The sequence below is a fragment of the Exiguobacterium oxidotolerans JCM 12280 genome, from assembly GCF_000702625.1.
GTDB lineage: Bacteria > Bacillota > Bacilli > Exiguobacteriales > Exiguobacteriaceae > Exiguobacterium_A > Exiguobacterium_A oxidotolerans.
On the sequence record NZ_JNIS01000001.1, the window covers coordinates 1,149,380 to 1,207,050 of the forward strand.

The window sequence follows — 57,671 nt, forward strand, 5'->3', positions numbered from 1 at the left end:
AATTGCGGCATAATAACCTGAGACAGTGGTGCAGTAAGTTTTCCAAGTATTTCAGCAATTTGCTTATAGAGTTTGTATACCGTTACTAGCTCAATTGAAAATGTTGAAATTATGAAAACATCTAATTGTTTAGCTGGTATATCAACGGTAGAACTTATATTAGTCCACCCCATAAATTTATAATATTCAATACCAGAAGAATTTAATTTTGCATTTAATAATTGTTTTATATTGACTATCTTTTTCAATTCTTTAAATGCAAATATAATTAAGACAATATTTCCAACAACATTTGCGGATACATAAAATATTGTAAAAGTAGCCAAAGAATTAAAATCAAATAACCAATAAAACACAACTGAGAATAGTCTCAACAAAGATGTTATTATTTTTTGATAAGCTACCATTTCAAATTTATTTGCTAATCTTAATATTCCAATCGGTGTATTAGTAAATCTAAACAATACTTCTAAACAGCTAATAAATATAATGACTTTAATTTCATTCGGCCATTCAGTAAACTTAATAATTATAGAAGTTAATGATACTGCTAATATAAAACCAAAAATAGAACTTAAAAAATCGACTATACTACTTCCCTTGATGTTCGAACAAAATACCTTTAAGTTTTTTTCATATAAAGATTTACTACCAAATTTTATTATTGCTTGCCACGATTGAAAATTAAAAATCGAATCGAAAATCAACATGTATGATTGTGCAAGAATAAAAATCCCATAGTCTTTATTTCCAATTATTTTTATGGATATAAATAAAACTAAAATATTAATTATTGAAGAAATAGAATCTCCAGATAAAGCAACAATCATATTTCTTAATAATTTATCCCAAAAAGGATTTGATCGTACTTTTTTAATTAATATTTTCATTTTCAACAATCCTCGCGATTTTATCACTCCAGTTAAACATTAACTCTTCTTTTCTATTCAATTGCTTTTGAAGCAATAAATAGTAATTTTCTTCTTTAGAAATCGTTTCAATATTGCTAACTAAGTCTTCTACTGATAGTTCAAAAAGTGCTTCTTCATAATTTAAAATTTCCGGTATTCCACCTGCTTTTGAACCGATAACCGCAACATCATTATAAATTGCTTCAAGAATAGTATTTGGACAAGAATCTGCATACGATGGAACTACTAATAAATCAAAATTAGTAAGATATTCTTTAACATTTTCTACTCTTCCAATAAAAGATACGTTTTGATTTTCATATTTTGTTTTATAAAAATCAAAAGAATCTCCATCACCTATAACAATAACATTACAATTTAATTCATTTGAATCATCTGAATTTATTCTTTCTATCGCCTTTAAAAACAATTTGTGACCTTTTCTTTGATTTGAAAAATCACCAATAAAACCAATATTTTTAAAAGAAAATGACTTTTGTTCTATATTTTTTTTATTTTTTTGTTCAATCCAAGTTGGGTTGATATTATTAATTTGTACAAAACTTTTTTTTGCAATAATTCGTTTTAAGAGCTTATGTCTTTCTAGTAATTTATTTAAGTCATATTCACATTGAACTATAACTTTCTTAGACTGAATTAAACAAATGGCTTCTGCTACTTTTAACATATTTAAATATACTTTTTTTATTAACGTGTTATTTGTTTTTTCTTTCAAAGATATTGATTTATATCCAATCAAGTCTTGCCTTATAAATAGATTTATATCTTTACAGTTCAAAAGCGATAATGATAGTGCAGTAGGTACATCAAAAACTATCAAATCATCATATTTTTTCTTTTTCAAATTATTAATATGCTTAAAATTTTGGAAGAAAATAAGCAACTCATTAGGTACATAAAATTTATTATTTGTTTTCCTTTTTAAAGACGTATAATTAAGAATTTTATTTTTTCTTAAAACTAAATCATCGTCGCCAGAATAAAATTCAACATTATAATCATTTGATTTTTCATAATATTTATATAGTTCTAAAAATCTTTTAAGCCCTCCGGTTTTTCTTACACCAAAAATTTCACTAGTAGAAAACATAATAATATTTTTCATTTATTAAATTCCTTCTTTATATTTTTCATGAAATCAACCATTAAATTTGAGTTATTTTCCCAGTCGTATTCATCCAAAACACGTTTTCTAGATAATTTCCCCATTTTTCTTCTTTTTTCAGGATTTTCAATTAGATCTATAATTTTATCAGCTAACTCTTTCACATTTTTTCTTTCAAAAACTACACCATACTGACCATTTCCAACTACTTCTTTAAAGCCACCAACGTTTGATACAATGACAGGTATTTCACAAGCCATTGCTTCAACAATTGCAACTCCAAAACTTTCACTTTCTAAAATACTAGACCCTATAAAAATATCAAAATTATTAAGCTCATTTGGTACTTGAGTATTTGGAACTCGTCCCTTTAATTTAATATATTTTTCTAAATTATTTAATTTAATGAACTTTTCAAAATCCTCTTTTTGATTTCCTTCTCCATAAATTCGATATTCAAAGTTTAGTTTTTCCAAATCAATCATTTTGTTATCAATCATATATTTAATTGCTTTAATACTATACTCTAACCCATATTTAGGAGATAGTTTTTTAATACTTCCTATAATAATTTTTTCGTTAGAAGTATTTCTATCATTTCTTTTAAATTTATTTGTATCAACACCAAATGGTGTGATTTTTATATCTTTTAGCTCATGTTTAATTCCTAAATCAATAGTTTGATTTGCCATAACATGACTAGTAGAAGCAATCCCATCAGCATAATTTAAATTTTTCTTTATAATACTCATATTTATTTTTGATTTATAAGGAAAATCATATACATCACTTCCATATACAGAAATAATACATGGATGAAAATTAGTAAGACGCGCAAGTGTTCCATAGCCACTTGCATAATGCGCATTTAATATATCTGGATTAATTTTGTTTAATATTTTTTTTAATTCAATCGTATTCAGATAATACCCAATTGTTTTCTTAAAATTTAACTTGTGAACTTTTATTTGATTGGAAACCTGATCTTGCTTTAAATCATGATTTTTTTGAAAAATTAAATGTACCTCATGTCCTAATTCATTTAACTTATTTGCCCACCTAACTGCATGAACATCAGAACCAGCTGCTAATAAAGCAATTCTCATTTTTTTCTCCTTACTCATCTTTTTATAAGCTCCAGTATTTAAAACCAACATCTTTTAAATCTTTTTCATTTACAGTACTTTTTACATCTATAAAAACTTTATCTGTAACATTTCCACATAAATTATTCCACTCGTCAACATTCATTTCTTTATATTTCTCATGACCAACTGCTAAAACAATACAATCTAAGTTGTTAATTTCATCAATTACAGAGATTTTTTTACCATATTCATTGAAAAAGTCTTTTTCGTTTACGTTATAATCAATAATTTGAGGTTCAATTCCATAACTATTCAATCCCATAACTATATCTAGTACTTTTGAGTTACGAATATCCGGGCAGTCTTCTTTGAATGTCGCACCGAAAATGCCGATTTTTGCCTCTTTGACTTTTTTATTTGCTACGACTAATTGTTTAATAATATTTTCTGAAATAAAGTTACCAATACTATCATTTATTTTTCTTCCTGATAAAATAATCTGACTATGATAACCCAATTTTTCAGCTTCATAGATAAAGTAGTAAGGATCAACACCTATACAATGACCTCCAACTAAGCCAGGATAAAAACCTAGTGAATTCCATTTAGTGTTCATTGCTTCAATTACTTCATTCGTATTGATATTCATCTTATTAAAAACAATTGCTAATTCGTTCATAAAAGCAATATTGATGTCCCTTTGGCTATTTTCAACAACTTTCGCAGCTTCTGCAACTTTTATTGATGAAGCTTTGTGAACTCCAGCTTTAATTACTATTTCGTAAATACCACTTATTATTTCTAAGGATTCTTCATCTATCCCCGAAACTATTTTAACAATATTTTCCAAAGTGTGTACTTTGTCACCCGGATTAATTCTTTCTGGTGAATATCCAACTTTGAAGTCAATTCCGCATTTAAGACCAGAATTTTTTTCAAGAATAGGGATGCATATATCTTCAGTTACACCTGGATAAACAGTCGATTCGTAAACTACAATTGATCCTTTACTTAGGTTTTTTCCGATAAGTTCGCTTGCACCTATCACTGGATCTAAATTGGGTGTTTTATCTAGATTTATTGGTGTTGGAACCGCAACAATATGAAATTTTGCATTTTTTAAAACTTTAGGATTGCTTGTAAACGCTACCTTTGATTTTTTAATCTCTTCATCTCCAATTTCTTTCGTAGGATCAATCCCTGATTTATAAAGATTTACTTTTTCTTCACTAATATCAAAACCTATAACTTTAACTTTTTTAGCAAATTCTACTGCGATTGGCATTCCTACATATCCAAGACCTACTACTGCTATTTTCTCTTTTTTCAAAAGGATTTCATTTACTAAGTTTTTCATTATCGTTTACCTCTTTTAAGTATAGTTTTTTTTATCCAAAATAAAGTTAAATACAAAGAATAGAAAATATTTATTTTTTCATATTCGCGATATACTTTCCAATGATATTTAACTAGATCCAGCTTATTACTCGAAATTGATCCTTGCCGTAATCTATGACTAGATAGTACTTCGTCTAGACAATAGAGCTTGCTACTTTTTTTTATTACTTTTAACCACATTAAATAATCATTTCTTTTTTTTATATTCTCTATATAAAATTTACCTAATTTTTTTGCATTATATATAACTGTTGAATTACCACAATTATTTTTTAATAAATCATTATAATTTGTTTCAAAAGGAAACGTTATTATAGTATCCAAATCATTATCATTTGTGTCTATTTTATTGTAAAAAGTGCAGGTGAACAGATAGTTATTTTCCATCATAAATGCAATTTGCTTTTCAAGCTTATTTTCAAACCAAACATCATCACTATCAATAAAAGCTATGAGCTCTCCTTGTGCAACTTCTACACCTAAATTTCTCGAAACAGCTGCTCCAGAATTTTTAGCATTACTTAGATATTTTATTCTTCCATCTTGATTTTTTCTTTTCTCTATATAAGATTTAGTTTCATCTGTTGAACAATCATCGACAACTAATAATTCAAAATTTCTAAAGGTTTGATTTAATACAGAATCGATAGATTTCCCGATAAATTCCATATCGTTAAATGTAGGCATTATTATTGAAACAAATATTCTATTATTTAAATCCATTCTCATTTTTTATATTCTCGCTCTCTATAATTACGATTGATTTTTCAAAATTAATTGGTGATTCATAAAAATCGTATTTAAAGTCTTCTTGATCATAATATAAATCCCCAAAAATTTTTTCGAAATAACTGTTTTTTTTAATTAAAAATCTTACCAATGGATTAAAAAAACTTAAAAGAATTGTTTTTTTGTTCATTTCTTTCCTTAAATTTAGTACTAATTCAGTAGTACATATGTAATCACTATTTTGAGGATGAAATACTCCTGATTTTTTAGCTTTATATAACTCGTATATGAAATGAGTTAAATTATCTATAAATATCATACTTCTCTTATTTTTTATCGAAGGGAAAATATATAAAATTTTAGAAAGTTTAACTAAATTTTTATAATTTCCTGGGGCTTCAGCTCCGTATACCATTGGTGGTCGTACGATTGCAATTTTAAAGTTGTCATCTTCTAAACTAAGTATTTTCTTCTCAGCATTTAGTTTAGACTCTCCATATAAAGTTATTGGTTTTTCTTCTGTACTACTATTAATAACTCCATTAGTTTGTCCAAATACATTCATAGTACTTATAAAAATGAACAGTTTACAACCTTTGGATTTACAATCTTTCGCTATTTTAAATGTTAAATCGCTATTAATTTCTGCAAATTTATTTTTTGAATCATTTTTATGAACGATAGCAGCCGTATGAATAACAGTTGAATATTCATCAAAATTAATCTCGTTATAATATTGGTTTCGTACTGACTTTGCTTCGCACATAATAAGCTCTTTATTAAATTTTTCTACAATTTTTTTTGAAATATATCCATTTTTACTTGTCACTAATACTTTTTTCATTTTTTTACTCCTTTGTACTTGCTACTTCTTTATTAGTGATCTTTCCAGTCCCACCTTCGACTACACCATCACTTTTAAGCACGCTAAAAATAGTAGCAACAAAACATCTAGCATCAATTAAGAGACCCATACGACGTACATAGTCTCCATCAAGTTTTGCCTTTACTTCGATTGGTAGTTCATCACGGCCATTAATTTGTGCCCATCCCGTTAATCCTGGTAAGGTGTCGTTCGCTTTATACTTATCTCGTTCATCAATCAAATCGTATTGATTCCAAAGTGCTGGACGTGGTCCTACAAATGCCATTTCTCCTTTTAGGATATTAAATAATTGAGGCAACTCATCTAAGCTGGTTTTACGTAAGATTTTTCCGACGCGTGTGATGTAGACATCCGGATCTGCTAACAAATGTGTTGGTGTATCATTCGGTGTTTCGATATACATCGTTCTAAATTTCAAAATGTTAAAATGATTTTTATTTAATCCCACTCGTTTTTGTTTAAAAAATACAGGTCCACGAGATTCGAACTTGATTGCAGCCATGATCAACATGAAGACAGGAATCAGTATAAGACAGGCCACTAAAGCTATTACGAAGCCAAGTGGACGTTTAATTGCTAAATAGTTCACCTGTTATCCCCCCCTTGAGTTATTTCTATTAAATAAGATTCTTTTCAAGCGTACTGACGTCGTTGGCAATATCCAGTAAGACATTGCGTAATTGTAATGGTGACTCCCTGTGCTGGTTTACGAGTGCAAAGATATGCTCGAGTGACTCTTTTTGGCGTGTTCTGCCAACGAAGATTTTTGGATAAATGGCTTCCGAATCGACTTCACCGTCTTTCAGCAATTCTTCATACATCTTCTCTCCCGGTCGAATCCCTGAGAATACAATCGGCATTTCATCTTCCGTAAATCCACTCAGTTCAATCATATTTTTTGCAAGATCAACAATCTTAACCGGCTCACCCATATCGAGCACAAACACTTCGCCACCATCCGCTAAAATACCAGCTTGAATGACTAAGCGACTTGCTTCTGGGATTGTCATGAAGAAACGTGTCATTTCTGGATGGGTTACCGTTACCGGTCCACCGGCCAAAATCTGCGACTTAAAGAGTGGAATAACAGAACCACGGCTTCCCAGAACGTTTCCAAAACGGACAACTGCAAATTTTGTTTGGCTGCGACTTCCTAAATCCTGCACGACCATCTCTGCAATTCGTTTTGTTGATCCCATGACATTTGTTGGATTCACTGCCTTATCTGTTGAAATCATGACAAATCGTTCAACGTTAAATAAATCAGCTACTTCTGCAACATTCTTTGTTCCATAGACATTATTTTTGACCGATTCATATGGGTTTGCTTCCATTAACGGAACATGCTTGTGTGCAGCTGCATGGAAAACAACTTGTGGTTTATGTGTCGCAAATACTTCTTCTAATCGAGTACGATCCTGAACGTCAGCAATAATTGGTACTAGGTTGATTGGTAACTGTAATGCACGTAACTCCCGTTCAATCAAATAGATACTGTTTTCTCCATGACCAAGTAACAACATCGTCGTTGGATTAAACTGAACGATTTGCCGGCAGATTTCCGAACCAATCGATCCTCCTGCTCCTGTCACAAGAACAGTCCGCCCTTCAATCTCTGACCGAATGCCGGAAATATCGAGTTCGACAGCTTCCCGTCCAAGTAAATCTTCAATTGAAACATCACGAATTGCATTGACCGAGACTTTCCCAGTGACAAGCTCCTCGATCATTGGTAAAATCTGAACATTTTTACATAACGTTTTTGCTTCCGTGATCAGTTCAACCCGCCGTTGTTGCGACAGCGATGGAATCGCAAGGACGATTGCTTCGATTCGATGTTTTTCGATTACTGTTTCTAAATCGTCTGTTGTCCCGACGACCTCGATTCCCTGAATCATGAAGTGCATGTTTTTTGGATCATCGTCAACAAAAGCAACCGGTTTTAATTTATGGAACGGTGAAGCATATAACTGGCGAACGAGTGAACGTCCGGCACGACCAGCACCAATTACAAGTGTCCGCTTCCGTGATTTGACCATCCGTCGTGGTAATGCATATTTCCGCCAATGTTGGCCGATCCCAAGTAGGCGGAGCGCAATGCGAATTGCTCCCAGTAACAAAAGGGCAATACAAAAACTCAAAATCGTGATTCGTTCTAAAATCTGTCCGAAAACAAATTTTTGATAAATCATTAGACCGATTGAGCTAACGCCTAATGATAAAGAGAGCGTTAATGCTTCTTGAATACTGGCATACTTCCAGTTGACACGGTACAACTTCATCAAGAATGCAACGCTGACGAATAACAAGGAAAATAACACGGCTGATTGTAACAAAAGTTCTGTATCAACTAACGAAAATAATTCCTTCGGATATAAGAAAAAGTACGTAAAGCTCATCGCAATAATTAGGGCGACTGCATCAATACAAGCTAACGTCAGTGTCCGGTAATAATAATAAAATTTCATCTATGAAGTTCCTTCCTCTCCATAATCAGCAGATCACAGTTAGACAAGTGATTTGTTCGTTGCCCGTTCTGCAAGTAAGTCTTCCATCATTTTCGCGACATCATCTCCAAGATCGTCACGCTTCAAGGCGAACTCGAGTGTCGTCTGGATAAAACCGAGTTTTTCCCCGACGTCGTAACGTTTGCCATCAAATTCATAGGCAAAGACCCGTTGCATTTCGTTGAGCCGCGTAATCGCGTCTGTCAGCTGGATTTCGCCACCTGAACCAACTTCTTGTGTTTCGAGGTATTTAAAGATTTCCGGTGTTAATAAGTAACGTCCTAAGATCGCTAAGTTCGATGGCGCCGTTCCAGGTTCCGGTTTTTCGACAAATGATTTTACTTTATGTAAGTTCTCTGAGATGCTTGTACTTGGATCAACGATTCCGTAACGATGCGTGTCTTTATCCGCGACCGGTTGCACACCGATGATCGAGCTGTTCGTGATTTCGTATTGTTCAATCAACTGGCGCGTACATGGAACATCGGCTTGAACGATATCATCCCCGAGCATGACGACGAAAGGCTCATTGCCGATAAAGGCTTTTGCTTGAAGAATTGCATCACCTAGTCCTTTTGGTTTAGATTGACGAATGAAATGGATGTTGATGTTTGTTGTCGCTTCGACAAGATACAACAACTCCGATTTATTTTTTGAAATCAAGTTCGCTTCAAGTTCCGGAACTGAATCAAAGTGATCTTCAATCGCTCGTTTCCCTTTACCGGTGATGATTAAAATGTCTTCAATCCCCGATTCGATTGCTTCTTCAATGATATATTGAATCGTTGGCTTATCGACGATTGGCAACATTTCTTTTGGCATCGCTTTTGTGGCAGGTAGAAAACGTGTCCCGAGACCCGCTGCCGGAATAACTGCTTTTTTTACTCTTTTCATGAAACTCACTCCTATCTGTAATTTTTGATTACCATAATATAATCAAAATTCCATTCTTTATGTAAATTACGATAACACATCACTGACCTTTTTTCCATAAAGTTTCCATATTTTAATAATGTAAGCGTTAACATAGAAAAAAGAGAGTGCTATTTCACTCTCTTTACTAGCTCTTACGACTATCAGCTTAGACCCACTGTCCCTTCCAGTTCTTCTCGACTGGACTCGGCGGATTAATCGTCACAAGCTGATTCAATAAAACGGCTTCATTGTTTTCGTACACTTCATCATACAACCAGCCTTCGAGTTCTTGTGCCAAGTACTTCCGGCACTGCTCCCAGTAGAACGGACGTTTTTCGATATGGTGGGCGTCTGACGCAACCAGATGAGCAAGGCCGTTTTCAAGTAAGGCAATAGCGAACCGTTGAACATCCTTCCCGTACTTACCAATCAGACTAGCACATGTCACCTGACTGATTGCTCCGTTCGAAATCAATTCGAACAGGAGATTTGGATTTTGGATGATTGCTTTATTCTTTTCCGGATGGGCAATGATAGGAATATAGCCATCGGAAATCAACTCAGCAAAGACTTGCCGCGCATAGGACGGAATCCCGCTCGACGGAAACTCAATCAATAAGTAACGCGAATCTGCGAGTGGTAACGCCTTTCCCGCTTTGATTTCTTCGATCAATTCCCCTGTCAAGCGAATCTCGTGTCCCGGATATACCGTCAAGCGAATATCCCGTTGTTTCAGTAAGACGTTCAGTTCAGCGACCGTCAACCGGACATCGACGTCTTCCGTTTCGAACTGTGGGTGGTAGAGGTGTGGTGTCGCGATGATTTGCGACACCCCTTCTGCAACAGCCTGTTCTGCGAGTTGTAATGTATGTTCGACGCTCGCCGGACCATCATCGACGAGTGGTAAGAGATGACAGTGCAAATCAACCATGATTGAACCCCTCACTCATAAGAATAGTAGTATTGGTATGCGGAATCATCCGTCAGTTCACGACGGTTCAAGACGACGCCGAGAATCTTCGCTTCCGCCAGTTCGAGCTGTTCTTTCGCCTTCAAGACACGCTGACGGTCAGAAGTCGTACAGCCGACGACTAAGACAACGCCGTCAGTTAATTTTGATGTAATCCGGCTATCTGCGACTTGCAGTAACGGCGGTGCGTCAAGGATGATGACGTCATAATTTTCACGAAGTTCTAAAATCAGATTTTCCATCGCCCGTGATGATAGTAGTTCCGCCGGGTTAGGTGGAATCGGACCTGCTGTTAAAATTGATAAGTTGTCAATTTTTGTCGGGAGCACAGCTTTTTCAAGCTCTGCTTGGCGTGTCAAGAGACTCGATAAACCAAGACCATTTGCGACTTTAAACGTATAGTGAACCGTCGGACGACGCATGTCGGTATCGATGATTAGAACTTTTTTCCCTTGTTGAGCATAGGCAACAGCAAGGTTCGACGACGTCGTCGATTTTCCTTCACTTTGCGTTGCTGATGTAATCAGCATGACTTGAATTTCTTTATCAACGGCCATGAACTCGATATTCGTCCGAATCGTCCGGTATTGCTCGGCGATTGGCGATTTCGGTTGTGTGACCGTAATTAAGTTCCGTGCGTCTTTATGCATTTTACTTTTCTTAGCCATATTGTTTTGCCGCCTCTCGTTTGGTTGCCTTCGCTGACGATTTAAAGACTTTGCTATCGATGTCCGGGATACTACCTAAGACCGGTAGATCAAGGATTTGTTGGACTTGTTCTTCCGTCCGGATCCGGCGGTCGAGAACTTCACGTAAGAAGGCCAGACCGACGCCGAGTAAGAACCCAACAACTGCTGCAATCGCCGTATTCAAGATGATATTCGGGCTGACCGGTGACGTCGGAATGCCTGAGACCGATAAAACTTTGACGTTATCGACATTCATCAATTCAGTGATATCATCACTGAAGACGTTTGCAACCGAATTAGCAACGTTTGAAGCAAGTGCTGCATCTGTACTTTGGACAGAGACGTTGATGACCTGGGAGTTTTGTTCACTTTCGACAGTGATCATGCTGTTCAATGCATCAATACTCGTAGGTGCATTATCGACTTCTGCTTGGACTTTTTCTAAAATTGCTGGGCTTTTGATGATGACACGGTATGTATTGACGAGTGTGACCGACGACTGGACTTGTGACGCATCGATGACATTGTTCTCTTGTTTTTTCGGTGTGACAAGAATTTGTGTTCCAGCTTGGTACGTCGGATTAATCAAAAACGTACTGACGGCAAAAGCGATGACGGCTGCGACGATCGTCAGGGCGAGAATCCGCCAAAGCGACTTCCGTAAAACTGAAAATAATTCTTGCAAGCTAATCGTTTCATTCATGATGTGACTATTCTCCTTTATTTGTCTAATGCAGTGATTATTTTATCAACTAGGATTCAGTATAACAAAAAATTGGGAAATGGTTACTATTATTTTAGGAAATACCATACGTTTATTGAAAAAGTTTGCGTATAATAGAGACTAACATGCTTTCCTTTGCATGAATTACCGGATATCTACATAGGAGGAATATTTTTTATGCATCGCTCTCTGCAAGCACTCCAATACTATACATCGCACTCGGAGGAAGAGATCATACGTCTTCATGAACGCATCCGTTCAAGTCTCGCTTCGACCGAATCCTTAACCGATACGATGATCCGTCTGACGGGAGACGCACCACTCCTCCCATTCAAGCAGGACACGGTTACGGTAGACGAATGGCAAAATTTTTTAGACGGAAAGCACCATGAGAGTTTGGCAGATTTTTATGGCACCATTGTCGCCCGACCGATCCTTAAAGAAGACCAGATCAAACAGGATATCTCGGCGGAAGCACCGTCTTCCTTGTCACGTACGCAGCGACCAGATGCGCCACGCCGCCAGCATACGAAGCCGACAGCTGCACCACATACGAAACCGAAATTCCCATGGGGCTGGATCGCGTTATTGATTCTTTGTTTCCTGCTTGGAGCTGGTGGAACATACGTCTATTCGAACTATCTCGCAAGCCAAAAATCGTCTGCACCTGATGCGACCATTGAACAACCGATCGCTGTCAAAGAGTCGATGGAAGACCAAGATGATGAAAAAGCAGACGATCAGCCGAAAGCTGAACCGGAAACAAACATCCTTTACGTCAACACACGCAACAGTAACATCTACCGTGACGAAGCGTTGACGGAAGAATTGTACGAAGCCGACTTCGGTGACGGCTACCGGATCCTTGAGACATCCGACTCAATCAGTAAAGTCGAACTGACTGACGGAGTGACAGGATATATCAAAAATACAGATACGACAAAAAAAGTCGAGGGTGATGCCATTGCCGATGAAACGTTACTGACATGGGTCAACGATAATCTCGATACAAGTTTTGTCACGGGCACCCTCATTGACCTTATCGGCAAATCGGACGAAGAGTTGAACACTTTATATGGCGAACCCGACCGCACATATCCCGATGAACTGAACACATACCTGTTTTATGGAAATCATTTCTTTACGTTATACGATGACCGGGTCATCGCCATCGATTGGTCGGAAACGGATATCACGAATGAAACTCTCGCGACACTCGCACCGCTCCAGCTCGAATCGGATACGGCTTCGCTCGTCATGAGCAACTCGTACCGACTGCAACGGTTCGCAAAAGACGGGACCGACTTCAGTCGCGTCCGTCTCGCCGAACAAAATCTCTAAACAAAAGGAGTGAGCCACGTCGGCTCACTCCTTTTTCTGTATCATTCGATTCCTAACGAATATTGTAATGCAGTTTTTGTTTGTTCGAGCGAATCGTCCGTCGGATGCCAGTAATAAATGCCATCCGCTTCTTTTCCACCCGCTCCTTCAAGCTTTAAGTTTTCCTGATTCTTAAAGGCATCCATATAGTCAAAAGCGAGCGTCCGCATCGGTTTGAACGAGACGTTCGTTTGGGCATTTTCCCCGACGACATCCATGATCGCATTAAATTTACTGATTGATACGTCTGACGACAGTTTTGACACGACTTGTCCGATGACATCACGTTGACGCATCTGGCGACCGAAGTCTCCCCGTGGATCTTCATACCGCATCCGTGTGTACTTTAATGCTTCGTCACCATTGAGGTTGATTTTTCCGACGCCAAAGTGTTTGTCGCCGACTTTGAAGTCTAAATCATTATTGACCGTCACCCCACCAACGGCATCGACGAGTGACGTAAACCCTTGCATGTTGATTTCCGCATAGTAGTTGATTGGAATATCGAGGAAGTTCTCGACCGTTTTGATCGCCATATCCGGTCCACCAAATGAATACGCGTGGTTGATTTTATCGTTCGTCCCTTTGCCAACGATATCGACTTTCGTATCACGGGGGATACTGACGAGGCGACTTTCGTTCCGGGTCGGGTTCAGTGTCATGACCATGATCGAGTCACTGCGTCCGCGCTCACCTGGGCGTTGATCAACCCCAAGCAACAGAACCGAAACCGGTTTTTGTTTCTCGACGACGGCATCACCCGTATTTTTGACCGGTGACTGAATTTTCTTGACGGTTTGGTCGACTTGATAGTATGTATAACCGATGAATCCGCCGATGCCGACGACGAGGACCAAAGCAATCAACAGCATGATCTTCAGCGGCGTCCACCGCTTTTTGGCTTTTCGTTTCTTTTTGACGCGTTCCACTCTATCATTTCTCCTTTTTGTCTTGCGTATTATTTCTTACCTATGAGTTCTCATTTATATCGGTTCAGCATGAGCACTCTTATAGTCGAGTATACAAAAAATAACTCTTTTTTTGTAAAAAAAATGAAAAAAACTTCTCTACAGACTCTTATGAACTGAACCCTAAATGCTGGACGCTTGATAAAAAACTCCTCAATCCATTTCTGGACCAAAGAATCATGTCGTGACTGGTTTAATCCGCAATTTTTTTACACAAGTTAATACAAAGCCATCGTATAGCTAAATCTCTGTATTAACTTGAACTATCTTTCCATTGAAGACGTATCCTGCTCTACTCTTCGAATCATCTATACATGCGTAAATAGTCACCTTCAGAGAACTTGATGCGCGTGCAATACTTCTACTCCCGCCTCTATTCAAATCGCACCTTTACGAACGTAATTTTGAACTGAAATTTGATCATGTTCACAAAAATAAAAGACAGCTTCATTTCGATTATTAAAAAAGAGATGTATCCTTTCTTCAGAAAGATGGATGCACGCTAAGTAAGTATCTGATGGCGCGCGTCCATCGCCTCCAAAAAATCCGTCCGGTCGAACTGATGCCGCGAATCCGCCATGATTTCAATCCGTTCACCGACTCGTCGGAGCTGAATCGGTAAGCCACGCCCGATCCAGTCCAGTTGCCGCTGCAACAAATGACGCGCCCGCTTCGTCTTTCGTTCCGCTTCGACGAACTGACGGATGTATTGCAAGACATATCCGAACCCGAACTCGATCGGAATCCGAAGCTCGACGCCGTCGTCCGTCACCCGAATCAACCCCGCGCCGTAATGAATCGCCCGCGACCATTCCTCGTCGACATGCTGCTCCCACCTGTTTACCAAAGGGACTGTTTCAAGTTTCCCTTTAGGTCCGCTCGGTTGCACCGTAAAATACTCAATTTTCATCATCCGTCTCCTCCACAAAAAAATAGGATGAACCCACTGATGGATTCACCCTATATAACAGGTCAGTTAGATGGATTGTTCGAAAATGTGTGGTGCGGTCGCCCGATGCCCTCGTACTGGACGCCACCCGGTGCCTCGAGATGTTTCCAGCAGTTTCGTCCGTCAATCAGACGCGGCGTCTGCATGTGTTCCTGCAAGAGTTGCGGTGAGACGTACTTGATGTCATCCCATTCCGTCATGATGACGGCGACGTCCGCTCCCGCCACTGCTTCAGCCATCGTCGTTTTTTGGTCGAGCACCGTCTTCGCTGCCGGATCATAGCCTGTCACCTTCACCCCAAGCTGTTGCAGGCGTTCGGCCAATCGTAACGCCGGTGCATCCCGTAAATCATCCGTGCCCGGTTTAAAGGCAAGTCCGAGCAGGGCGACATGCATGCCACGCTCGGGACGAATCTTTTCGAGCACGTATGCGAGCTGAGCTTCATTCGTCCGGTCCGCTGCTTCGATGACGTGAAGGTGCGTATCATGCGTGCGTGCAAGTGTCGTCAAGGCTTTGATGTCTTTTGGGAAACAGGATCCGCCGTAGCCAGCCCCTGCCCGGAGAAAGGCGGGACCAATCCGTGGATCAAGACCGATCCCGTGGGCGATGTCGTCGACGTTCGCCCCGACTTGGTCGGCAAGACGGGCGATTTCATTGATGAAGCTGATTTTGACGGCAAGGAAACTATTCGCCGCGTACTTCGTAAGTTCCGCCGTCGTCGGATCGACATGGACGACGGGTGCGTCCGTCGTCTTGAGTAATTCCTCGAGTCGGGGCGCAAGTAGCGCGTCACGCGTCCCGATGACAATCCGGCTCGGTTGACGCATATCGGCAAGCGCCGTTCCTTCCCGCAAAAATTCCGGGACCATCGCGAAGCGGAGGGACGGATGCTCCGTACTCAACCGTTCCGTCGTCCCGGGAGGAACGGTCGATTTCAAGACGACCGATGCGCCAGGACTGATCAATTCAATCAACCGGACGACGGCTTCGACGGCTGAAAGATCACAACTGCCATCTGCCCGTTCCGGTGTACCGACAGCGACGAGGTAGAGATCCGAGACCGGGTACTCTGTCGTGAAGGTCAATCGACTTTGATTTTTTTCGAGTGCCTCATCTATCCCTTGCTCCGTAATCGGCGCGATACCTCGTCTAAGCTGTTCCATCCGTTCTCTATTCAAATCGACACATGTCACTTCATGTCCCGTGTCCGCTAGTCCGATCGCTGTCACGAGACCAACATACCCGGTCCCAATCACCGTTAGATGCATGCAATCACTTCCTTCGTTAGTTTCTCTGTCTTCACTATACGGGAGGACGAAAGATTTGTGCATCGAAAAAGCTTTTCGAATACGCTATACTAGTCATGGGAATGGGAGGAATGTCCGTGGCGATTATTATCTTTTGCCTCGTCTGTCTCTTCGCATATCGTATCCGGAAGCTTCCTGAAGCAATCCGGACGATCTTACTCATCCTCGGGTTATTCAGTGGATGGTTCGCGCTGTTTGAGATCATCAGTTATCTAGAAGCCAATCCGTATCTAGCCGCGATTCCGATCACACTCGGACTCGGGTATTGGTACTGGCACCGTAAGAAAAAACAAAACACAACGACACCGCCATCGTCTTCATGATGGACTAGCCTGCCGACAAAGCTCACGAGCTCGTGAACTTTGTCTTTTTTTCGTCAAAAAAAAAGACTACCTCCTGTGTAGAAGGTAGTCTCAGACTGTAGGCAACTTGCTAGCGTCCGAGAAAAGCGTCTTTTTCCCGTAGGAGTCAACGACACGTGACGCTTTTTAGGTAGTATCGTCAGGAAATCCATGCATGCAGACAGTTTAGAACACAATCCGTCATAAACCGTTCGCTTTATGCTCGAGTGCTGCGATTTTTTCGTCAACATCCAACAACTTCAGTTCATGTTCAAGCTCAAGGCGACGTTTTTTACGTTTGAGCTGACTGATTTGTTCCGCAATTGATTCAGCCGTCGCTTCCTGTTTCGGCGGCACCGTCTCGCTTTGCGTCTGATCCATCGATTGACGGAGTGGATCAAACAAGTTCGATTTCGCAAACTTCGCCGCTTCCGGACCAAACATGTCATTGATGATCGGGAGGATCTTGTTCATCGCTGTACCCGGGATTTGTGACTTTTCATCGACCAGTCGTTTCAGCGCCAGTTCATCGACCAAGTAACCTTTTCCATCCTGTTCCGCATGCAATTCGCCTGTCCGGATCCAGCGACGGACCGTTTCTTCCGATACACGTAATAATTCACTGATTTGTTTCGTCGTTAACATCGTCATCCCTCTTTCTGTTCATTTGATACTACAACTATACACACGTGTGTGCGTGTGTGTCAACCGATACACACATGAAAAAGCCTCCTGAACATAATCGTTCAGAAGGCTTTCATTTTTAACCGTTTCGGCGTAAGAGGAACCACAGTCCGACAACTGCAAGCCCGGCACCTGTCGCAGCAAACGGGAACGGTGTTTCTTCCCCTGCTTGCGGCAACGTTCCAGACATTTTAGTCGAACGGGTCACGTCCGTCGCCTGCTCCGTTTTCGCTTTGACCGGCGTCGGTTTAGTTTGTTCGACCGGTTCAGCACGGACGACTTCAGCCGCCAAGAAAAAGCCGAGCGTGTCTTCCGTCATCGTAAAGGTGGCTTCGACCGGCTTTCGTTTGAACAACTTCATGAATTCCTCGAGCTCCGGGAATTCTTCGTCAAGTTCTTCGCCCTGATCTTCAGCCATCGCTTTCATGTCCGCTTTCGTGATGGCACCTGAAAAATCTTCGAAGTCAAACAACGCATCCAAATCCAAATGATGCATCGCTTTCACAAGATACCCTGATTTCACTTCTGTTTTAACCGAGTACGTCCCTGGTTCGAGTTCAATCATCATCGCTTCATTCGCACCCACTGTTTCTTTGTAGACGTCTTTTCCGGTAATTGTATCCGTCACCGTATACGTCGCAGGTACGCCCGTTTCTGTATAGCCCGGTCGTTGATTCGCATCAGCGTCAAAGAAGTTTGTTACGAGCAAGAGGTTTGAGAAGTCTTCCTCTTCCTCAGCGCCATACAGTCCTGCATCAATCTCTACCGTTTGACCGGCTTTCAATTTTAAATAAAGGTATCCGTCTTCTTCATCTAAATCCGAATCGATCAATCGGTCGTCACCGACGTTTTGAGGCGAGTTGTAGTAATACCCCATGTCGAATCCATCCGTTTTGACGTCGTACTCACCCGGTTTCAAGTTCGAGAACGTGTAGCGCCCTTCCTTCGTATACACTTCGTCGACGACATCTTCATCATGATTCAACAGCAATACAGGAACATCATCGAGTAACAACTCGCCATTTTGACGAACCCCGTCCATGTTCTCGTCATACCAGACGGTTCCACTGATCGTTCCCGTTGTTGCTTTGACAGGCTTTTCTTTTATTGGTTCTTCTTTTGTTGGCTCTTCTTTTGTTGGCTCTTCTTTTGTTGGCTCTTCTGTTACTGGTTCCTCAGTCGCCGGCTCTTCCGTCGCAGGATCGACTTGTGGTTCTTCTGTTGTTGGTTCTTCCGTTACCGGCTCCTCCACCGTCGGTTCTTCTGTTGCCGGTTCTTCTGTCACGACACGTCCGAACTCGACGAGGATGTTCTTCGATTGATCGACCGCAACGATATTGATTGTCGGTGCCGTTTCAGCCGTGAACGTCACGACGGGTGTTTTCGCGATATCGATATTTTTCCCCGTCACTTCGCCTTCGAAGACGAGCGCCGTTTCTGATTCGAGATCGACGAGTCCTTCCCCTGTAAAGGTCAGGGTGTACGGATTCGTCCCCGTTCCGGTGACGTCCCAACTCACCGGTGCTGCTTGTACCGGGAGGATGACACTAAAGCTCAGTACCAGTGCAATAAGATACATGCCAAGTTTTCGCATTATGTAAATGTACACTCCATTCTAAAAATATGTCCTACCTAAATTTTAAACAATACAGGAAAAATAAAACACTTAAAAATTTACATTGCGTTATCTTTTTTTCAAAAAAAGAAACTGCCTCCTTTACTTAAAGAAGAAAGCAGTCCCTTTCACTCTACTTTTAAACGAGTCGTTCGCAAGATGTCACACACGCTTCACACGCTTCAGCACATTTTTGACAATGGTCATGATCATGTCCGGCACATTCTTTGGCACAGGCACGACAAATTTCGATACAGGCTTTCGCGAGTACAGATACATTCGAGCTGTTTCGAGCAATCGCTTGACTGAGCAGACCACATATATCGGCACAATCCCGATCGAGTCGGATACAGCCCGCCATGTGTGCGACGTGCTCCTCATTCAAACAGGCATCGAAGCACGCGTTGCAGGCAATGATGCAGGCATTCAGTTCTGTTAAGACAGCTTGATGGTTTTCAGACATAATCAAGATCCTCCCTATATATATTGTAGGTACTACTATTTTTAGTTTCCCTATCATCTTCATCACAAACATCAAAAAAGAAGCATACGAGAACCGGGAAATCCAAACGGCTCTCGTATACTTCTCATTTAGTTTAACGGACGATTTCGAGCGGAATCTCAATGCCACGCCCGGCTCCTGCATCGATAATCAACACAGGGAGTCGTTCTTCATCAAAGATGTCCTCTTCGATCGTCGTATCTGCCGTATAAATTCGAACTTCACCCATCTTCTTTGCTTTAAATGAAACGAACGGGAACGGAATCGATTGATTGGCGACATCGAGTCGGATATCGACTTGTTGATCGTCAAGACGAATGTCATTCGCCGTTCGAATCGTCAAGCGCATCCGGTCCTTCTCCGTCAAGGAGACTTGAGCGGAAATGTTTTCCGTTTGTCCAGCACGTTTGACAGGATCAATGAAGACCGTCGGGGAAGCCGTCTTCACCACGTCAGCACGCTGACAACCTGGAATGATGAGTAAGGATATCGCAAGGGGGATCAACCAGCGTTTCATCAGCAGGTCACTTAATCGCGAAAGTTAGTTCAGCAGTACAGGCGACTTCCCCATCGACCGTAGCTGTAGCACTCCCTTTACCGATCGGTCCACGCAGTTTCGTCAATTCGACTTCCAGTCGGAGCTGATCACCGGGTACGACTTGACGTTTGAAACGGCAATTTTCAATACCTGCGAAAAATGCGAGTTTCCCTTGGTTTTGTTCCACCTTCAGTACAGCGAACGCACCGACTTGTGCTAACGCCTCGACAATCAGTACGCCAGGCATGACATTGTAATCCGGAAAATGGCCATTGAAGAATTCTTCATTCGCCGTGACGTTCTTGATGCCGACCGCTCGTTTACCTTCCTCGACTTCAAGAATCCGGTCAACGAGTAAAAACGGGTAACGGTGCGGAATCACTTCTTTTATCTGTTCAATCGTATACATATCTACAGCTCCAATCACTGATTAATCTAAGCTTTCATCCAAAAATCGGTGATGCGAGTCCACGTATCGAGCTTCAATACATCCATCGCTTCGCCACCACCAAACGTCGCGTACCCAACCATCGCGCCTACGACGAGTGCAATCACGACGAGAACCAATACGATCAATAGTCGTACAAGAATCGGTACTCGACGAGAAGAATACTCACGAAGACGTTTACGCTGCTTCTGCTCCGGGTTTTCTTGATGTTCCTGATTCGGCTCTTTTTGATGCCGTTTCAGACGTTCACGTGTCGGTTGACCCGTTCCTGCTTGGTTTTGTACCATCTTGATCACCTTTCATTGAGTCAGTCTAAAGAACAGTATAGCACATTAGTACCTGGTATTAAATAGTTCCGATTTAGCTACAAGTTTGCTCTTTTTCCAAGTGTAACATGAGGAATCACCGAATATATAAAAAAAGTTCGCATTGTGTATATAAGGAAAGAAAAAACACTTTCCCATATTTTTCGATATTCTTTCACAAATTTTAAATCCAATTCATGCCCTTGCGCGTAAGCTACACAGAACGGCAAACAGAATGACTACTGAAACGCATCAAAATTACGTTTTAAGATTTCTTCAACTTTTTAAAACTTTTTTAAATCCAAATGCCTCACTCCTTCGTAGGCTCTTCAGAAGGATGAAACAGAAACTACCAAAACTATTAAAAACTGAGAGGAATGATTACAGATGAAACACACTAAAAAATTCGCAGCATCAGCAATGGCAGCAGCACTCGTATTACCAGGAACGGCGGCGTTCGCATCAGGCGGTTCAGACGACATGATGCATGAGGACAAAGCAAAAAACGTCACGGTCAAAACGAAAGCGGCAGATCTTCGTGCGACACTCGACCAATTGCTTTCTGAGCACTTCGTGCTTGCTGTCATGGACATGAAAAAACAATATGACGGTTCAAAAGATGCTGAGTATTATGAAGCAGCACTCAAACAGAACGCACTCGACATGACACCGGCAATCGCTTCAGTCTATGGCGACGAAGGCGCAAAACAGTTCGAAAAAATCTTCGTCGATCACAACAAATACACAACGGACCTCGTCAAAGCTGTCAAAGCGGATGACCAAGAAGGCATCAACGCTTCAAAAGCCGAGACAGAAGAGTTCGTCCAGGACCTCTCGACATTCCTCGACACAGCGACAGAAGGCGAACTTCCGAAGGAAGCAGCTGAAGAAGTCCTTCGTGCTCACGAAGCGGACGTCTATAAAACATTCCAAGAGTATGCAGCAGGCGACTACGAAGGATCGTACAACACGTTCCGTGAAGGATACAGCCGCATGTATGACATCTCAAAAGCACTCTCAGTCGCCATCACGACACAGATGCCTGAGAAATTCGATAACTCGAAAGCTGATACGAAAGCCGCTGACCTCCGGTCAACACTCAACAGCCTTGCTGCTGAACACGTCGCTCTTGCGAACCTCAGCATGACGGCAGGCGTCGATCAAGCGAAAGACTACGATGCTGCAAACTGGGCGGAAGATATGCACACAGCTGACTTCAAAGCCGCGATCAAATCGATCTACGGTCAAGCCGGTGCGGATCAGTTCGAGCAAGTCTGGACGAAAAACCACATCGAAGCACAAGCGAACCTCGTCACAGCAGCCATCAATGATGACAAAAAAATGATGGGTGACGCACAAGACATGCTCAAAATGTTCACGAACGACTTCGGTGCATTCCTCGGAGCAGCAACGGAAGAAAACCTTCCGACGAAAGCAGCACAAGAAGCCGTCGCTGGCCATGAAACATATGTTCAAGACACGTTCATGCAGTATACAGAAGGCGACTACAAAGCGTCAGTCGACACGTTCCGCGAGTCATATGCTTACATGTACGGTGTCGGTGAAAACCTCGGTAACGCGATCGTCATGCAATCTCCTGAGAAATTCATGGACGGTACACCAGGTTCAATGCCGAACACAGGTAACGGCGGCATGAGCGACACAAGCAACAACGCAACAACAGGTGCACTTGCACTCTTCGGTCTTGCACTCGGTGCAGCTGGAATCGTCGTTGCACGCAAACGCCAAAACGCATAAGAAATCGGGTATACTAAAAAGGATAGCGCCCTCGGCACTATCCTTTTTCTTACATAGAGAGGTCTTCCTCTCGGAAAGGAGTGACGTGTTTTGAAAAAATGGTTATTACCGATCAGTATCGTCCTGATGCTCGTTTCAGTCGGTACACTGATTTTCTTATTATTCGGAAACACGAACGACACAGAAAGAAACATCACGCAAGGTACAGCTGATTCACAATCCGCGGCTTCTTCCGAGACGAAGGAGGATCCACTCAAACCATCCGAAATCTTTAAAAAAGAATTTAAGACCCTCTCGACCAATGAAGTCGAACTCCCGAAGACGTTGACGATCGACGCACTCGACGTCAAAACGAACATCGAACAAGTCGGTCTCGATAAAAAAGGGGCGATGGGTACACCCAAAAATGAACAACAGGTCGGATGGTATAAATTCGGACCACGACCAGGGGACGTCGGCAATGCCGTCATCGACGGACATACGGATACGAAAACCGGTCCTGCCGTCTTTTACAAGCTGCATGAACTAAAAAAAGGTGACGCCATCAAAATCAAAGATGAGTCTGGACGCCTGCTCGTCTTCCGCGTCAAGAAACTCGTCGAGTATGACCATCTCGATGCCCCACTCGAAAAAATCTTCGGTGCTGCCGACACCCGTAACTTAAACTTAATTACGTGTATCGGTACGTATGACCAAAATGCAGGGACGTACGACAACCGGCTCGTCGTGTTCACCGAGCTTGATGAGAAAGCATCCGATCCCGTCAACACACCACCAAAACCAGCAACGAATGTCCGTATCAGTGGTGGCTTCGTGAACTGGTATGCCTCAAAAGACGATGAAGTCGTGACGTATAACATCTATCAAGAACAAGAGGGAAAACGAAAAAAACTCGGTTCAACGGAATCGATTGAACGGAAAGCGTTCCCACTTCCGGAAGATGCGACAGGTCGCTTCATCATTACGGCCGTCAATAAAGCAGGCATCGAGTCACCAGAAGCATTTAGTGTCACGCAAAAATAAGCACAACAAAAAGATCTTACGTTCAAATTGAGCGTAAGATCTTTTTAGTCTGCCCTTTCGTTCAGAGCAATCCGTAATTGTTTATCCCCAGACGCCGTCTCATAAAATACATGGAGCCGCCCCGGTCTGATTTTCGATTCCGTCGTCGGGATGAAGACGATTCCGATTCGTTCTTCCCCACTCTGATACGTTCCGCTTAATGCATTAAACTGATCGGCAATCGTCACGATCCGTCCATCCGTTTCGTATTCACCGAGCTTCGGGGCGATCTCAATCGAATCGGCGGATTGATTTTTGATTTTGACGGTAATCGCGAGCAGGCGAGTCGCCTCACCACTGACCTGTAAGACTTTTTCTTTTTGAACGTTTACAAGCAAGAGCGGTGTTTGACGGGTCGCGTCCATCCGCGTCGTCGAGAGCGCACCGTGACTCAAGTGACTGACGGACTCTTGCTTGTTGTTACTGACGAAAGGAAAGAACTTGACGAGCTTCCACGTTCCATTCGCCCCTTTTGCGACATGGATCCGCATACAATAGGAATGCCCATGGATGGTTTCCGAGGCGATGAACGGTTGAACGATCATCGGGTTCCGTTGAATCTCTTCTTCGATACGGTCAATCAATTGTCCTGTCGAACAGGTGTCACTTCGTAAAAGGTGATCAAACGTATACTGATCCGGTCCGACCTGTTCAATCGTATAAATCCGTTGCCCCCGCTTGCCGTTAGCCGGTTTGAAAATGATTTTCCCGTACCGTTCCAGGAGAGCAACCAAATCCTTCCCCGCACGAATCCGGTGCATCGGAATCAAATACTGTTTGAACTTCCCGTCAGCCGCAAGTTTTTTCAAGACGACGTTTTTGTTGCCGATTCGGTGTGTCGTAAACGGAATCTCGTCGGCCAAGCGTAAAAAGATGTTTTTTTGCTCGTCCGTCAACGGCAAGTGATTATAGACGACATCCGGAAATTCGCACAAGCCGTTATGCCAGCGGTCATCCAAAAAGTGCATCCCCCGAATCATCCGCTTGTCAAAGTCGATATCCTGCGGCCGGAAGAAAAACGCTTCAATCCCCATCGATGCTGCGACGACGCAGGCGATCTTATCACGAAATTGTGGTTTATCGTTCAAGCGTAATATGCCGATCCTTGTCATGTCCGTCTCCCCCTACTCAATCGGTTCTAAGAAAATCAAATAGCGTTCCGTACTGTTCGCAATGTTATAAAACGGGTAACAGGTCGAGATGACGAGCGACTCCGTTCCTGTCGTTGCCAAGATGCGTGTATCTTCATCGTCGACGATTTCACTCGACCGCATGACATAGCGGTATGATCCATCCGCCAAATAGAGTTCGACCTCGTCACCCGGTTCGAGCTCACTGATTTTTGAAAACGTCGTGTCGTTATGCCCGGCGATGAAGATCCGGTCACCCTGTCCAGGAAAAGCCGTTTCCGGGTGATGCCCGACGCCTTTCGCAAGCGTTTTGTCCGTCACCCCTTCGAGGAGTGGCAATTCCATGTCGAGTGATTTAATGGTTAAGAAACCAAGCGTCTCGCCTTCTTCAAACGTGACCGGCACTGCCCCCGCTTCCGTGTCCGCTGCCTGTGCTTGTTCAGCCGTCTTCTTTTGTTCCTCCGCCTCCACGACAACGGCTTTCGCCTTTTCCAGTTCGGTGGATAACGTTCGATCAATCGTGAATTTTTGATAGCCAACGTACCCTAACAAGAGAACACCGATGATGAGCAAGAGTGTCGAGACGTGTCGTCTCATCGTTTCACGACCTCCTCTTGATGGATTTGTTCGAGCGCACGACAGTACCCGGAGATATTATGCTCGACATCATCAATCCGGACGCGGAAGGAGTGGTGACGGATGTAGAAACTACCGAGTATGCGCTCCGGTACTTTCATATACATCGCGACTTCCGGGTAATAAAAACCAGTCAATTGGTACTGCATCCGGCGTTCAATCGTCGCTTCGAGCCAGTCGAGCGGAAACGTCGTCAATAAGTCTGTCTGCCCGTCTGCTTGCATCCGGCCAATCATCTCGCGGGCCGCTAACATCAACTCAAGAAACGTCGGATACGTCGTCTCGCGGTGATGAATGAAATCAAGCTTTTGCTCGACATTTTGAAGTCCGAACCGATAGTACCGTTCATCCGGAACATACTTCGTCAATTCATTGACGCTGTAGCTGAGCCAGTGGTCATGCTGCTTCCAGTAATCGTGCGCGATAAAGTAGTCAAACGCTTGCGTCACACTCGTTAACCACCGTTCTTGTCGATCGAGCTCGTATAGACGAAGTAGCGCAAACGTCGCTTCTCCTTCGTAATAAATAATCCGAAACGCCTCTTTCAATGCAAGCGACGGATACGATAACACATGGTTGAAGTTACCTGCCGGCTGCTGCAACCCTAACATTCCGTTCGCAAGGGCGCGGCACAACGCAAGTTCGCGACGCGACTTGAACGTCGTCATGTATTTCGTCAACGCTAAGATGGCCGCGGCATTGGCTCCAAGCTTAATTTCCGCATCCTGTTCCCAATCAACGACATAGGCCGATTCGTTCGGTTGAACGATCAAGTGCTCGATGAGATAGTCTTTCGCACGATCGATTGCGTGTTGAAGTGTCACGTCCGGTCGGACTGCGTACGCTTCAATCATCGAGTAAAGTGTACTCGCATGCCGTAAGCTGTTGTAAAATTGAATCGTTTTGTCAAAACATGAAAAGTAACCATATATGAAGCGGCCATCCGCCTGAACTTGGCGAGCTAAGTAATCACTCGCTTGCGTGACGACCGTTTTGATTTCAAAGGGAGTGGTGCGTGGAGAGACTCTGATTTTTTCCACTGTCCCTGTCATTTCGATGACGATCGGTTCTTCTTCACTGAAGACGCTCGTCGTCTCAAACAAGATACAGTTTGTTTGGTCTGTGAAGACCACGCGTGGTATTTTTCGACGTTGCAGTTCAACATATCGTGTCATGTTCTTCAAGTTCACCCGAAGTTCCGGCGTGTCCTTATCTGGCGTCAACATCGCATTTCCATTTAGTTCTTCTTCTAAAAAGGCACACGTGAAGCGAGCATCGAAAGCGATGCCTTTTCGGAAATAATTCTTCCGTGTTGCACGAAGTTGATCGTTTAATTCTGCGAACGAACAAAAATGAAAGTTCTTCGCAACATCTACTTTAATCCAGTCGTAGTCGACGGGATGTTCAAGTAAGAAGTTTTTGATTTTTTGAAAGATACTCGCCATTCGTTTCCCACGAAATGTTTGGACCCGTGCACGGCGTTTCTTCGTCCCGACTGATAGAAAAACGGTGAGGCGTTGATTTAAAAAATAAGTTGCTTGATCTTCTTTCATTAGCGCAAAAACTTGTTCTTCGATTCGTTCTATCCGTTCCATCAATTCCATCCGAAGTCACCCCTTCAAAAAATAATGAAAATTGTAGCAGAGAGTTTCCCCTCCGCTACAATGACTGTTACTTAATCGGTCTGCTTATTGCTGGGGACGGCGACGGAATAGTTTTGCAAACAATCCGGTTACTACCGCCAACATACCCATCATTGAAACAAGGAAAAGATTTTCTGACGTGTTCGGAAGCTTACTTGCTGCGGTTCGAGTGACCGGTTTACTGATCGGTGTCGATAGAATCGGTCGGTTTTTCGGAACAACTGTCGTATGTGTCGGAACGGTCGGCTTCGTCACAACACCTGGATGCTTAGGCGGCATCGGTTTATTGATGACTGGAACCGGAACGACTGTGTCATGATCGTTATCCTTGTCGGCATCAGCGTCCGCATCGGCATCCGCGTCGGCATCCGCATCAGCGTCGGCATCCGCATCCGCATCAGCGTCGGCATCAGCATCGGCGTCAGCGTCAGCATCAGCATCGGCGTCAGCATCAGCATCAGCGTCAGCGTCAGCATCCGCGTCAGCGTCGGCATCAGCATCAGCGTCGGCATCAGCGTCAGCATCCGCGTCAGCATCCGCGTCAGCGTCAGCATCCGCGTCAGCGTCAGCATCCGCGTCGGCATCGGCATCCGCATCCGCATCGGCGTCAGCATCGGCATCCGCATCGGCGTCCGCATCGGCATCCGCATCAGCGTCGGCATCCGCATCCGCGTCAGCGTCAGCGTCAGCGTCAGCGTCAGCATCGGCATCCGCATCCGCATCGGCATCCGCGTCAGCATCCGCATCGGCATCAGCGTCAGCATCCGCATCGGCGTCGGCATCAGCATCCGCATCCGCATCCGCATCCGCATCCGCGTCGGCGTCGGCATCCGCATCCGCATCGGCGTCAGCGTCAGCATCGGCGTCGGCATCCGCGTCAGCATCGGCATCGGCGTCCGCATCGGCGTCGGCATCGGCATCGGCGTCAGCATCCGCATCCGCGTCAGCGTCAGCGTCGGCGTCAGCATCGGCGTCAGCGTCCGCATCGGCATCCGCGTCGGCATCAGCATCCGCATCAGCATCCGCGTCAGCATCCGCGTCAGCATCAGCATCCGCATCGGCGTCAGCGTCCGCATCGGCGTCAGCATCCGCATCCGCATCCGCATCCGCATCCGCATCGGCGTCAGCATCCGCGTCAGCATCCGCGTCAGCATCCGCGTCAGCATCCGCATCGGCGTCGCCTTCTTCATCAAACACAATCGTCGTTTGACCATCTAAATCACTTAATAACTCAGCATCAATGGCTGTAGTACTGACGACTGATCCCGTAACGACGACTTCACCATCAACACTGGCCGGCTTATCGACGAGCACATTTAAGTCGACCGTCGTCGGTCCAAGAACCTGAACGCCAGCTAATTCATTTGATAAGTTGACCGTATCGTTCGTGACTGCATCTAACAAGTCATTGACGGATGGTAAAAGTGCTTTTACTGGATCCAACACAAAATCAAGTGTCGGCGCTAAATCTCCTGTTAACTCAAGGTTCGTAATCGCATCCACTAAGTCTTGTAGTGCTTGTTGTACTACTTGCTGAACTGCCGTTTCAAGATGTTGTCCTAGTCCATCACTGAAATCAACAACGATCGTGCCATCAGCATTGACTGTCACCGGGACCTGCCCATCGTAATCAAGCAAATCAGACAACGCTACGTCCAAATTATTGAGTGCAGCCAACGCGTCTTCTAGTTCATCTAGTCCATCAACATTTAAAAGCGGGCTTGTCAGCGGGTTATCTAAAATTATGTCAATTTGAGTAACCAAGGTTCCGACAAGGCCATTGACACTCGTTGTTAATGGATCAAGTTGACCTTTGAGCGTCGGCAAGTCTTCCAGTGTGATTGGCAATAGTTCTACGCTCACGTCAGCATTGCCGTTCGCCGTCATTTTGCCCGCGAGATCCGGAATATTAAAGACGGCGACACGTTCTGGCGACAAAATTTCTGCATCGGCCAGTCCTCGGCCCGTTAAACCAAGAGCAAAATTATAATTATCTAATTGTTCTGTTAAATTCGCTCGGACTTGTACATCTGTCAATAATTGTACATCCGCTAGACTCACTCGATTTACTGGAGCAAGTGCTAATGAATTTTTAATCGATGAGGCAAATTGCTGCTGTTGCGGCTGAAACTTTTTTTCAGCTGCTTCTGTCTTGGTGTAAGTAAATGAAATTGGGGATAATGCCAGTGAGGAAGCTGTGAGTAGTTTGATCAAGCGCTTGGTGTGGTTTCTGTGGTGTCGGTTCATCTTCTTTCGGAAATCAGGCGTTTTCTTGTTCATTTGAACACTCCTTTTCTTTGAGAAAAATAACCTTACACCCATTATTATGCAGGGTTTTACTAATAAAAAATACATTTTTTTTACAATTATAATAGAAGTATAGTACCTAATATCTAGTATTTTTAATGCTTAATTACCTTTAAAAATATAAATTAAAGCCGTTTTTATTTTCAATATCTTAATTTATATTGTAATTTTATTTCATTACTTAATATCCCATAAAAATCCATATTCATTTAAGAGCCTTTTATACCCATATAATTTCCATAAAATAAAAAAAGGTCATCCTCGAGCTGATAGCTCGAAGATGACCTTTTTTATTAGAAGGTAATGTGTTGTTTACTCCACTTGATCGACTCTTTAAACTGTCGAACGAGATCTTCGGCTGGTGCGGTCAAAAAGTACGCTAGTCCATCGACTTTTTCTGACATTTGCTGAATGACAAGTCCATCTTCAATCAACTCTTGAAGTTGCTCTAAAATCTGACCGTGTGACTGATCGATTCGCTGTTCAATCTCACCAATCGTCAGCGCCCCATCCCGTAAAATGTAGATGACGCTCGACTTTAAGCTGTTCTCGAAATTATGCTGAAACTTTTGCAGGGCTAATAAATCGGCTTGTTCTTCTGTTTGACGTTGATCCATCTGTCACTACCCCTTTCCTAACACATCAGACTGCTTCTTTAGTATGAAGGAACGACGTTAATAATTCAAAAAGTCATTCTTTTTTTGTGATGATGGTATCGAACGTCTTTTCCTCATCCGTGATGACCATCTTCTTTTGTGTCCGGAGATGGTAGAGACGTTGCAAGTTAAGAATGATGACTTTCATGACGGCATAAAACGGAACGCCGAGTAAGACGCCGAAGAAGCCGGCGATGTTCCCTGCGACAAGCAGGACGATGATGATCGTCAACGGGTGAACATCAAGCGTTCTTCCTTGAACGAGCGGTGACATGATGTGCGAATCGATTTGTTGCGCGACCGTCATGACAATGATGGCGTAGACTGCAAGAATCGGATCCTGGATAAAACCGACAATCAAAGCGGGAATGACTCCGATGACTGGTCCGAGAAACGGAATGATGTTCGTCAATGTCGCGAACATCGCTAACAAAATCGCATAGTCGATGCCGATGAAGAGATATCCGATGTAGGCGATGACACCAACACCGATACTGACGATGACCTGCCCCCGGATATAGCTCATGATCGTTTCATGGACATCTTCCAAGATTTTTTTCGTTTCTTTATGAAATTCAAACGGCATCATGTTAACCAAATTGCCTTTTAGCTTATGACCGTCTAACAACATATAAATCAACATGATCGGAATGATGATGATCGTGATGACGGTCGTCGTGATTAAGCTGACGAACCCACCGACCCCTGCTCCGACATTTTTTAAGAACGATGACGCATACTCGGAGAGATTCGTCGAGAATTTATCGAACAAGTCGTCCGGTCCCCCGACGAAGCGAGAAAAGATGCTGCTGTTTTCAAGCTGACTCCGAACTTCGACGAGTTGGCGCTGAAATTCCGTCGCGAGGTTCGGGATCGAATTGACGAACTCACTGATTTGTTTCGATAAGGATGGACCGAAGATAAATCCAAGTGTCGTCATGATTCCAATCAATCCGAACAAGACGACCATCACGGCCGGACGCCGACTCATCTTTTTCTCAAGCATCTCGACGAGCGGCAAAAGGACGTAATAGAGAATCCCCGCGATTGCAAGCGGCGGGACGACCATTTGCCCGAGTATGGCGAGTGGACGAAATAAAAAGGTCACGTGATTGCCGACCCAGACGATGACGAGTAGCGTCATGACCCACCAGGCGCCACGATACCACTTGTTTTCAAACATTTTTTGCATTCTGTCACTTCCTCATACGTAATAATGATAGCTTTCACTCAGTTAGTTTTCCTTTATCTGACCGCTTCTAATCCTCCTGCAAAAAAATAAGCTGGACCGTCATCTAAATATAATATTTATTTTACATCTTTGCGTGTTAAAATTTGATGACTGCTAACAAGCAGAGTAAAATTTAATGTATATCTTCAACCACTTACGTACATATACAAAAGAATATGGAGGATTCGAACGTGAAATGGATTAATCAAAAGATTGGTCGCCAATTGATGTTTGCTTTTTACGCGGTCTTTATCGCACTCAGCATCACATCCGCTATCGTCTATACGTATACTGAACAAAAAATCAGTCAAACCGATGCGACATTCGATGACTTACGTGAACGAAGAACGAATGCGAACGCGTTGGCATACGAATGGTCCGCTGCACAGAGCAATGTAAAATCATACCTCTTGTTCGGAACCCCTGAAATGCTCAATGCTGTCAAAACAAACCAAGATGAAATTAACCGCTTGACGACCTGGTTCGAGCAAAACGCCATCTATACACAAGGCGATCAATATGCAACTGCGACGAGAAACTTATATGACGATTATTTCGGTACTGCCGTCCCACTGTTACGTCAATATGTGGAACAAAAACAGAAAGGCTCGGTCGACGAACAGTTCGTTGATCCGAAAACGCTCGCTTCGCTTTCGAACGGGAGCGAATTATTCAATTCTGACGGGACGTTGAAAGGCTCAAACAGTCAAATTGACGGTGAAGCCGATACGGCTGGTATCGAAGCCTTGCTGACAAACTATTTAAACCTCATTCAGACTGAAGAAGATGAAGCAAAGGCCAGCCTGCTCAATGAAATGCGCATCGCCCAGTTCATTTGGCTGTCAAACCTGCTTGTCCTCGTCATCATTCTTGTCTTACTCGTCCGCCCGTTCATCAACCGGGTGACGAAACAAATTAATTCGTTGTCTCGGGACAGTGCACATCTCGCAAGTGGTGAAGACGTCAAAGAACTTCCCTTACCGAAACGACGCGATGAATTACACACATTAACCGCGTCCTTCAATCAAATGGCAGCATCGATTGCGGATAATAAAGTCCATATGCTGGCGAAGAATGAAGAGTTGCAAGCCCAACAAGAGGAACTCGTTGCGCAGCAAGAAGAGCTACAGGCGCAACAGGAAGAACTCGAAGAAGCACTCGAAATCACGCTGCAAAGCGAACAACATCTAAAATACCGTAATGAATTGACGGAGACGCTTGCGTCCCGCGAAACATTGACGGCGTATCCGGAAATCATCGAGAAGCTCGTCTCAATCACCCACTCGGAAATCGGAGCCTTGCTGTTCCTCGATCAACACGATGTCCGCTCGACGATTGAATACGGGATGACCCCTGATATGGTCGAACAATTGATCCACGAAGATCAATCGTTGTTCCATCGGGCGCGTGTCTTGAAACGTCCGGTGCATTCGTCTAAACAGGTCGCACACGAAAGCCCGCTTCCGTATCCGTACTACATGTATGAAGTCGCCGTGCCGATTCTTGACCCGAACGAAGAAAAAATTATCGCCTGCATCTATCTCGTCCGGTACCGTGACGCCTTCACGCCGGAGCAGATGGGCGACATCCTTTCCTTCTCGCACCAGCTCTCACTTTCGTTGATGCGGATGGGGATTTACGAAAAAATGATTCATGAAAAGAACAAAACCGGACAACTGTTGAACTCGATTCGGGAAGCCGTCGTCTACATCGAACATGAATCAGATGAATTGCTCGTCAACGAACCGTTGATGAAGTTGTTCCCGGAAATTCAGACGGAACATCAGGATGAAAGTAATCTCTCCTCGTTCCGTCAAGCAATGTCCGCCTTGTCTTCCATCATCGATGAAGCAGAACCGTTCGAACAATACATCGAACAGATCGTCGAGCAGAACTTGCCGAAGGATAGTCTCGTCGTCTCGATTCGCGCGCGCAGTGCCTATATCCAAATTTATGCCGAGAAGATTCAAATCAATAACGTTTGGGTCGGAACGATGCTCGTCTTACGGGATGTCACGAAAGAAACGGAGTCGGACCGGATGAAAGAAGAGTTCGTCTCGACCGTCTCGCACGAACTTCGGACACCCCTCTCGTCCATCTACGGTTTCACGGAGTTGATGCTCAACAAATCGTTCGAAGAAGAGCGTCAGCTAAAGTACTTGCAGACGATTCACTCGGAAACAGGTCGCCTGACGACCCTCGTCAACGATTTCCTCGACGTCCAGCGGATGGAATCGAGTGAGCAACGTTATCAGATGTCGACGTTCGACATCGTCGAACTCGCAAATGACGTGACCGACTTCTATGGTGCCTCGCATACGACACACACGTTAGCGTTCGCAGGCAACGGACCAATCATGATTGACGCCGATAGCGAAAAGATTAAACAGCTCTTAAACAACCTACTCAGTAACGCCATCAAGTATTCTCCTGACGGCGGAACGGTTTCAATCGAAGTCCAGCACCAGGATGGTTTCGCTGAAATCAAGATTCACGACGAAGGAATGGGCATCCCGCAAGAAGCGATGTCGAAGTTGTTCGATAAGTTTTACCGGGTCGACAACTCAGAGACACGCAAAATCGGTGGAACGGGTCTCGGTCTATCGATTTGTAAAGAAATCGTCAAACACCATAACGGAACGATTGATGTTGAATCGACCGTCGGTGTCGGCTCGACCTTTACGATTCGTTTTCCGGTCGCTGTCATTTCCACCATCTTGACGTACGAAACTGAATGAGTCTTTACCCCCGTGTCCACTAAAGGCGCGGGGTTTTTTTGCCCTGTTCATGTTCAGATTCCGTCAAGGACGGGTGAAACGCGGGCTTCCAGTAAGAAGAACGCCGCTTACGTCGCGTTTAACATAAGGTTCTAAAAGGGAATAGCTAAAGCGACTCTACACATACAGGAGGAATCAGACAGATGCAACTTGGTTGGATAGGATTAGGTCATATGGGTGTCCCGATGGCGTTACGTCTTCGCCGCGCCGGACACCCGTTATACATCTATAACCGCACAGAAAGTAAGACAGCACCGCTCGTCGCGGAAGGGGCAACGTCGCTTCGCTCACCACGCGAACTGGTCGAACAGTCGGACATCATCTTCATCATGCTCGCAGATGGAAAAGCGATCGATCATGTTCTTCACGAAACAAACGGGCTGCTCGCAAGCGACTTGACGGACAAAATCGTCGTCAACTTGAGTACGATTTCGTCCGAGGAATCAACACAGGCAGCGCAACTGATCGAACGCGCCGGTGCCGCCTATCTCGAGTCTCCCGTCTCTGGTTCAGTCGGTGTCGCAGAAGCCGGCCAGCTCGTCATGCTCGTCGGTGGTGACAAACAGACACTTGCGACATGTCGGCCGTATCTCGATGTTCTCGGTAAAGAAAGTATCCATTTCGGTGACCACGGAACAGGCAGCTCAGCAAAACTTGCCATCAACCTCCTGCTCGGTATCGTCGGTGAAGGACTTGCTGAAACGTTCCTGCTCGGAGAAGCGGCCGGGCTCGACAAAGAAAAACTCATCCAGATGATTTCCTTGTCCGGCATGAATACACCGCTCTTCCAAGGCAAACAGGACATGTACCGAACAGAAGAGTTCCCCCCTGCTTTCCCGCTTCGGTTGATGGCGAAGGATTTAGGGTTGATCACGGACGCCGCGAAACGGTACACGTTACGTTTACCGCTGGCAGAAGCAGCACATGAACAGTACGAACAGGCGAACACGGGAGACCAAGCCGATTTAGATATGGCAGCGGTCTACCTGAGCTTAAAAAAATGACTCCATCAGAAAGCCGCGCCTTCCAGATTCCGGAATGCGCGGCTTTTGGCAGACTCGTTATTTGAGTGATGTGACGATTCCCATCATCTGATCGGTCGTCATCAAAGCTTTCGAATTAAACTGATAGGCGCGTTGAATTTGCGTCAAGTTCGTCATTTCCGTCCCCATGTCGACGTTCGAGGATTCGAGCGTCCCGACCGTCAACGGGTTCCCTTGAGCATTTTGATATTGTCCGGTCGCCGTATAGAGTCCACCGCCGACATCCGTCAACTCGCCATGGTTCGGAATATCCGCGACACCGATGCGGGCAAGGACACGACGTTCTCCGTTGAGGACACCTGTGATATTGCCATCTTTGTTCAGCTCAATCGCCGTCGCATTTTTCGGTAAGGTGATGGCATCGTTCGCTTGATTGATGACGGAGCGTCCCGCATCATCTGTCAACAACATCTGTCCGTTGCCTTGCGGTGATAACTCAAAGTTGCCGTCCCGCGTGAATTTCGTCACGCCGTCTGCATCGATGACACCAAAGAAGTGATGCGGATTACCGAGTGCCGCATCTAAATTTCGTCCGGTCGTTTGAAAAGCACCGACGGTAAAACGTGTCGCTTCGTTCGCGACATACCCACCGACACCAAGACGAAGATCGACCGGCGTCGTCAAAGGACCTGTTTCTAAGCCGCCCGGTGTGTTGCTGATGTTGCGGACGAGTAACTCATTGAACTGCGCATCACGACGCTTGTAGCCGTTCGTGTTCGCATTCGCGAGATTATGCCCGGTCGTATCGAGTTGTTTTTGTAATTGAGCCATCGTACTGGCTGATGTATAAAGTGATTGCATGACTTCCTCCTCCGATTAACGCACGCGACCGATTTCAGAAACAGCTTTTTCAGCCGTCCGGTCGTAAGCTTGAATGACTTTTTGATTGGCTTCGAACTGACGAAGTCCACTGTTCATCTCAGCCATCGTCTGCTCGATTTCGACGTTCCCGAGTTCGAGCACGCCTTGGTCGACTTTGACGTCTCCCGCCGCAAGTGCTGCCGGAGAGCGGAATAAACCGTTGCCTGTCCGCTCCAGTGTCTCCGGTTGATCGGTTACGACAAGTCCAAGGTTTCCGATCGCTTGCCCGTTTCCGTCCGTCACCGCTCCGTCTGCGCTGACAACGAAGTCTTCATTGACGACGTTGAGCGCCTGACCGTTTGCATCAAGGACGAGATCATTTTCTGTCGTCCGGAGCAAACCATCCTGCCCGACGGCAAATTGACCGTTCGTCGTGTAAAGCGTCTCTTCCCCACCTGTCAGCGGATCCGTATGTAAGACGGTAAAGAGGGCGGATCCGTCCCGTGAACTGATTTGGAGATCCGTCGCGTTGCCCGTTTCCGTAATCGAACCGAGGGCAAAGTTCGGCGTCGCTGCCTGCATGAAGACACCTGTCGCGAGCGTGCCGACCGTCCCTCTTGATTGAATTCCCGTCCGTTCATTGACGCCTGATTGTTGAATCATCATCTCCGGAAACGTCCGGAGCGATGCTTGATCGGCGCGGAAGCCAGGCGTCCGCGCATTGGCCAGGTTGTTACTTAACATTTCTTGTTGCCGCTGTAACGCCTGCATCGCACCAGACGCCGTGTACATTCCTCGTAACATATGTTTTTGTCTCCTCATTGACTTAATGTTCAATTCTCTTATGTTTAGTATATCGGTCAGGTTCTGTTGAATTATGAGTTTTTTTCAAAAAAAGGGAATGAGAAAAATAGTTGAACCGAAAGTCCTAGCTCTTGATTGAAATATTTCGGAGTAAAAAATTCCAAAAATTGTTATAATGAATGATAGACATTTTAATCGAGGTGACGAGATGCCGTTCTTCAAAAAGAAACTTTCAGAAGCGCCCCTGCAAGGATCACTGGATTTTAAAGAACTGACAGACCCGACCTACTTTTTAGAAAATCATCCGGATGCCGTTTACACCTTGAACTTAGCTGGAGAAATCGTCTCCTTTAATCAAAAACTCGCTTTCCTGCTCGGCTATGAAGGAACGACACTCGCGAATCAACCAATCCAGTCCTTCCTTCGTCCGAGTGAAGCCGAGCGAATCGCCCCCTTTAAACAGCGTGCCCTGCACGGGGAGACCGTTCATTTCACGGCAGAAGTCCGTCACAAGGATGGGCGCCGCTTGACAATGACCGTGACGAACATCCCGATCTACCAAAACCACATCATCATCGGTCTGTACGGAATCGCCCGTGACATTTCGCAACATGTCGCGTTACGAAAACAACTGCTTCGATTAGCCCAGCAAGAACAGTTGACAGAAATGACGACACCAATCGCCTTTCTCGATTATCTTCCGACATCAGACGAGTGGTCGTTCTCGAAAAACTTCACTTCACTCTTGTCGATTTCGAGCCACCGCTTGGCGTCGATGGACGAAGAAGACTTCCTACACGAGATTCACCCGGACGACCGTAGCCTCTTTCAAGAACACGTGGCACAGTTAACGACGCCGTCTAACGTCAGCCTCACTTTACGGATGAATCAACAGGAACAGTATCAACGGGTCGTCCGCTGTGATGCCTTATCGTCGCAGACTGACGGTCATCTCTGCATCAGCATGATGTTTCATGACACTGCGACGACGCGTGAGACTCCGCCCGCCGATTCGCAAGACTCGCTGACGAATTTTTTAGCGACCGTCGAAACAATTGTTTACCAACACAGTGAAGCCGATCAAGCGTTGACGTTCCTCGCCGTCGGTTTTTTACAGCAACACCCGGAACACTTGCGCCAGCTCGAACTCGATCCCGCGTACTGGAAAGAATTGCTTCATCCGGACGACCGGGACCGAATAAAAGCTGCGCGGGAAGGGTTGCAACAAGGAGAAACCGTCCGGCTGACTTACCGGCTGAAACTAGAGGACGAATGGCGCTGGCTCGAAGAGATTCGTCTTCCTTTAAAGGATTCGAACACTCAGGTCTTCACCGGCTATCAAGGTGTCGTCACGGACATCACGCTCGTCAAGCAGCAACAAGAGGATCTCTTTCGCTTATCGCGGCATCACGCGACAACGGGGTTGCCGAACCGGATTGCCCTGCTTGAAAAAATGGAGGATTTGCTTAAAAATGGTCTTCCTTTTACCATCTTCGCGATCGACTTCAATCAATTCCATAACATCAATACACAACTCCGGTATGAGATTGGCCAACGCTGGCTACTTGATACACGTGATGCGTTAACGGAGCGCTTGCCGAACGTCTATTGCAGTCAGCTCGAAGGCGATTACTACATCGCCTTAATCGAGCAACCGTTCGATGAGCTCCAGTTGAAGAAACGTGCGCTCCATGTGCTCGAACTCGCGACGCAACGCTTCTCAATCGAGGCGTATGCCCTAATTCCGGAACTCGCCATCGGAATCAGTCACAGTCAGGACAAAAAGACTTCAGCGGCTGAACTCCTGCAGGCTGCGAACACGACCTTGACCCGTGCCCGCGCTAAGACAGGTCCCGCCTATGAATTGTATACGTCGCAGCTTGACCTTGAAATTTACCGCCGCCACCAACTCGAACAAGGTTTACGGTATGCGATTGGACAGGACGAACTGTTTCTCGAATATCAACCGAAAGTCGATATCTGGAGCGGGCAGCTCTTAGCCTTCGAGGCCTTGATTCGTTGGGATCATCCAGAGTGGGGACGGATTCCCCCGCAAGATTTCATTCCGCTTGCAGAAGAAGGACGATTTTATCTCGCGATTGGCGACTGGGTCCTCGAGACCGTTTGCCGGACGCTACAGGACTTGAGTACGTCGGGTTTCCCCGTCGTCCCGATTTCAATCAATCTGTCGGCGAAGCGACTGTTGCACGGCAACTTCGTCGAAACCGTCAAAACGTGTTTGAAACGCCATAGTGTCCAAGCCCGCTTCCTGCAGTTCGAGCTACCTGAAAATGTCCTGCTCGAGAACAATGAGTTCGTCAAAGAAACACTGGCGCACCTGCATCGTCTCGGAATTCGCCTCACACTCGATCGCTACGGTAGCAGTGCTACTTCCTTAGCTTGTCTGCGCGACTATCCGATTACGACGTTAAAGCTGGATCGTTCGTTCGTCGCTCAACTCGAGGAGGCGGATCAGTCGACGGCACTTCTTAAAACCATCATCTACTTTGCGAAGGAACTCGAACTGACCGTCGTCGCTGAGGGCGTCGAAACACTCCATCAACTCGATTTGTTCCGCGATTTCGAGTGCCATGCCGTCCAAGGTTACCTGTTCAGCCGACCCGTCAGTGCGTCCGAACTTGTGAACGTATTGCGTCTCGGTGTTCTTTCACCGATTGAGTCTTTAAAAGCCTCACCGAAACAACAATTGCCGTCCGTCCATGCCCAGATCACAATCACCCGCCTGAACGGCAAGGCCGTCAATGTCGGTGCTTCGCCAATCCTCATCACGCGGAGTACGAACCGGTCCATCCATTTTTATGCCTCGATTCGCTTGCCTGTCGACCACCAAATCGAGCTGTCGTTACAATTGAAGGATGTCGATCATCCACGGACGATCATCGAACCGCTTGCAATCACGGAACTCGACAATGGACTGTTCCATTATTCTGCCGACTACAAAGTACGTGCTCAGTCCATCCTTTTGATGAAGGCGCTCGAACATTCGGAGCAACAAAAACTCGATGACTTCTTTTCATTGACATGAAAAACGCCTCCCGGTTACTGACCGGAGAGGCGTTCCGTGTTAGGAATGTTTTTTACTGAGTACCGCTGTTTGCGTCCGTTCGAGGACAGCATTCGTGATGACAATCAAACCGGTAAACAGGAACAACGCTTCAAAACCGAAGTGGCCGGCGATCTGACCACCGGCGAGCGGTCCGAGGAAGTTTCCCATGAATTGGGCCGATTGATTGTAACCGAAGATCCGTCCGGACGCATTGGCTGGTGTATGTTTACGAAGCAGTGCTTGGACCGATGGCATCAAGGCCGCTGTCGCAAATCCGATGCCCATCCGCAAGACGATCAATTGACTCGTATCCGTGACGAACGCTTGCGGAATCAAGAAAGCGGCAAAGACTAGTAAGGCAAAGAATAAGACACGTTCCGCCCCAATCTTGTCGGACAGTCGTCCGAGCCGCTGGGCAGCAATCAATGCCGCAATCCCGGGTGCTGAGGCGACGATTCCCGATAGTAACGCCAGCCGTTCCGTTCCGGGACTCAGCTCTCGCACGTAGAGCGAGAGAATCGGACTGATGGATTGCGCTGCGAACTGAATCAAGAACGTCGTCAAGAATAGACTCAAGATGAGCTCCGGATGACGGAGCGATTGAATGATTTCTTTTGCGGAAGCCATTTTTTTGACTTCAAGTGGGACGAATTCTTCTTTAACGAAGAAATATGTCACGAGGAACGTCAAAAACAACGGTACGCTCGTAAAGAGAAAAACGGGTCGAAGCCCAATCATGTCGGCAAGGAATCCTCCAATCAGAGGTCCGAGCAATCCACCGGCAATCCCACCGGTCGACAATGTACCGAGCGCCCAGCCACTTTTCTCTTTCGGGGTTTGAGAAGCAATCAAGGTGATTCCGGCTGAAATGAATCCGGAGACCGCTCCCATGACGAGCCGTAAGAAAACAAGCTGATACACATCTTGCACAAAACTGATTAAGAACATGACAATCGACATTCCGAGGCTTGCCCGGAGCAACATCAACTTCCGTCCCTTTTTATCGGCGAGTCGTCCCCAGATCGGTGAGACGATTGCTGCGACGAGGAACGTTGCTCCGAACGCAATCCCGGACCAGGTCGTAATCTCCTGACGTCCATTGACGCCAAGCTCTTCAATGAATAATGGCAAAAACGGTAAAACGAGACTGAGTGCAGCGGCAGTCAAAAAACTCCCGATCCACACGACGATTAAATTTCTTTTCCACAACGGCATTGTGGCATCACTTCCTTTTTAATGGTAATTCCGAGGTCAAGCAACAACTTCTAATATACACTTCACAATGTGAAATGTCTAGGTTTTGAACTGATGCAATAGTCTCAAAGACTATTGATGGATAACTATTTTGAGCAAACGAACCGATAGTAGGAGTACCATGCAGAAGGAGTGAACACTACCATGAAACGTTTTCTCGTCAGTCTCGTCTGCGTCTCGTTTTTCAGTCTGTTACTGCCGTCAAGCGGTCAAGCCGCTACGCCCGTCACGCGTCATACGGTGATGTGGTCGATTCCGGAAGCGAAGTCCATCCCCGTGAAAATCAATCAGCTCGCCAACCGGCAGATGAAGCGTGTCTACCTCCATGTCGCGATTGAGGATGATCGTACCCTCTATTGAACATTTGTCGAGGCCGCACATGCAGCAGGAATTGAAGTCTACTTCCTGTTCGGGCAACCGCGCTGGATTACGAATGAAGGCACGACCTTCCGACCGAATGTCGAAGACCCGCTCGCCTGGATTACGCTGTATCAAAGTGAGACGATGCAGCATCCGGATGGAATCAGCGTCGATCTCGAACCGTATGCCCTACCGGAGTGGACAACGAATCAATCTGCCGTCATCGCTTCTTATCAGCGAATCCTGACTGCCTTTCAGGAGCGGGCAACAGCAGAAGGACTACCGTTGCAACTCTTTCTCCCGTTCTGGTTCCACACGGTCACGGATGTCGCCGGACGTCCCGTCAGTGCCTGGGCGATGGATCTCGCAAGCGAAGTGACCTTAATGAGTTACCGGACTGTCTACGGTGGTGGAAACGGCTTATCTGCCATCACGCTCGTCGATACGTTGTATGCGGCAAACCACCAGCACAACCTGTCATACGCTCTCGAGTTCACGGAACTACCGGAGACACCGAACATCACCTTTTATGGTCAGTCACGGCAATCCTTGAACCAACTCGTCAATCAGACGATGAACAGCTCTTTCCCCCCGCGTGCCATCGTCTATCATGACTTTGAGGCCTATCAGGCGTTCATGCAACATACGAAGTAACTGATTGGCAAGATTCTTTAAGCGATCGATGAAAAAAAAATCAATCCTTAACGGACTGACCTTTCAGACTGTAGACAACGTGCTATTGGGAGATCAAGCGTCTTTTTTCGTTGCTTTCCTCGGGCGAGGCGCAAGCCGTTGCTCCTTGATCCTCGCGGACAACGAGCAGGGTCTTGCCTGCCTCTGGCAAGTCGCGTTGAAAACGCACTTTTCCCGTAGGAGTCAACGAAACGTGACGCTTTTTAGGTAATACCGTGACAGAAATCCAATCATGCAGACGCTTTAGAGCGCAATCCGTCTCGATATAGCATATTCATTCTTCCTGAGAGTTTGTCTACACGCTAAAAGCTCAGTCCTTAACGGATTGAGCTTTTTTGCTGTTACAATGCTGTTTTGATTTCTTCAATCATCTTCTCGATCGATTGGATACCGCCACCGGACAGATACCACACGTCTCCACTCAAGTAGACGACCTTATTATTTTTGACGGCATCGACGTTTTTCAATAATTCATTGTCCATCGCTTGTTTCGCGCTCGCCCCTTCGCCGATCGCTTCTCCACGGTCGATGACGAAGATGATGCCCGGATTTTTCTTGACGATGTATTCGTACGAGACATCTTGTCCGTGGACGGCTTGATCAAGAGTTGTATCGATTGCTTTCAGTCCGAATGCATCGTAAATCAAGCCAAAACGAGAGCCCGGTCCAAACGCACTCATGCTCTTATCCCCCGCAATCAAGACAAGTGATTCAGGTGCTTCTTTAGCATCCTCTTTGACTGCCGCGATTTTTTCATCTACTTCTTTTAATGCAGCTGTCGCTTCTGCTTCTTTTCCGAACAACTTACCGAGCATGTTGACGTTATCTTTGAACGACGTCATGTAGTCTTGTGTATCGATTCCTACATAAATCGTCGGTGCAATCTTGCTGAACTCTTTATACATTTCCGATTGACGGGCTGAGATTAGGATGACGTCTGGTGCAAGTTCACTGATTGCTTCAAAGTTTGGTTCTTTTAAACTTCCGACGCTCGTATACTGGTCTGCTTCATATTGTTTGAGATAGGCTGGAACGAGTTCTTTCGGTAGACCTGCCACTTCGACACCGAGTTCATCGAGTGTATCGAGTGCACCAAAATCAAAGACGACAACTTTTTTCGGGTCTTTGACGACCTCCGTTGAACCTAATTCATGTTTGATTGTCATTTTTTCGTCGCTTGAAGCGGCTGATTCATCTGTTCCTTTTCCACACGCACCAAGTGCGACGACACAAATTGCAATAACGAGTAAGAACCACTTTTTCATGTGAGTTGATCTCCCTTATGTTAAGTATAGTAGAGGCAAATTTTATGATCATCCATCTGTTCCAACGTTAAATCCATTTCATACAGGTTTTCGAGTAACGACTGGTCCATCAATTGGTCTGTCGGACCCGTCGCAACGATTTGTCCTTCTTTCATCGCGACCATCTGATCCGAGTAGACGGACGCGAAGTTCAAGTCGTGTAAGACGACAACGATCGTTTTATTTTCCTCGTCGACGAGCTTCCGGAGTAACTTCATCACCTGGACGGCATGACGCATGTCGAGGTTATTCAATGGTTCGTCGAGCAAGATATAATCCGTATCTTGGGCAATCACCATCGCGATGAAGGCACGTTGCTTCTGACCTCCGCTGAGGGCATTGATTTGTTTATCTTCCATCTCTTCGAGGCCGACGTATGCAATCGCTCGATCGATTTTTTCGTGATCAAGGGCGGTCAGTCGTCCTTTTGAATATGGAAAACGACCAAACCCGACGAGCTCTCGGACCGTCACACGCAGTCCGAGGTGGTTGCTTTGTTTTAAAATCGACAGTCGCTTCGCCAAGTCATCTGACGGAAATTGACTGATGGCCGTCCCTTCCAGTGTGACGACGCCCGCATCCGCTTTCGCGAGGCGGCTAATCATCGACAGGACGGTACTTTTACCCGCACCGTTCGGTCCGATGAAGGATGTCAATTGACCTTTCGGGATCGTGAACGTCGCCGCTTCGACGACGGTCTTCGTTCCGAACCGTTTCGTGATGTTCTCAATCGTAATCATCGGTTGACTCCTTTCAGCAAGAGATAAATAAAGTAGCTACCACCAATCAAGTTCAAGATGACACTGAGCGTCGTCGAGAAGTTCAAGACGTGCTCGACAATCAACTGCCCTCCGACTAACGCGATCACACCAAGTAAAACTGTCGCGACCGCTAAAGCGTGATGGCGGTACGTCGGGATGAGCTGATAGGCGACGTTGACAATCAAGAGCCCTAAAAATGTAATCGGTCCAATCAAGGCTGTCGCAATCGAAATATAGATGGCGACGATAATTAACAGACGTTTGACGATTTTTTCATACGGAATGCCCAAGTTAATCGCATGGTCGCGCCCGAGTGCTAATACGTCGATGAGGCGGACATACCGCCAAAGCCAAACTGTATTCAAGACGAGGAGGACCGTTGCTAACATCAATAAGTCCGAATCGACGTTGTTGATGCTCGCGAACGAGCGATCTTGCAACAATTGAAATTCGTTCGGGTCCATCAGCAGTTGAAGAAACGAGGTGATACTGCCGAAAAACGTTCCGAAGACGAGACCGACGAGGAGAAGGAAGTAGACGTTCCGCCCCTCCCCTCGGAACAGCAATTGATACAGCACGATCGCAAAACCGACCATCAAAAGAATCGTTGCGACGAAGCGGACTTCGATTCCGACTTCAAGCAGGATTGAGCTGCCGAACAAAAACAAGAGTCCGGTTTGAAGCAACATATACAGGGAATCGAGACCGATGACGTTCGGTGTCAAAATCCGGTTCATCGCCACGGTTTGGAAGATCAAGGTCGAGACCCCGATCGCGACACTCGTAACAAGCATCGCCGCTAACTTTGTAAAACGTCTTGGAACGACGTATCCGAGTGCCCCTTGTAAGTTCAACGTCATATAGCCGACCATGCATAATAACGCGAGGGCGCCAAGCCAAATCAATCGTTTACGATAAGCCATAACGATCCCTCCTAAACAAGAGGTAGAGGAACAAGCCACTGCCGATCGTCCCGACCATCAAGCTAATCGGAATCTCATACGGTGCAATCAACAGGCGGCCCGCAATGTCACAGACGAGGACGAACAAGGCACCGAACAGAGCCGTTAACGGTAACGTCTTTCGTAAATGATCGCCGTACCAAATCGAAATCAAGTTCGGCACAATCAGACCAAGAAATGGAATCACACCGACCGATAAGATCACGGCTGAAGCAATCAATGAAACAATCGCCAGCCCGAGCTGCATGACACGCTTATGCGAGATACCAAGATTTTGTGAAAATTCTTCGCCCATTCCGACAATCGTAAACCGGTGGGCATAACGATAAGCGATGAACAGCAACGGAACAGTTATGTAAAGCAATTCGTAGCGTCCCTTTGTGATCATCGAAAAGTTTCCTTGCATCCAACCGCTTAAGCTTTGCAGCAAGTTGAACCGCAATGCGAGAAACGTCGTCAAGGCACCGACGATACTGCCGAGCATCAACCCGACGAGGGGAATGAAAATGACATCCTTCATTTTGATCCGTTCGAGAACCCGCATGAATAAAAGCGAACCACCAAACGCAAACCCAAATGAAATGAGCATCTTAATCAGTGGATGCGCATCACTAAAGCCAATCATTGAAACGACGATTCCGAGTTTCGCGAAGTCCATCGTTCCCGCCGTCGTCGGTGAAACGAAGCGGTTTTGTGTAATTTGTTGCATGATCAATCCCGCAATGCTCATACCCGCTCCAGCCAATAGGATACTTAAAAGTCGTGGTATCCGACTCATCAAGAACAATTCCCATTCCGTCTCGCTCCAAGATAAAATGTCTGTTAAATCGAGGTCAGCGACACCGACAAACATGGAGCCGATCGAGACACATACGAGGAGGATTCCCCAAATCATAATCGGCATCGTAGCCTCCTTGTAAAGATAATGATATTCATTCTCATTGAGAACATTCTCATTCTCTCTTTTTTCCAGGCTTCCGTCAACCGTTATTCTGATATTTTTTTAGAAAGTCTTTTTCTCTGTCACGTAAGAGTGCGTTTTTTTTAACAACATTTAATACAGTGATTTCTTGGTTTTTGAACAACATTCCGTACAGTGATCTCTTGGTTTTTGAACAACATTCCGTACAGTGTTCTCTTGGTTTTTGAACAACATTCCGTACAGTGTTCTCTTGGTTTTTGAACAACATTCCGTACAGTGTTCTCTTGGTTTTTGAACAACATTCCGTACAGTGTTCTCTTGGTTTTTGAACAACATTCGCTTCTACCACGGTTCGCTTGCTTAGGGGCAAGCGGGAAGCCGCTTCGCTTTTTACAAAAGCTGCAGGGTCTCCCCTTGCTTGCTCGTGAACCTTTTCAAGGTTCACTCATTCCCTCAAGCGTCTCACCGTTTTCGAAGCGAGTTGTTCAAATCATCAGTATTTCCATTTAAGACGCTACATCTTATCGATTGGTGTTCTCAGCTCAGACACGAGTGAACCAATCTGTTCCAAAACGTCATTCGACAGAAAAGAGCCTTCCTAAAAGACTCGCTTCCCGTGACTCGTACGGGAAAAAGCGCAAGAAATTCTTGCGCTGTCAGAGGCAAGCGAGACCCTGCTACTTGTCCGGATAGGATCAAGTAGCAACGGCTTGCGCCTCGCCCGAGGAAAGCACGGGAAGAAAGAATCTTTGTCCTGCACCATTCTTGAATCGTTCATGATACTGTACTTTGTCCGTTTTCAATCTAATCCGATCTATTCGAGAACGGCATTCGACAGAAACGCACCTGCTCAAAAGATCCGCTTCTCGTGACTCCTACGGGAAAAAGCGCAAGAAATTCTTGCGCTGTCAGAGGCAAGCGAGACCCTGCTACTTGTCCGGATAGGATCAAGTAGCAACGGCTTGCGCCTCGCCCGAGGAAAGCACGGGAAGAAAGAATCTTTATCCCGCAACATTCTTGAATCGTTCATGATACTGTACTTTGTCCGTTTTCAATCTAATCCGATCTATTCGAGAACGGCATTCGACAGAAACGCACCTGCTCAAAAGATTCGCTTCCTGTGACTCCTACATGAAAAAGCGTAAGAAAAGCTTGCTCTGTCAAAGGCAAGCACGGGAAGAAAAAACCTTCATACGCAACATTCTTAAATCGTTCTCTACGCAAAATAAAAAAAGGTAACCCCCACAATTAAGTGAATGGTTACCTCATCGCTTGACGATTTGTGCCAAACAAGCATTTCTTATTTTCCTAAGTTATCGAGCATGATGCCTGTCCCGCGTGCGACACATAACATCGGATCTTCTGCAATCAAGACCGGTAACCCTAGCTCTTTTGCTAACAACTGATCGATTCCGTCGAGCAATGCCCCACCACCCGTTAAGATGATGCCGCGGTCGATAATATCTGCTGCGAGTTCCGGTGGTGTCTTCTCGAGAACCCGTTTTGTCGCTTCGACGATTTCCATCGCTGATTCTGCGAGTGCTTCATGAATTTCTTGTGAGCTGACCGTAATGTTATGCGGCAGCCCTGTGACGAGGTTGCGTCCTCGAATGTCCATCTCTTCCTGACGTCCGTCTTCTGAGACCGTTGCGACCGTCATCTTGACGTTTTGCGCCGTCCGTTCACCGATGATTAACTTATGCCGACCTTTGATCGCCCGAATGATATCGTGATCAAATCGATCTCCTGCAACTTTGATCGTTTCGCCACAGACGATATCTCCCATCGAGAGTACCGCAACATCCGTCGTCCCACCACCGATGTCGATGACCATATGTCCCGCAGGCATCCAAATGTCCATCCCGGCTCCGACCGCGGCCACTTTCGGTTCGACTTCGAGGAAGACGGTTTTCGCACCCGATTTTTCTCCTGCCTGACGAATCGCTTTTGCTTCGACTGTCGTGATGCTCGCTGGTGTACAAATCAACATCCGAACGCCACCGAACATGCTGCGGACCTCAATTTTATCGATAAAGTGACGTAACATCGCTTCCGTCATCTCGAAATCTGCGATCACACCATCTTGGAGCGGACGAATCGCGACGATGTTTCCTGGTGTCCGGCCTACCATTAAATGTGCTTCCGTACCTACTGCATGAATTTTGCCGGTCGCTTTATCAATGGCGACGACTGAAGGTTCATCGAGGACAATTCCTCTTCCCTTTACATGAATGACGACATTGGCAGTTCCTAAATCAATTCCGATATCTTTTGAAAACATCTCGCGTGATCTCCTTTACCAGCTGGCTATTATTCCATAATTTAGAACATCGTTTGGACGTCTAACCCATTTATGTATACATACCTTTCAATTTTAGCACAGGCAAGCAAAAAGAGACGACTTTCTTTTTCAGAAAGTCGTCTCTCGTTAATGAAATGGAATAATAGCTTAAGATTAAAGCTTTGTCGCTGCCGTTTCTTCGACAACCGCTGTTTCTTCCGTGATGCGCTCGACATCTGCGCCAAGGGCTTGCAGTTTCAAGTGGAAGTCAACGTATCCACGATCAATGTGATGGAGTGCACCGACACGTGTTTCGCCTTCAGCAATCAAACCAGCTGTGACGAGCGCTGCACCAGAACGAAGGTCTGTTGATAAGACTTCTGCTCCTTGAAGCTGAACTCCACCTGTGATGATTGATGAGCGTCCTTCGATTTTGATATCAGCATTCATACGGCGGAATTCTTCCACGTGCATGAAGCGGTTTTCGAAGACCGTTTCCGTGATGACCGATGTTCCTTCCGCTTTTAAGACAAGCGCCATCATCTGTGCTTGAACGTCTGTCGGGAAACCAGGGTGTGGCATCGTCTTCACGTCGACAGCAACCAATTTCTTAGGTCCGACAACACGAAGCCCTTCTTCTGTATCCGATACTTGAACACCCATCTCTTCCATTTTTGAGATCAATGGACGAAGATGCTCACGCTCAGCACCGATGACTTCGACGTCACCTTCTGTGATTGCAGCTGCAATCATGAATGTTCCGGCTTCGATCCGGTCTGGAATCACGTAGTGGTTGCCACCATGTAATTTTTCGACACCTTCGATGCGGATCGTTTCCGTACCTGCGCCACGGACTTTCGCACCCATCGCGTTCAAGAAGTTCGCGAGGTCGACGATTTCAGGTTCTTTCGCAACGTTCTCGATGACTGTCGTGCCTTCAGCGAGTGTTGCCGCCATCATGATGTTTTCTGTCGCACCGACAGAAGGGAAATCAAGATAGATTTTTGCACCTTGGAGACGACCATCGACTTGTGCTTCGACAAAACCGTTTCCGATGATTGTTTTCGCGCCCATCGCTTCGAATCCTTTTAAGTGAAGATCGATTGGACGTGATCCGATTGCACAGCCACCCGGCATCGCCACGCGTGCGCGACCGAGACGTGCAAGGAGTGGACCCATGACAAGAATCGATGCCCGCATTTTACGAACGTATTCAAGTGGTGCTTCGTCTTTTAGTTCCGGTTCTGCATTGACGGTAACCGTGTTCGCTTCTGCATCGAATTCGACTTGTGCGTTTAAGTTCCGTAAGACATTGTTGATTGTATAGACGTCTGCGAGACGTGGTACGTTTTGAAGGACCGATTGACCTTCTGATGCGAGCAATGTCGCAACCAACGTTTTTAAGACTGCATTTTTTGCACCTTCTACTTTGACTGTTCCAGCTAATTTACGTCCGCCACGGACAACAATTTTTTCCATTACCCATACTCCTCTGCTTCGTTTCTTTTCTATTCGTACAATTCGTGATTGGTGTTGATCATAGTTGAAAAGTCAACGAATGATAGAAAGAAACTTTCCTATAGTTATCTCTCGTGCCAAAAGCCAATACGATTTTCAGTGTCATAATCAATGTGTTTCTTCATTATAAGAATACTATCCTTTTCCATACTAATTCAGATGACCAAATTAGGGTTTACAAGGAAGTTACAAGTTCAGCCTACTAAAAATTGAAGACGTTGGGCGAATCCTGAATACTCCAGCAAAAAGCGACCGACGAGGGAACCGAGTGCAATCGCAAGCAACGTCCGTAACGCAATGGCGTGTGGACCTTTAGGATGTTGGAGGATTTTTTCCCACTTGACTGGTAAGAGTGACCACCAGGCAAGGACAATTGCCATTACATAGACAAGCATACTTACTAAAGCACTTAAACCAATTGACGTCACGCGCTTGCACCTCTTCTTCGTGTTTTCTTCAACCTTACCATGATTTCACAAAATGAATGATTTCGCAAACAAAAAAGCACAATACGCATTTATTTTAGCGCATAAAATATATTTATTAAAGATGATTGTCACAATTTCTATTGAAGTAAGGATGAAAAGTTTGTGAATAAGAGGTCTATATGGTACTTTTACTATTTTTCGCCATCTTAAACCTGAATCGCCTTAATCCTAACGAAAACGCTGTTAAATTGACGTTTTCTACAAAAAAAGACCCGATTTCCACGAGGGAAACCGGGTCTTTTACTTGAATCAATCGCGACCGTAGTCTTTTAAATCGAGACGGTTAATTGCCCGTTTCAATGAAAGCTCTGCGCGTTTGAACTCAAGATCTGATAATTTCGTGTCCTGGAGACGTCGTTCTGCACGAACCTTCGCAGCCGCAGCACGGTCATAATCGACCTTATCTGCTTGCTCCGCTGTTTCTGCAAGAACCGTTACAGTATCCTGGCGCACTTCCATAAAGCCACCGCTGATAGCGATCAACGTGCGTCCGCCATCTTCGTGGCGCAACTTCAAGATGCTGATGTCGAGTGGTGTTACGAGTGGGACGTGGTGCGGGAGAACCCCGATCTCACCAGAAATCGTCTTCGCAACGACCATACGGACATCGCCATCATACACTTCGCCATCCGGGGTGACGATATTGACATGAAGTGTGTTCATCTCAAGTCCCCCTTATGCTTTGTCACTTAGACAAGCGCCTTCGCTTTTTCAATCGCATCTTCGATCGGACCGACGAGACGGAATGCTTCTTCCGTTAAGTCATCGTGTTTACCATCGAGGATTTCTTTGAAGCCGCGGATCGTGTCCTTAACTGGGACGTACGATCCTTTTTGTCCTGTGAACTGCTCAGCTACGTGGAAGTTCTGCGACAAGAAGAACTGGATACGACGCGCACGGTGAACACTTAACTTGTCATCTTCCGACAACTCGTCCATACCGAGGATTGCGATGATATCTTGAAGTTCTTTATAACGCTGAAGTGTTTCCTGAACTTGACGTGCTACAGCGTAATGCTCTTCACCGACGATTTCAGGTGAAAGGGCACGTGATGTAGATGCAAGTGGATCCACGGCAGGATAAATACCCATCTCAGAGAGACGGCGCTCAAGGTTCGTCGTTGCATCTAAGTGAGCAAACGTCGTCGCAGGAGCCGGGTCAGTATAGTCATCGGCTGGTACATAAACCGCTTGGATTGATGTAACCGAACCTTTGTTTGTTGACGTGATACGCTCTTGGAGCATACCCATCTCTGTTGCAAGTGTTGGTTGGTAACCAACGGCAGATGGCATACGACCGAGAAGGGCGGATACTTCTGAACCAGCTTGCGTATAACGGAAGATGTTATCAACGAAGAGAAGAACGTCTTGTCCTTGCTCATCACGGAAGTACTCAGCCATTGTCAAACCAGTCAAGGCAACACGAAGACGTGCACCCGGTGGTTCGTTCATCTGACCGAAGACCATCGCTGTTTGTTTGATAACGCCTGAATCCGTCATCTCATGGTACAAGTCATTACCTTCACGTGTCCGCTCACCAACACCTGCGAATACCGAGATACCGCTGTGCTCTTGGGCGATGTTGTTGATCAATTCCTGGATGAGGACGGTCTTACCTACACCGGCACCACCGAAGAGACCGATCTTACCACCTTTGATGTAAGGAGCAAGTAAGTCAACGACTTTGATTCCTGTTTCAAGGATTTCAACTTTTGTTGAAAGGTTATCGAACGTTGGTGCTTTTTTGTGAATCGGAAGACGTTCCACGCTTGCATCAAGTTCTTTTTCGTCAATTGGGTTACCGAGTACGTTGAATACGCGACCGAGCGTCGCTTCACCGACGGGTACCGAGATTGGAGCACCTGTATCCAGGACTTCCACTCCACGGCGTACACCATCCGTCGAATCCATCGCAATGGTACGGACGACATCGTCACCAAGGTGTAATGCGACCTCAAGCGTTAAGTCGATAGCCACTTCTTCTACAGTTTGCGGCGTATATTGAATACGAAGCGCGTTGTAGATGTTCGGTAAGTGTCCCTCTTCGAACTTAACGTCGATGACAGGTCCCATGACCGCGACGACGCGGCCTTTAAAACCGAGTTCGTTCATCGTGTTTCCTCCTACCTATCATTACGTCCTTGGGGCTTACTGCTGCGCAGCTGCTCCACTGACGATCTCTGTGATTTCTTGCGTGATTGCAGCTTGTCGAGCTCGGTTGTAGACGAGAGTCAATCGACCGATCAAGTCATCTGCGTTATCTGTCGCACTTTGCATTGCTGTCATACGTGACGCATGTTCTGCTACTTTCGCGTCAAGAAGCGCACCGAAGATCAAGCTTTCCGCATAACGCGGAAGGAGTTCAGAAAGGATTTGCTCCTCACTTGGCTCATACTCATAAGTCGTCGAAGAAGAAGCTTCGATTTCTCCGAGTGGGAGAAGGGTTTCGACTTTCACTTCTTGGCTGATGACAGACAAGAAATGGTTGTAGCTCAGCTTGAGTTCGTCGATTTCACCGTTCGTGAACGCACTCACTGTACGCTTCACGATTTCAGCTACATCAACATACGAAGGAGAATCGTTGAGTCCTGTGATCGCATCCGTGACCAAGATTCCGCGTGAACGGAAGAACTGGACACCGACTTTACCGACCACGTACAGAACGTAACTGTCCGTAGTGTGCTTTTCTTTGATTTCCCGGTAGACTTCACGCAGCACGTTGGCGTTATATGCACCAGCTAAGCCGCGATCCGATGTGATGACGATAAATCCAGTCTTTTTGACGGGACGTTTCTCGAGCATCGGATGGCTCGCACCTGTCGTGCCATTCGCAATGGTTCCGAGAACCTCCTGCATTTTCAGCAAGTAAGGCTGGAACTTCGCGCTATGTGCTTGAGCGCGGTTTAGTTTCGACGCCGAAACCATGTTCATCGCTTTCGTGATCTGTTTCGTACTTTTCGTCGAGTTAATCCGCGTTTGTATCTCGCGCAACGATGCCATTTCGATTCACCACCTTGTTAGTATCAAGAGCGTTCAGGCGAAGCCTAAGAGTTAACCCTTAGACTGTCGCTTGGAACGTTTTCTTAAATTCTGAGATTGCTGTAACGAGTTCTTCGTCAGCCGGAAGGTTACCTGTTTTACGGATCTCATCGCAAAGCTGTTTGCGGTTTTGATCGAGCCAGAGGTTGAGTTCCTTTTCAAAACGACGAATATCCGTAACGGCAACATCATCAAGGTGACCACGAGTCAAGGCATAGATGATGATGACTTGCTTGTCGACAGTCAACGGTTGGTTAAGATCCTGTTTCAGAACCTCTACTGTCCGCTCACCACGGTTAAGCTTCGATTGTGTCGCTTTATCAAGGTCAGATCCGAACTGTGAAAAGGCTTCGAGCTCACGGTAAGAGGCGAGGTCAAGACGGAGCGTACCCGCTACCTTCTTCATCGCTTTTACTTGAGCCGATCCACCAACACGCGATACCGAGAGACCCGGGTTGATCGCTGGACGGACACCTGAGAAGAAGAGATCCGATTGAAGGAAGATTTGACCATCCGTGATCGAGATAACGTTCGTCGGGATGTAAGCCGAGATATCCGACGCTTGTGTCTCGATGAATGGAAGTGCTGTTAAGCTACCTGCGCCAAGCTCGTCGTTCAATTTCGCCGCACGCTCAAGAAGGCGTGAGTGAAGGTAGAAGACATCCCCTGGGTAAGCTTCGCGGCCTGGTGGACGCTTCAAGAGAAGCGAAAGCTCACGGTATGCAGCGGCTTGTTTTGAAAGATCATCATAGATGACAAGCACGTGCTTGCCGAGATCCATGAAGTGTTCACCCATCGCTACACCAGCGAATGGTGCGAGGTAAAGAAGTGGTGCCGGCTGTGAAGCAGCGGCAGAAACGACGATCGTGTAATCAAGTGCACCGTTTTTACGGAGTGTTTCAACAACACCACGGACTGTTGATTCTTTTTGTCCGATTGCGACGTAAATACAAATCATGTTTTCTTCTTTTTGGTTGATGATTGTATCGATGGCGATCGACGTTTTACCTGTCTGACGGTCACCGATGATCAACTCACGTTGTCCACGACCGATTGGAACGAGGGCATCGATTGCCTTGATTCCTGTCTGAAGTGGTTCGTGAACCGATTTACGTGCCATAACGCCAGAAGCTTTACGCTCGATTGGGTTATAGTGTTCCGTTTCGATTGGACCAAGACCATCGATTGGCATACCGAGCGGGTTAACGACGCGACCGAGCAATGCGTCCCCTGTTGGTACTTCCATGATGCGTCCTGTACGGCTAACTGAATCGCCTTCTTTAATATCAAGGTAGTCACCAAGAATGATGATACCAACGTTGCCTTCTTCTAAGTTTTGCGCCAAGCCCATTGTGCCGTTAGCGAATTCTACGAGCTCTCCCGACATGACGTTGTCGAGTCCGTGTGCACGAGCGATACCATCACCAATTTGGATGACCGTACCCGTCTCGTTCACTTCCATCGTAGAACCGTACTGCGCGATACGCGCTTTAAGCAGGGCGCTGATTTCTTCAGCTCTAATGCTCATGCGTTTCACCCCTATTTTCTTACGCTTTTAACAGCTCACGCTCAAGTCGCGTTAGTTTCGTTTCGATCGTGCCGTCATATGTCGTGTAACCGATTTGGACGCGAAGTCCTCCGATTACATTCGTATCAACAACATTTTCTACTTCAAGCGTTTTACCTGATTTTTGGCCGAACGTTTCTTTCACTTTCATGAGTTCCGCGTCTGACAATTTGTATGCACTCGTCACGACGGCTGTCGCAACGTTACGGTGTTCATTCAATAACGCAATGAAATGCTCCGGCAAAGATAATACTTCCGCCGCACGGTCGTTTTCGACCATGACGAGGATGGTATTCAAGACAATCGTGTTGAATCCAGTGAAGCTCGTCTGTAAGACTAACTTCAGCTCTTCCGCAGAAATCGATGGGTTACTTAAAACCGATGCGAGCTCTGGTGTTGCGTGGAGCACTTCGCCGAGCGTCCGCACATCAGCTTCTGCTTGCTCGAGCACATGATGCTCAAGCGCAAGATCGAAGAGCGCTTTTGCGTAGCGTCCCGCTACGTGATCACGCATTAGTTCGTGCCCTTAGTGTCAGCAAGGAATTGATCAACGAGCGCGCGTTGAGCGGCTTCGTCTGTCGCAAGCTGTGTTTTCATGACGTGGCGTGCTGCAGCGATTGCTTGAAGAGCAACATCGTTCTTCAAAGCAGCTTGTGCTTCAGCGCGTTCACGGTCGATCGCACGGCGAGCTTCTTCCTTACTCATTTCTGTTTCAAGACGTGCCTGCTCCATCGCACGTGCTTGTTCTGCCTCAGCTTGACGGCGTGATGATTCTAATAAGTCACGTGCTTCCGTACGTGCCTTATTTAATTCTTCTTGTTGTTGTTCTACATAGACTTCAGCGTCTTTACGACTTTTTTCAGCCGAGTTGATCTCGCTAGCCACATGCTCTTCCCGCGCTTTCATCATGTTGATGAGCGGGCCCCATGCGAATTTCTTCAAGAGGATGAGGAGCAAGAGGAAAACGACGATCGTGACGATCATATTGCCGAGTAAGAGATTTTCTGCATTCGCAGTATCCGTTTCAGCAGCAAGATACGTTAGATTCATTCGATTACACTCCCCTCGTGGTTGGTCCTACTTCAATTTCTACATAAGGGAGCCAAAGCTCCCGTGACGGTTCACTCTTGTCGAACGAATAACGCCCTATGTAGCTCGTTTCTTAAAAATTATGGATTAAGAGTTGAGGAGAAGGAAACCGACCGCTACACCGATGATTGGAAGTGCCTCAACGAGACCGATACCGATGAACATTGTTTGACGAAGTTCGTTTTTGAGTTCTGGCTGACGTGCTTGTCCTAATACTGTACCGTTTACGATAAGACCGTTACCGATACCAGCGCCAAGTGCGCCGAGTCCGATGATGATCGCTGTTGCAATAAGTTCCATTATAAATTGCCTCCCTAGATTGTGTTCGAAATTTTGGTCGTGCGATTATCGGAAAAGCAGATGCTTTACCTTCGAATTAATGGTCGTGCGCTGCCTTATGCCCGATGTAAACCATCGTTAAGATAAGGAAGATGTACGCTTGGATTGCTCCGATGAAGAGTGAGAATCCTTGCCAAATCAGCATTGGAATCGCAGAAAGGATGACACCGACTGGTCCGAGGAATTGGAAATCGTTCGTTCCAGTGACGATTCCGATCGAGAGAATGATTCCGATCATGATTTCACCAGCGAAGATGTTACCGTAAAGACGAAGACCGAGTGTCAACGTGTTTGCGAATTCTTCAATGATGGTAATAATAAACATCGGCGTCATAAACGTTTTCGCATACGAGCCGAAGCCACGCATTTTCACACCGTAATAATGGCTCATGACCACTACCATAGATGAAAGTGCAAGTGTCACGTACGGATCCGCAGTTGGTGAGTTGAACCAAATGTAGTGACCCGTCACAACGTTAAAGGGAAGACCCATTAAGTTGGACACGAGGATGAATAGGAACAGTGTCATTCCGAAAGTAAGGAAGCGACCCCCTGTTTTCCAATCCATTGTGCTGCTGATGATTCCGCGAACGAATTCGAGGAACCACTCTAGCGTGTTTTGAAAACCGGTTGGCTTCATCGCGAGACGTCGCGTACCGGCCACGGCAATCAGGAAGACGAGAGCAGCTGCTATCAGCACTGTGATCACGTTTGTCCAGCTACCGTACAGAACGAAGTCGCCCCAGAGTGGGATTTCGTAAAGTGGCATTTCGTGGTTCATTTGACTATTCACCTCTTTTCCCGCTTAAGTTCGTGAGTCAAGAACTCACAAAATTGTATGACGTGGCCGGCGAGAAGGCCTATTACCACCGCAGTTAATGACAATTCGGTTTCGTACTTCAAACCGATCATCACACAAAGTACCGCGACCGCCATGCGTGATACGGTCCCTCGAGACATCGGCTTGCGCCCACGCTCGATTACACGATACATTCGATCGACGCTTAAGCGTTGCAGCGTCAAAATCATGAAGCTACCTGCCCCACCTAATGCCAGCCCATAAATCACTGGATCACTCGGATAGCCGACAAGTAACAGAACGGCAAGGATTCCATAATAGAGTCCAAACCATCGTAAGTACGCACGATACAACGCATCTTGAAGGATGATGTTCATGTCTTGTCTCCTAACAAGTGCCTG

Annotated in this window: 57 protein-coding genes (2 of these 57 running past the window's edge); 9 read left to right on the forward strand and 48 right to left on the reverse strand. The window is 45.6% G+C overall.

Translation table 11 applies throughout. From position 1 onward, the window contains the following. The 12 genes from P403_RS0105810 to P403_RS0105865 all read right to left on the reverse strand — a co-directional run. Positions 1 to 890, reverse strand: the 5' portion of a protein-coding gene (locus P403_RS0105810; RefSeq protein WP_029331677.1) for a lipopolysaccharide biosynthesis protein. The gene continues 439 nt to the left of window position 1, outside the view; only the first 890 of its 1,329 coding nucleotides appear in the window; its start codon is at positions 888 to 890; its stop codon lies beyond the left edge, outside the window. Next, positions 874 to 2,037: a glycosyltransferase family 4 protein gene (locus tag P403_RS0105815; RefSeq protein WP_029331679.1), complete on the reverse strand. Its 1,164-nt coding sequence runs from the start codon at positions 2,035 to 2,037 to the stop codon at positions 874 to 876. The genes P403_RS0105810 and P403_RS0105815 overlap by 17 nt, the downstream gene beginning before the upstream one ends. Beyond that, on the reverse strand, positions 2,034 to 3,161 hold the full coding sequence (locus tag P403_RS0105820; protein ID WP_160167775.1) for a glycosyltransferase family 4 protein: 1,128 nt from the start codon (positions 3,159 to 3,161) through the stop codon (positions 2,034 to 2,036). Before P403_RS0105820 ends, P403_RS0105815 begins: the two co-directional genes overlap by 4 nt. A gap of 4 nt (positions 3,162 to 3,165) precedes the next feature. Next, on the reverse strand, positions 3,166 to 4,482 hold the full coding sequence (locus P403_RS0105825) for a nucleotide sugar dehydrogenase (protein ID WP_029331682.1): 1,317 nt from the start codon (positions 4,480 to 4,482) through the stop codon (positions 3,166 to 3,168). After that, complete coding sequence (locus tag P403_RS0105830; RefSeq protein WP_235195179.1) at positions 4,482 to 5,252, reverse strand: glycosyltransferase family 2 protein; 771 nt, start codon at positions 5,250 to 5,252, stop codon at positions 4,482 to 4,484. The genes P403_RS0105825 and P403_RS0105830 overlap by 1 nt, the downstream gene beginning before the upstream one ends. Continuing rightward, complete coding sequence (locus P403_RS0105835) at positions 5,233 to 6,096, reverse strand: NAD-dependent epimerase/dehydratase family protein (protein WP_029331690.1); 864 nt, start codon at positions 6,094 to 6,096, stop codon at positions 5,233 to 5,235. The genes P403_RS0105830 and P403_RS0105835 overlap by 20 nt, the downstream gene beginning before the upstream one ends. Before the next feature lie 4 nt (positions 6,097 to 6,100). Further along, positions 6,101 to 6,727, reverse strand: coding sequence for a sugar transferase (locus tag P403_RS0105840; protein WP_029331691.1), 627 nt, complete (start codon positions 6,725 to 6,727; stop codon positions 6,101 to 6,103). A gap of 28 nt (positions 6,728 to 6,755) precedes the next feature. Continuing rightward, positions 6,756 to 8,606, reverse strand: coding sequence for a nucleoside-diphosphate sugar epimerase/dehydratase (locus P403_RS0105845; protein WP_029331692.1), 1,851 nt, complete (start codon positions 8,604 to 8,606; stop codon positions 6,756 to 6,758). A 39-nt stretch (positions 8,607 to 8,645) separates the two neighbouring features. Continuing rightward, on the reverse strand, positions 8,646 to 9,539 hold the full coding sequence (galU, locus tag P403_RS0105850; protein WP_029331693.1) for a UTP--glucose-1-phosphate uridylyltransferase GalU: 894 nt from the start codon (positions 9,537 to 9,539) through the stop codon (positions 8,646 to 8,648). A 187-nt stretch (positions 9,540 to 9,726) separates the two neighbouring features. Continuing rightward, complete coding sequence (locus P403_RS0105855) at positions 9,727 to 10,491, reverse strand: tyrosine-protein phosphatase (protein WP_029331694.1); 765 nt, start codon at positions 10,489 to 10,491, stop codon at positions 9,727 to 9,729. 11 nt (positions 10,492 to 10,502) lie between these two features. Then, positions 10,503 to 11,198 (reverse strand): CpsD/CapB family tyrosine-protein kinase, encoded by a 696-nt coding sequence (locus P403_RS0105860; RefSeq protein WP_029331695.1) that lies wholly within the window; start codon positions 11,196 to 11,198, stop codon positions 10,503 to 10,505. Then, positions 11,191 to 11,922: a YveK family protein gene (locus tag P403_RS0105865; protein ID WP_029331696.1), complete on the reverse strand. Its 732-nt coding sequence runs from the start codon at positions 11,920 to 11,922 to the stop codon at positions 11,191 to 11,193. The genes P403_RS0105860 and P403_RS0105865 overlap by 8 nt, the downstream gene beginning before the upstream one ends. A 198-nt stretch (positions 11,923 to 12,120) precedes the next feature. Between P403_RS0105865 and P403_RS0105870 the strand changes: the two genes are divergently transcribed. Continuing rightward, positions 12,121 to 13,284: a hypothetical protein gene (locus P403_RS0105870; protein WP_029331698.1), complete on the forward strand. Its 1,164-nt coding sequence runs from the start codon at positions 12,121 to 12,123 to the stop codon at positions 13,282 to 13,284. A gap of 41 nt (positions 13,285 to 13,325) precedes the next feature. Here P403_RS0105870 and P403_RS0105875 read toward each other — a convergent pair whose 3' ends face one another. The 3 genes from P403_RS0105875 to P403_RS0105885 form a co-directional block, all read right to left on the reverse strand. Next, positions 13,326 to 14,252, reverse strand: coding sequence for an LCP family glycopolymer transferase (locus P403_RS0105875; RefSeq protein ID WP_029331699.1), 927 nt, complete (start codon positions 14,250 to 14,252; stop codon positions 13,326 to 13,328). Positions 14,253 to 14,793: 541 nt separating this feature from the next. Beyond that, entirely contained in the window at positions 14,794 to 15,201 is a 408-nt protein-coding gene (locus P403_RS0105880; protein WP_029331701.1) for a hypothetical protein, read from the reverse strand. A gap of 62 nt (positions 15,202 to 15,263) precedes the next feature. Then, a complete protein-coding gene (locus P403_RS0105885) occupies positions 15,264 to 16,508 on the reverse strand; it encodes a UDP-glucose dehydrogenase family protein (protein WP_029331702.1) in 1,245 nt (414 codons plus the stop codon). A 110-nt stretch (positions 16,509 to 16,618) separates the two neighbouring features. Here P403_RS0105885 and P403_RS0105890 point away from each other — a divergent pair, with 110 nt between their 5' ends. Next, a complete protein-coding gene (locus P403_RS0105890; RefSeq protein ID WP_235195180.1) occupies positions 16,619 to 16,870 on the forward strand; it encodes a hypothetical protein in 252 nt (83 codons plus the stop codon). A 219-nt stretch (positions 16,871 to 17,089) separates the two neighbouring features. Here the strand turns inward: P403_RS0105890 and P403_RS0105895 are convergent, their stop codons facing one another. From P403_RS0105895 to P403_RS0105920, 6 genes are all read right to left on the reverse strand, one after another. Then, a complete protein-coding gene (locus P403_RS0105895; RefSeq protein WP_029331705.1) occupies positions 17,090 to 17,533 on the reverse strand; it encodes a helix-turn-helix domain-containing protein in 444 nt (147 codons plus the stop codon). Positions 17,534 to 17,651: 118 nt separating this feature from the next. Beyond that, on the reverse strand, positions 17,652 to 19,166 hold the full coding sequence (locus P403_RS0105900) for an SdrD B-like domain-containing protein (RefSeq protein WP_029331707.1): 1,515 nt from the start codon (positions 19,164 to 19,166) through the stop codon (positions 17,652 to 17,654). A gap of 160 nt (positions 19,167 to 19,326) precedes the next feature. Then, positions 19,327 to 19,650 carry a four-helix bundle copper-binding protein gene (locus P403_RS0105905; RefSeq protein ID WP_029331708.1) on the reverse strand — a complete coding sequence of 108 codons (324 nt, stop codon included), beginning with the start codon at positions 19,648 to 19,650 and terminating at the stop codon, positions 19,327 to 19,329. A 133-nt stretch (positions 19,651 to 19,783) separates the two neighbouring features. After that, on the reverse strand, positions 19,784 to 20,206 hold the full coding sequence (locus tag P403_RS0105910; protein ID WP_029331709.1) for a hypothetical protein: 423 nt from the start codon (positions 20,204 to 20,206) through the stop codon (positions 19,784 to 19,786). Positions 20,207 to 20,213: 7 nt separating this feature from the next. Continuing rightward, on the reverse strand, positions 20,214 to 20,636 hold the full coding sequence (gene fabZ / locus P403_RS0105915; protein WP_029331711.1) for a 3-hydroxyacyl-ACP dehydratase FabZ: 423 nt from the start codon (positions 20,634 to 20,636) through the stop codon (positions 20,214 to 20,216). Positions 20,637 to 20,662: 26 nt separating this feature from the next. Further along, positions 20,663 to 20,962: a DNA-directed RNA polymerase subunit beta gene (locus P403_RS0105920; protein WP_029331713.1), complete on the reverse strand. Its 300-nt coding sequence runs from the start codon at positions 20,960 to 20,962 to the stop codon at positions 20,663 to 20,665. A 405-nt stretch (positions 20,963 to 21,367) separates the two neighbouring features. Between P403_RS0105920 and P403_RS0105925 the strand changes: the two genes are divergently transcribed. Both P403_RS0105925 and P403_RS0105930 read left to right on the forward strand, forming a co-directional pair. Further along, positions 21,368 to 22,738: a hypothetical protein gene (locus P403_RS0105925; protein WP_029331714.1), complete on the forward strand. Its 1,371-nt coding sequence runs from the start codon at positions 21,368 to 21,370 to the stop codon at positions 22,736 to 22,738. Between the two features lie 90 nt (positions 22,739 to 22,828). After that, positions 22,829 to 23,761 carry a class F sortase gene (locus P403_RS0105930; protein WP_029331715.1) on the forward strand — a complete coding sequence of 311 codons (933 nt, stop codon included), beginning with the start codon at positions 22,829 to 22,831 and terminating at the stop codon, positions 23,759 to 23,761. A gap of 44 nt (positions 23,762 to 23,805) precedes the next feature. Here P403_RS0105930 and P403_RS0105935 read toward each other — a convergent pair whose 3' ends face one another. The 6 genes from P403_RS0105935 to P403_RS0105960 all read right to left on the reverse strand — a co-directional run bounded on the left by P403_RS0105935 (position 23,806) and on the right by P403_RS0105960 (position 31,364). Next, complete coding sequence (locus tag P403_RS0105935; RefSeq protein ID WP_029331716.1) at positions 23,806 to 24,912, reverse strand: YheC/YheD family protein; 1,107 nt, start codon at positions 24,910 to 24,912, stop codon at positions 23,806 to 23,808. Positions 24,913 to 24,924: 12 nt separating this feature from the next. Then, positions 24,925 to 25,527: a class D sortase gene (locus P403_RS0105940; RefSeq protein WP_051667320.1), complete on the reverse strand. Its 603-nt coding sequence runs from the start codon at positions 25,525 to 25,527 to the stop codon at positions 24,925 to 24,927. Then, complete coding sequence (locus P403_RS0105945; protein WP_029331719.1) at positions 25,524 to 27,170, reverse strand: hypothetical protein; 1,647 nt, start codon at positions 27,168 to 27,170, stop codon at positions 25,524 to 25,526. Before P403_RS0105945 ends, P403_RS0105940 begins: the two co-directional genes overlap by 4 nt. An 84-nt stretch (positions 27,171 to 27,254) precedes the next feature. Continuing rightward, positions 27,255 to 29,489, reverse strand: coding sequence for an adhesive domain-containing protein (locus P403_RS16700; protein WP_200872398.1), 2,235 nt, complete (start codon positions 29,487 to 29,489; stop codon positions 27,255 to 27,257). A 320-nt stretch (positions 29,490 to 29,809) separates the two neighbouring features. Continuing rightward, positions 29,810 to 30,133: a winged helix-turn-helix transcriptional regulator gene (locus P403_RS0105955; protein ID WP_029331721.1), complete on the reverse strand. Its 324-nt coding sequence runs from the start codon at positions 30,131 to 30,133 to the stop codon at positions 29,810 to 29,812. 73 nt (positions 30,134 to 30,206) lie between these two features. Further along, entirely contained in the window at positions 30,207 to 31,364 is a 1,158-nt protein-coding gene (locus P403_RS0105960; RefSeq protein ID WP_029331724.1) for an AI-2E family transporter, read from the reverse strand. Between the two features lie 230 nt (positions 31,365 to 31,594). On the opposite strand from P403_RS0105960, the gene P403_RS0105965 reads away from it, so the two are divergent. Further along, positions 31,595 to 34,141, forward strand: coding sequence for a HAMP domain-containing sensor histidine kinase (locus P403_RS0105965; protein ID WP_029331725.1), 2,547 nt, complete (start codon positions 31,595 to 31,597; stop codon positions 34,139 to 34,141). A gap of 182 nt (positions 34,142 to 34,323) precedes the next feature. Beyond that, complete coding sequence (locus P403_RS0105970) at positions 34,324 to 35,184, forward strand: NAD(P)-dependent oxidoreductase (protein WP_029331726.1); 861 nt, start codon at positions 34,324 to 34,326, stop codon at positions 35,182 to 35,184. A gap of 57 nt (positions 35,185 to 35,241) precedes the next feature. On the opposite strand, the gene P403_RS0105975 is transcribed toward P403_RS0105970, so the two are convergent. Beyond that, complete coding sequence (locus P403_RS0105975; RefSeq protein WP_029331727.1) at positions 35,242 to 36,024, reverse strand: flagellar hook-basal body protein; 783 nt, start codon at positions 36,022 to 36,024, stop codon at positions 35,242 to 35,244. A 15-nt stretch (positions 36,025 to 36,039) separates the two neighbouring features. Then, positions 36,040 to 36,828, reverse strand: a complete 789-nt coding sequence (locus P403_RS0105980; protein ID WP_029331728.1) for a flagellar hook-basal body protein — start codon at positions 36,826 to 36,828, stop codon at positions 36,040 to 36,042. Positions 36,829 to 37,036: 208 nt separating this feature from the next. On the opposite strand from P403_RS0105980, the gene P403_RS16275 reads away from it, so the two are divergent. Continuing rightward, positions 37,037 to 39,874 (forward strand): EAL domain-containing protein, encoded by a 2,838-nt coding sequence (locus tag P403_RS16275; protein ID WP_051667322.1) that lies wholly within the window; start codon positions 37,037 to 37,039, stop codon positions 39,872 to 39,874. A 39-nt stretch (positions 39,875 to 39,913) separates the two neighbouring features. Here P403_RS16275 and P403_RS0105990 read toward each other — a convergent pair whose 3' ends face one another. Further along, positions 39,914 to 41,110: a multidrug efflux MFS transporter gene (locus P403_RS0105990; protein ID WP_029331730.1), complete on the reverse strand. Its 1,197-nt coding sequence runs from the start codon at positions 41,108 to 41,110 to the stop codon at positions 39,914 to 39,916. A 183-nt stretch (positions 41,111 to 41,293) separates the two neighbouring features. Between P403_RS0105990 and P403_RS16805 the strand changes: the two genes are divergently transcribed. Next, positions 41,294 to 41,509 (forward strand): hypothetical protein, encoded by a 216-nt coding sequence (locus tag P403_RS16805; protein WP_235195181.1) that lies wholly within the window; start codon positions 41,294 to 41,296, stop codon positions 41,507 to 41,509. A 144-nt stretch (positions 41,510 to 41,653) separates the two neighbouring features. Continuing rightward, positions 41,654 to 42,163 (forward strand): hypothetical protein, encoded by a 510-nt coding sequence (locus tag P403_RS16810; protein WP_235195182.1) that lies wholly within the window; start codon positions 41,654 to 41,656, stop codon positions 42,161 to 42,163. Between the two features lie 380 nt (positions 42,164 to 42,543). Here P403_RS16810 and P403_RS0106000 read toward each other — a convergent pair whose 3' ends face one another. The 18 genes from P403_RS0106000 to P403_RS0106085 form a co-directional block, all read right to left on the reverse strand. Beyond that, on the reverse strand, positions 42,544 to 43,467 hold the full coding sequence (locus tag P403_RS0106000) for a siderophore ABC transporter substrate-binding protein (RefSeq protein WP_029331732.1): 924 nt from the start codon (positions 43,465 to 43,467) through the stop codon (positions 42,544 to 42,546). 20 nt (positions 43,468 to 43,487) lie between these two features. Further along, complete coding sequence (locus P403_RS0106005) at positions 43,488 to 44,246, reverse strand: iron ABC transporter ATP-binding protein (RefSeq protein WP_029331734.1); 759 nt, start codon at positions 44,244 to 44,246, stop codon at positions 43,488 to 43,490. After that, complete coding sequence (locus P403_RS0106010) at positions 44,243 to 45,190, reverse strand: iron chelate uptake ABC transporter family permease subunit (protein WP_029331735.1); 948 nt, start codon at positions 45,188 to 45,190, stop codon at positions 44,243 to 44,245. The genes P403_RS0106005 and P403_RS0106010 overlap by 4 nt, the downstream gene beginning before the upstream one ends. After that, positions 45,177 to 46,133, reverse strand: a complete 957-nt coding sequence (locus tag P403_RS0106015) for an ABC transporter permease (protein ID WP_029331736.1) — start codon at positions 46,131 to 46,133, stop codon at positions 45,177 to 45,179. Before P403_RS0106015 ends, P403_RS0106010 begins: the two co-directional genes overlap by 14 nt. Before the next feature lie 76 nt (positions 46,134 to 46,209). Then, on the reverse strand, positions 46,210 to 46,596 hold the full coding sequence (locus P403_RS0106020; RefSeq protein WP_029331737.1) for a hypothetical protein: 387 nt from the start codon (positions 46,594 to 46,596) through the stop codon (positions 46,210 to 46,212). 855 nt (positions 46,597 to 47,451) lie between these two features. Beyond that, complete coding sequence (gene mreB / locus P403_RS0106025; RefSeq protein WP_029331738.1) at positions 47,452 to 48,432, reverse strand: rod shape-determining protein MreB; 981 nt, start codon at positions 48,430 to 48,432, stop codon at positions 47,452 to 47,454. Positions 48,433 to 48,606: 174 nt separating this feature from the next. After that, positions 48,607 to 49,911 carry a UDP-N-acetylglucosamine 1-carboxyvinyltransferase gene (gene murA / locus P403_RS0106030; RefSeq protein ID WP_029331739.1) on the reverse strand — a complete coding sequence of 435 codons (1,305 nt, stop codon included), beginning with the start codon at positions 49,909 to 49,911 and terminating at the stop codon, positions 48,607 to 48,609. 233 nt (positions 49,912 to 50,144) lie between these two features. Next, complete coding sequence (locus P403_RS0106035) at positions 50,145 to 50,378, reverse strand: DUF1146 domain-containing protein (protein WP_029331740.1); 234 nt, start codon at positions 50,376 to 50,378, stop codon at positions 50,145 to 50,147. Positions 50,379 to 50,687: 309 nt separating this feature from the next. Next, complete coding sequence (locus P403_RS0106040) at positions 50,688 to 51,101, reverse strand: F0F1 ATP synthase subunit epsilon (RefSeq protein WP_029331741.1); 414 nt, start codon at positions 51,099 to 51,101, stop codon at positions 50,688 to 50,690. Positions 51,102 to 51,127: 26 nt separating this feature from the next. Continuing rightward, positions 51,128 to 52,549: a F0F1 ATP synthase subunit beta gene (gene atpD, locus P403_RS0106045; protein ID WP_029331742.1), complete on the reverse strand. Its 1,422-nt coding sequence runs from the start codon at positions 52,547 to 52,549 to the stop codon at positions 51,128 to 51,130. Positions 52,550 to 52,585: 36 nt separating this feature from the next. Beyond that, positions 52,586 to 53,437, reverse strand: coding sequence for an ATP synthase F1 subunit gamma (gene atpG, locus P403_RS0106050; RefSeq protein ID WP_029331743.1), 852 nt, complete (start codon positions 53,435 to 53,437; stop codon positions 52,586 to 52,588). A gap of 58 nt (positions 53,438 to 53,495) precedes the next feature. After that, positions 53,496 to 55,004 (reverse strand): F0F1 ATP synthase subunit alpha, encoded by a 1,509-nt coding sequence (atpA, locus tag P403_RS0106055; protein WP_029331744.1) that lies wholly within the window; start codon positions 55,002 to 55,004, stop codon positions 53,496 to 53,498. A gap of 19 nt (positions 55,005 to 55,023) precedes the next feature. After that, positions 55,024 to 55,557, reverse strand: a complete 534-nt coding sequence (locus tag P403_RS0106060; protein WP_029331745.1) for a F0F1 ATP synthase subunit delta — start codon at positions 55,555 to 55,557, stop codon at positions 55,024 to 55,026. Next, the gene (gene atpF / locus P403_RS0106065; RefSeq protein WP_029331746.1) at positions 55,557 to 56,093 is read right to left on the reverse strand and encodes a F0F1 ATP synthase subunit B; all 537 of its coding nucleotides are present in this window, start codon (positions 56,091 to 56,093) and stop codon (positions 55,557 to 55,559) included. Before atpF ends, P403_RS0106060 begins: the two co-directional genes overlap by 1 nt. Positions 56,094 to 56,219: 126 nt before the next feature. Then, positions 56,220 to 56,432 carry a F0F1 ATP synthase subunit C gene (gene atpE / locus P403_RS0106070; RefSeq protein WP_012371545.1) on the reverse strand — a complete coding sequence of 71 codons (213 nt, stop codon included), beginning with the start codon at positions 56,430 to 56,432 and terminating at the stop codon, positions 56,220 to 56,222. A gap of 76 nt (positions 56,433 to 56,508) precedes the next feature. Next, the gene (atpB, locus tag P403_RS0106075) at positions 56,509 to 57,252 is read right to left on the reverse strand and encodes a F0F1 ATP synthase subunit A (protein WP_029331749.1); all 744 of its coding nucleotides are present in this window, start codon (positions 57,250 to 57,252) and stop codon (positions 56,509 to 56,511) included. 8 nt (positions 57,253 to 57,260) lie between these two features. Beyond that, positions 57,261 to 57,647 (reverse strand): ATP synthase subunit I, encoded by a 387-nt coding sequence (locus P403_RS0106080; protein WP_026831925.1) that lies wholly within the window; start codon positions 57,645 to 57,647, stop codon positions 57,261 to 57,263. Next, positions 57,644 to 57,671, reverse strand: partial view of an AtpZ/AtpI family protein gene (locus P403_RS0106085; protein WP_014971404.1) — the 3' portion only. It continues 191 nt past the right edge of the window; the window shows 28 of its 219 coding nt (coding positions 192-219); the start codon falls outside the window, past its right edge — the gene reads right to left on this strand; it ends in the stop codon at positions 57,644 to 57,646. The genes P403_RS0106080 and P403_RS0106085 overlap by 4 nt, the downstream gene beginning before the upstream one ends.

Coding starts and splice junctions, on each gene's coding strand:
- P403_RS0105815 (WP_029331679.1), bottom strand. CDS start 2,037: ATGAAAAATATTATTATGTTTTCTACTAGTGAAATTTTTGGTGTAAGA.
- P403_RS0105820 (WP_160167775.1), bottom strand. CDS start 3,161: ATGAGTAAGGAGAAAAAAATGAGAATTGCTTTATTAGCAGCTGGTTCT.
- P403_RS0105825 (WP_029331682.1), bottom strand. CDS start 4,482: ATGAAAAACTTAGTAAATGAAATCCTTTTGAAAAAAGAGAAAATAGCA.
- P403_RS0105830 (WP_235195179.1), bottom strand. CDS start 5,252: ATGAGAATGGATTTAAATAATAGAATATTTGTTTCAATAATAATGCCT.
- P403_RS0105835 (WP_029331690.1), bottom strand. CDS start 6,096: ATGAAAAAAGTATTAGTGACAAGTAAAAATGGATATATTTCAAAAAAA.
- P403_RS0105845 (WP_029331692.1), bottom strand. CDS start 8,606: ATGAAATTTTATTATTATTACCGGACACTGACGTTAGCTTGTATTGAT.
- galU (WP_029331693.1), bottom strand. CDS start 9,539: ATGAAAAGAGTAAAAAAAGCAGTTATTCCGGCAGCGGGTCTCGGGACA.
- P403_RS0105855 (WP_029331694.1), bottom strand. CDS start 10,491: ATGGTTGATTTGCACTGTCATCTCTTACCACTCGTCGATGATGGTCCG.
- P403_RS0105860 (WP_029331695.1), bottom strand. CDS start 11,198: ATGGCTAAGAAAAGTAAAATGCATAAAGACGCACGGAACTTAATTACG.
- P403_RS0105865 (WP_029331696.1), bottom strand. CDS start 11,922: ATGAATGAAACGATTAGCTTGCAAGAATTATTTTCAGTTTTACGGAAG.
- P403_RS0105870 (WP_029331698.1), top strand. CDS start 12,121: ATGCATCGCTCTCTGCAAGCACTCCAATACTATACATCGCACTCGGAG.
- P403_RS0105880 (WP_029331701.1), bottom strand. CDS start 15,201: ATGAAAATTGAGTATTTTACGGTGCAACCGAGCGGACCTAAAGGGAAA.
- P403_RS0105885 (WP_029331702.1), bottom strand. CDS start 16,508: ATGCATCTAACGGTGATTGGGACCGGGTATGTTGGTCTCGTGACAGCG.
- P403_RS0105890 (WP_235195180.1), top strand. CDS start 16,619: ATGTCCGTGGCGATTATTATCTTTTGCCTCGTCTGTCTCTTCGCATAT.
- P403_RS0105895 (WP_029331705.1), bottom strand. CDS start 17,533: ATGTTAACGACGAAACAAATCAGTGAATTATTACGTGTATCGGAAGAA.
- P403_RS0105900 (WP_029331707.1), bottom strand. CDS start 19,166: ATGCGAAAACTTGGCATGTATCTTATTGCACTGGTACTGAGCTTTAGT.
- P403_RS0105905 (WP_029331708.1), bottom strand. CDS start 19,650: ATGTCTGAAAACCATCAAGCTGTCTTAACAGAACTGAATGCCTGCATC.
- P403_RS0105910 (WP_029331709.1), bottom strand. CDS start 20,206: ATGAAACGCTGGTTGATCCCCCTTGCGATATCCTTACTCATCATTCCA.
- fabZ (WP_029331711.1), bottom strand. CDS start 20,636: ATGTATACGATTGAACAGATAAAAGAAGTGATTCCGCACCGTTACCCG.
- P403_RS0105920 (WP_029331713.1), bottom strand. CDS start 20,962: ATGGTACAAAACCAAGCAGGAACGGGTCAACCGACACGTGAACGTCTG.
- P403_RS0105925 (WP_029331714.1), top strand. CDS start 21,368: ATGAAACACACTAAAAAATTCGCAGCATCAGCAATGGCAGCAGCACTC.
- P403_RS0105935 (WP_029331716.1), bottom strand. CDS start 24,912: ATGACAAGGATCGGCATATTACGCTTGAACGATAAACCACAATTTCGT.
- P403_RS0105940 (WP_051667320.1), bottom strand. CDS start 25,527: ATGAGACGACACGTCTCGACACTCTTGCTCATCATCGGTGTTCTCTTG.
- P403_RS0105945 (WP_029331719.1), bottom strand. CDS start 27,170: ATGGAATTGATGGAACGGATAGAACGAATCGAAGAACAAGTTTTTGCG.
- P403_RS16700 (WP_200872398.1), bottom strand. CDS start 29,489: ATGAACAAGAAAACGCCTGATTTCCGAAAGAAGATGAACCGACACCAC.
- P403_RS0105955 (WP_029331721.1), bottom strand. CDS start 30,133: ATGGATCAACGTCAAACAGAAGAACAAGCCGATTTATTAGCCCTGCAA.
- P403_RS0105960 (WP_029331724.1), bottom strand. CDS start 31,364: ATGCAAAAAATGTTTGAAAACAAGTGGTATCGTGGCGCCTGGTGGGTC.
- P403_RS0105970 (WP_029331726.1), top strand. CDS start 34,324: ATGCAACTTGGTTGGATAGGATTAGGTCATATGGGTGTCCCGATGGCG.
- P403_RS0105975 (WP_029331727.1), bottom strand. CDS start 36,024: ATGCAATCACTTTATACATCAGCCAGTACGATGGCTCAATTACAAAAA.
- P403_RS0105980 (WP_029331728.1), bottom strand. CDS start 36,828: ATGTTACGAGGAATGTACACGGCGTCTGGTGCGATGCAGGCGTTACAG.
- P403_RS16275 (WP_051667322.1), top strand. CDS start 37,037: ATGCCGTTCTTCAAAAAGAAACTTTCAGAAGCGCCCCTGCAAGGATCA.
- P403_RS0105990 (WP_029331730.1), bottom strand. CDS start 41,110: ATGCCGTTGTGGAAAAGAAATTTAATCGTCGTGTGGATCGGGAGTTTT.
- P403_RS16805 (WP_235195181.1), top strand. CDS start 41,294: ATGAAACGTTTTCTCGTCAGTCTCGTCTGCGTCTCGTTTTTCAGTCTG.
- P403_RS16810 (WP_235195182.1), top strand. CDS start 41,654: ATGCAGCATCCGGATGGAATCAGCGTCGATCTCGAACCGTATGCCCTA.
- P403_RS0106000 (WP_029331732.1), bottom strand. CDS start 43,467: ATGAAAAAGTGGTTCTTACTCGTTATTGCAATTTGTGTCGTCGCACTT.
- P403_RS0106005 (WP_029331734.1), bottom strand. CDS start 44,246: ATGATTACGATTGAGAACATCACGAAACGGTTCGGAACGAAGACCGTC.
- P403_RS0106010 (WP_029331735.1), bottom strand. CDS start 45,190: ATGGCTTATCGTAAACGATTGATTTGGCTTGGCGCCCTCGCGTTATTA.
- P403_RS0106015 (WP_029331736.1), bottom strand. CDS start 46,133: ATGCCGATTATGATTTGGGGAATCCTCCTCGTATGTGTCTCGATCGGC.
- mreB (WP_029331738.1), bottom strand. CDS start 48,432: ATGTTTTCAAAAGATATCGGAATTGATTTAGGAACTGCCAATGTCGTC.
- murA (WP_029331739.1), bottom strand. CDS start 49,911: ATGGAAAAAATTGTTGTCCGTGGCGGACGTAAATTAGCTGGAACAGTC.
- P403_RS0106040 (WP_029331741.1), bottom strand. CDS start 51,101: ATGAACACACTTCATGTCAATATCGTCACCCCGGATGGCGAAGTGTAT.
- atpD (WP_029331742.1), bottom strand. CDS start 52,549: ATGAACGAACTCGGTTTTAAAGGCCGCGTCGTCGCGGTCATGGGACCT.
- atpG (WP_029331743.1), bottom strand. CDS start 53,437: ATGGCATCGTTGCGCGAGATACAAACGCGGATTAACTCGACGAAAAGT.
- atpA (WP_029331744.1), bottom strand. CDS start 55,004: ATGAGCATTAGAGCTGAAGAAATCAGCGCCCTGCTTAAAGCGCGTATC.
- P403_RS0106060 (WP_029331745.1), bottom strand. CDS start 55,557: ATGCGTGATCACGTAGCGGGACGCTACGCAAAAGCGCTCTTCGATCTT.
- atpF (WP_029331746.1), bottom strand. CDS start 56,093: ATGAATCTAACGTATCTTGCTGCTGAAACGGATACTGCGAATGCAGAA.
- atpE (WP_012371545.1), bottom strand. CDS start 56,432: ATGGAACTTATTGCAACAGCGATCATCATCGGACTCGGCGCACTTGGC.
- atpB (WP_029331749.1), bottom strand. CDS start 57,252: ATGAACCACGAAATGCCACTTTACGAAATCCCACTCTGGGGCGACTTC.
- P403_RS0106080 (WP_026831925.1), bottom strand. CDS start 57,647: ATGAACATCATCCTTCAAGATGCGTTGTATCGTGCGTACTTACGATGG.